53 protein-coding genes, 1 tRNA gene and 1 pseudogene (1 of these 55 cut by a window edge) are annotated in these 56542 nt (G+C 71.2%); 18 read left to right on the forward strand and 37 right to left on the reverse strand.

Features of this window, described 5'->3' with window-relative positions:
* The 6 genes and pseudogenes from ACFWJO_RS26580 to ACFWJO_RS26605 form a co-directional block, all read left to right on the forward strand.
* Positions 1-1645, forward strand: a pseudogene (locus ACFWJO_RS26580) (hypothetical protein); the annotation flags it as partial.
* Between the two features lie 114 nt (positions 1646-1759).
* Positions 1760-2695 (forward strand): cellulose-binding protein, encoded by a 936-nt coding sequence (locus ACFWJO_RS26585; protein WP_384413587.1) that lies wholly within the window; start codon positions 1760-1762, stop codon positions 2693-2695.
* 107 nt (positions 2696-2802) lie between these two features.
* Positions 2803-3771: an ABC transporter ATP-binding protein gene (locus tag ACFWJO_RS26590; RefSeq protein WP_386869013.1), complete on the forward strand. Its 969-nt coding sequence runs from the start codon at positions 2803-2805 to the stop codon at positions 3769-3771.
* Between the two features lie 3 nt (positions 3772-3774).
* Complete coding sequence (locus tag ACFWJO_RS26595; protein WP_386869015.1) at positions 3775-4554, forward strand: ABC transporter permease; 780 nt, start codon at positions 3775-3777, stop codon at positions 4552-4554.
* A gap of 229 nt (positions 4555-4783) precedes the next feature.
* Entirely contained in the window at positions 4784-5884 is a 1101-nt protein-coding gene (locus tag ACFWJO_RS26600; protein ID WP_385692542.1) for an ABC transporter ATP-binding protein, read from the forward strand.
* Positions 5881-6690, forward strand: coding sequence for an ABC transporter permease (locus tag ACFWJO_RS26605; protein WP_386869018.1), 810 nt, complete (start codon positions 5881-5883; stop codon positions 6688-6690). The genes ACFWJO_RS26600 and ACFWJO_RS26605 overlap by 4 nt, the downstream gene beginning before the upstream one ends.
* A 34-nt stretch (positions 6691-6724) precedes the next feature.
* On the opposite strand, the gene ACFWJO_RS26610 is transcribed toward ACFWJO_RS26605, so the two are convergent.
* The gene (locus ACFWJO_RS26610; protein WP_386869020.1) at positions 6725-7051 is read right to left on the reverse strand and encodes an ATP/GTP-binding protein; all 327 of its coding nucleotides are present in this window, start codon (positions 7049-7051) and stop codon (positions 6725-6727) included.
* Between the two features lie 224 nt (positions 7052-7275).
* On the opposite strand from ACFWJO_RS26610, the gene ACFWJO_RS26615 reads away from it, so the two are divergent.
* Entirely contained in the window at positions 7276-8310 is a 1035-nt protein-coding gene (locus ACFWJO_RS26615) for an LLM class flavin-dependent oxidoreductase (RefSeq protein ID WP_386869022.1), read from the forward strand.
* Positions 8311-8472: 162 nt separating this feature from the next.
* On the opposite strand, the gene ACFWJO_RS26620 is transcribed toward ACFWJO_RS26615, so the two are convergent.
* Positions 8473-8865: an SCO5389 family protein gene (locus ACFWJO_RS26620; protein WP_384413606.1), complete on the reverse strand. Its 393-nt coding sequence runs from the start codon at positions 8863-8865 to the stop codon at positions 8473-8475.
* Positions 8866-9116: 251 nt separating this feature from the next.
* Here ACFWJO_RS26620 and nucS point away from each other — a divergent pair, with 251 nt between their 5' ends.
* The gene (nucS, locus tag ACFWJO_RS26625; RefSeq protein WP_386869023.1) at positions 9117-9806 is read left to right on the forward strand and encodes an endonuclease NucS; all 690 of its coding nucleotides are present in this window, start codon (positions 9117-9119) and stop codon (positions 9804-9806) included.
* Positions 9807-9882: 76 nt separating this feature from the next.
* Here the strand turns inward: nucS and ACFWJO_RS26630 are convergent, their stop codons facing one another.
* From ACFWJO_RS26630 to ACFWJO_RS26645, 4 genes are all read right to left on the reverse strand, one after another.
* The gene (locus tag ACFWJO_RS26630) at positions 9883-12534 is read right to left on the reverse strand and encodes an ATP-binding protein (RefSeq protein ID WP_386869025.1); all 2652 of its coding nucleotides are present in this window, start codon (positions 12532-12534) and stop codon (positions 9883-9885) included.
* Between the two features lie 269 nt (positions 12535-12803).
* Positions 12804-13127 (reverse strand): STAS domain-containing protein, encoded by a 324-nt coding sequence (locus ACFWJO_RS26635; RefSeq protein ID WP_019889522.1) that lies wholly within the window; start codon positions 13125-13127, stop codon positions 12804-12806.
* A 187-nt stretch (positions 13128-13314) separates the two neighbouring features.
* Positions 13315-14163 (reverse strand): 3-hydroxyacyl-CoA dehydrogenase family protein, encoded by an 849-nt coding sequence (locus tag ACFWJO_RS26640; protein ID WP_385692546.1) that lies wholly within the window; start codon positions 14161-14163, stop codon positions 13315-13317.
* Between the two features lie 155 nt (positions 14164-14318).
* Positions 14319-14960: a TetR/AcrR family transcriptional regulator gene (locus ACFWJO_RS26645; RefSeq protein ID WP_386869027.1), complete on the reverse strand. Its 642-nt coding sequence runs from the start codon at positions 14958-14960 to the stop codon at positions 14319-14321.
* A gap of 72 nt (positions 14961-15032) precedes the next feature.
* Here ACFWJO_RS26645 and ACFWJO_RS26650 point away from each other — a divergent pair, with 72 nt between their 5' ends.
* From ACFWJO_RS26650 to ACFWJO_RS26660, 3 genes are all read left to right on the forward strand, one after another.
* Positions 15033-15806 (forward strand): ABC transporter ATP-binding protein, encoded by a 774-nt coding sequence (locus ACFWJO_RS26650; RefSeq protein ID WP_386869029.1) that lies wholly within the window; start codon positions 15033-15035, stop codon positions 15804-15806.
* A 65-nt stretch (positions 15807-15871) separates the two neighbouring features.
* Positions 15872-16621 carry an ABC transporter permease gene (locus ACFWJO_RS26655; RefSeq protein ID WP_384420670.1) on the forward strand — a complete coding sequence of 250 codons (750 nt, stop codon included), beginning with the start codon at positions 15872-15874 and terminating at the stop codon, positions 16619-16621.
* A 13-nt stretch (positions 16622-16634) separates the two neighbouring features.
* Entirely contained in the window at positions 16635-17207 is a 573-nt protein-coding gene (locus ACFWJO_RS26660; protein WP_384420668.1) for a cob(I)yrinic acid a,c-diamide adenosyltransferase, read from the forward strand.
* On the opposite strand, the gene ACFWJO_RS26665 is transcribed toward ACFWJO_RS26660, so the two are convergent.
* The gene (locus ACFWJO_RS26665) at positions 17127-17801 is read right to left on the reverse strand and encodes a hypothetical protein (protein WP_386869031.1); all 675 of its coding nucleotides are present in this window, start codon (positions 17799-17801) and stop codon (positions 17127-17129) included. The genes ACFWJO_RS26660 and ACFWJO_RS26665 overlap by 81 nt on opposite strands.
* Positions 17802-17964: 163 nt before the next feature.
* Between ACFWJO_RS26665 and ACFWJO_RS26670 the strand changes: the two genes are divergently transcribed.
* The 3 genes from ACFWJO_RS26670 (at position 17965) to ACFWJO_RS26680 (ending at position 21843) form a co-directional block, all read left to right on the forward strand.
* Positions 17965-19179: a sensor histidine kinase gene (locus ACFWJO_RS26670; RefSeq protein WP_386869033.1), complete on the forward strand. Its 1215-nt coding sequence runs from the start codon at positions 17965-17967 to the stop codon at positions 19177-19179.
* Positions 19167-19817 (forward strand): response regulator, encoded by a 651-nt coding sequence (locus tag ACFWJO_RS26675; RefSeq protein ID WP_386869035.1) that lies wholly within the window; start codon positions 19167-19169, stop codon positions 19815-19817. The genes ACFWJO_RS26670 and ACFWJO_RS26675 overlap by 13 nt, the downstream gene beginning before the upstream one ends.
* 178 nt (positions 19818-19995) lie before the next feature.
* Positions 19996-21843 (forward strand): glycosyl hydrolase family 18 protein, encoded by a 1848-nt coding sequence (locus ACFWJO_RS26680; protein ID WP_386869037.1) that lies wholly within the window; start codon positions 19996-19998, stop codon positions 21841-21843.
* On the opposite strand, the gene ACFWJO_RS26685 is transcribed toward ACFWJO_RS26680, so the two are convergent.
* From ACFWJO_RS26685 to ACFWJO_RS26810, 26 genes are all read right to left on the reverse strand, one after another.
* Complete coding sequence (locus tag ACFWJO_RS26685) at positions 21824-22579, reverse strand: 4'-phosphopantetheinyl transferase family protein (RefSeq protein WP_386869039.1); 756 nt, start codon at positions 22577-22579, stop codon at positions 21824-21826. The two genes, ACFWJO_RS26680 and ACFWJO_RS26685, sit on opposite strands and share 20 nt — an antisense overlap.
* The gene (locus tag ACFWJO_RS26690; RefSeq protein ID WP_128984701.1) at positions 22572-23018 is read right to left on the reverse strand and encodes a DUF2550 domain-containing protein; all 447 of its coding nucleotides are present in this window, start codon (positions 23016-23018) and stop codon (positions 22572-22574) included. Before ACFWJO_RS26690 ends, ACFWJO_RS26685 begins: the two co-directional genes overlap by 8 nt.
* A 144-nt stretch (positions 23019-23162) precedes the next feature.
* The gene (locus tag ACFWJO_RS26695; RefSeq protein ID WP_384420657.1) at positions 23163-23537 is read right to left on the reverse strand and encodes a F0F1 ATP synthase subunit epsilon; all 375 of its coding nucleotides are present in this window, start codon (positions 23535-23537) and stop codon (positions 23163-23165) included.
* A 112-nt stretch (positions 23538-23649) separates the two neighbouring features.
* A complete protein-coding gene (atpD, locus tag ACFWJO_RS26700; RefSeq protein WP_384420655.1) occupies positions 23650-25089 on the reverse strand; it encodes a F0F1 ATP synthase subunit beta in 1440 nt (479 codons plus the stop codon).
* On the reverse strand, positions 25089-26006 hold the full coding sequence (locus tag ACFWJO_RS26705) for a F0F1 ATP synthase subunit gamma (protein WP_384420654.1): 918 nt from the start codon (positions 26004-26006) through the stop codon (positions 25089-25091). Before ACFWJO_RS26705 ends, atpD begins: the two co-directional genes overlap by 1 nt.
* 20 nt (positions 26007-26026) lie before the next feature.
* Complete coding sequence (atpA, locus tag ACFWJO_RS26710; RefSeq protein ID WP_384420652.1) at positions 26027-27622, reverse strand: F0F1 ATP synthase subunit alpha; 1596 nt, start codon at positions 27620-27622, stop codon at positions 26027-26029.
* Between the two features lie 129 nt (positions 27623-27751).
* On the reverse strand, positions 27752-28567 hold the full coding sequence (locus tag ACFWJO_RS26715) for a F0F1 ATP synthase subunit delta (RefSeq protein ID WP_384420650.1): 816 nt from the start codon (positions 28565-28567) through the stop codon (positions 27752-27754).
* Positions 28564-29109, reverse strand: coding sequence for a F0F1 ATP synthase subunit B (locus tag ACFWJO_RS26720; RefSeq protein ID WP_384420649.1), 546 nt, complete (start codon positions 29107-29109; stop codon positions 28564-28566). Before ACFWJO_RS26720 ends, ACFWJO_RS26715 begins: the two co-directional genes overlap by 4 nt.
* A 41-nt stretch (positions 29110-29150) precedes the next feature.
* A complete protein-coding gene (atpE, locus tag ACFWJO_RS26725; RefSeq protein WP_010474382.1) occupies positions 29151-29384 on the reverse strand; it encodes an ATP synthase F0 subunit C in 234 nt (77 codons plus the stop codon).
* 94 nt (positions 29385-29478) lie between these two features.
* Positions 29479-30288 carry a F0F1 ATP synthase subunit A gene (atpB, locus tag ACFWJO_RS26730; RefSeq protein WP_386869043.1) on the reverse strand — a complete coding sequence of 270 codons (810 nt, stop codon included), beginning with the start codon at positions 30286-30288 and terminating at the stop codon, positions 29479-29481.
* A gap of 225 nt (positions 30289-30513) precedes the next feature.
* Positions 30514-30927: a hypothetical protein gene (locus ACFWJO_RS26735; protein WP_384420646.1), complete on the reverse strand. Its 414-nt coding sequence runs from the start codon at positions 30925-30927 to the stop codon at positions 30514-30516.
* Positions 30928-31189: 262 nt separating this feature from the next.
* Positions 31190-32509 carry an MraY family glycosyltransferase gene (locus ACFWJO_RS26740; protein ID WP_386869045.1) on the reverse strand — a complete coding sequence of 440 codons (1320 nt, stop codon included), beginning with the start codon at positions 32507-32509 and terminating at the stop codon, positions 31190-31192.
* A gap of 107 nt (positions 32510-32616) precedes the next feature.
* Entirely contained in the window at positions 32617-33870 is a 1254-nt protein-coding gene (glyA, locus tag ACFWJO_RS26745) for a serine hydroxymethyltransferase (protein ID WP_386869047.1), read from the reverse strand.
* Between the two features lie 149 nt (positions 33871-34019).
* Positions 34020-34673 (reverse strand): protein-tyrosine-phosphatase, encoded by a 654-nt coding sequence (locus ACFWJO_RS26750; RefSeq protein ID WP_386869049.1) that lies wholly within the window; start codon positions 34671-34673, stop codon positions 34020-34022.
* Positions 34670-35317 carry an L-threonylcarbamoyladenylate synthase gene (locus tag ACFWJO_RS26755; protein WP_386869051.1) on the reverse strand — a complete coding sequence of 216 codons (648 nt, stop codon included), beginning with the start codon at positions 35315-35317 and terminating at the stop codon, positions 34670-34672. Before ACFWJO_RS26755 ends, ACFWJO_RS26750 begins: the two co-directional genes overlap by 4 nt.
* A gap of 37 nt (positions 35318-35354) precedes the next feature.
* Positions 35355-36200, reverse strand: a complete 846-nt coding sequence (gene prmC, locus ACFWJO_RS26760; RefSeq protein ID WP_384420636.1) for a peptide chain release factor N(5)-glutamine methyltransferase — start codon at positions 36198-36200, stop codon at positions 35355-35357.
* A gap of 43 nt (positions 36201-36243) precedes the next feature.
* Positions 36244-37320: a peptide chain release factor 1 gene (gene prfA / locus ACFWJO_RS26765; RefSeq protein ID WP_384420634.1), complete on the reverse strand. Its 1077-nt coding sequence runs from the start codon at positions 37318-37320 to the stop codon at positions 36244-36246.
* A gap of 96 nt (positions 37321-37416) precedes the next feature.
* Positions 37417-37641, reverse strand: coding sequence for a 50S ribosomal protein L31 (gene rpmE / locus ACFWJO_RS26770; RefSeq protein ID WP_030761597.1), 225 nt, complete (start codon positions 37639-37641; stop codon positions 37417-37419).
* Between the two features lie 142 nt (positions 37642-37783).
* A complete protein-coding gene (locus tag ACFWJO_RS26775; RefSeq protein ID WP_386869054.1) occupies positions 37784-38875 on the reverse strand; it encodes an LCP family protein in 1092 nt (363 codons plus the stop codon).
* Positions 38876-39081: 206 nt separating this feature from the next.
* Positions 39082-41112: a transcription termination factor Rho gene (gene rho / locus ACFWJO_RS26780; protein WP_386869056.1), complete on the reverse strand. Its 2031-nt coding sequence runs from the start codon at positions 41110-41112 to the stop codon at positions 39082-39084.
* Positions 41113-41541: 429 nt separating this feature from the next.
* Entirely contained in the window at positions 41542-42459 is a 918-nt protein-coding gene (gene thrB / locus ACFWJO_RS26785; RefSeq protein WP_384420628.1) for a homoserine kinase, read from the reverse strand.
* A gap of 307 nt (positions 42460-42766) precedes the next feature.
* Positions 42767-43837 (reverse strand): threonine synthase, encoded by a 1071-nt coding sequence (gene thrC, locus ACFWJO_RS26790; RefSeq protein ID WP_386869058.1) that lies wholly within the window; start codon positions 43835-43837, stop codon positions 42767-42769.
* A gap of 6 nt (positions 43838-43843) precedes the next feature.
* Positions 43844-45136 (reverse strand): homoserine dehydrogenase, encoded by a 1293-nt coding sequence (locus tag ACFWJO_RS26795; RefSeq protein WP_384420625.1) that lies wholly within the window; start codon positions 45134-45136, stop codon positions 43844-43846.
* A gap of 190 nt (positions 45137-45326) precedes the next feature.
* Positions 45327-46718, reverse strand: coding sequence for a diaminopimelate decarboxylase (lysA, locus tag ACFWJO_RS26800; RefSeq protein ID WP_386869060.1), 1392 nt, complete (start codon positions 46716-46718; stop codon positions 45327-45329).
* Between the two features lie 13 nt (positions 46719-46731).
* Positions 46732-47847, reverse strand: coding sequence for an ArgS-related anticodon-binding protein NrtL (nrtL, locus tag ACFWJO_RS26805; protein WP_386869062.1), 1116 nt, complete (start codon positions 47845-47847; stop codon positions 46732-46734).
* 254 nt (positions 47848-48101) lie between these two features.
* On the reverse strand, positions 48102-48560 hold the full coding sequence (locus tag ACFWJO_RS26810) for a response regulator (protein ID WP_386869064.1): 459 nt from the start codon (positions 48558-48560) through the stop codon (positions 48102-48104).
* Between the two features lie 159 nt (positions 48561-48719).
* Between ACFWJO_RS26810 and ACFWJO_RS26815 the strand changes: the two genes are divergently transcribed.
* A tRNA-Arg gene (locus ACFWJO_RS26815) sits at positions 48720-48791 on the forward strand.
* Between the two features lie 578 nt (positions 48792-49369).
* On the opposite strand, the gene ACFWJO_RS26820 is transcribed toward ACFWJO_RS26815, so the two are convergent.
* Complete coding sequence (locus ACFWJO_RS26820; RefSeq protein ID WP_386869066.1) at positions 49370-49786, reverse strand: hypothetical protein; 417 nt, start codon at positions 49784-49786, stop codon at positions 49370-49372.
* Positions 49787-49952: 166 nt separating this feature from the next.
* On the opposite strand from ACFWJO_RS26820, the gene ACFWJO_RS26825 reads away from it, so the two are divergent.
* A complete protein-coding gene (locus ACFWJO_RS26825; protein ID WP_386869068.1) occupies positions 49953-50969 on the forward strand; it encodes a DUF5954 family protein in 1017 nt (338 codons plus the stop codon).
* Positions 50970-51063: 94 nt separating this feature from the next.
* Here the strand turns inward: ACFWJO_RS26825 and ACFWJO_RS26830 are convergent, their stop codons facing one another.
* The 3 genes from ACFWJO_RS26830 to ACFWJO_RS26840 all read right to left on the reverse strand — a co-directional run bounded on the left by ACFWJO_RS26830 (position 51064) and on the right by ACFWJO_RS26840 (position 55217).
* On the reverse strand, positions 51064-52605 hold the full coding sequence (locus tag ACFWJO_RS26830) for a M4 family metallopeptidase (protein WP_386869106.1): 1542 nt from the start codon (positions 52603-52605) through the stop codon (positions 51064-51066).
* A gap of 441 nt (positions 52606-53046) precedes the next feature.
* Entirely contained in the window at positions 53047-53934 is an 888-nt protein-coding gene (locus ACFWJO_RS26835) for a 4'-phosphopantetheinyl transferase family protein (RefSeq protein ID WP_386869070.1), read from the reverse strand.
* 167 nt (positions 53935-54101) lie between these two features.
* The gene (locus tag ACFWJO_RS26840) at positions 54102-55217 is read right to left on the reverse strand and encodes a Ku protein (protein WP_386869071.1); all 1116 of its coding nucleotides are present in this window, start codon (positions 55215-55217) and stop codon (positions 54102-54104) included.
* Between the two features lie 49 nt (positions 55218-55266).
* Here ACFWJO_RS26840 and ligD point away from each other — a divergent pair, with 49 nt between their 5' ends.
* Together ligD and ACFWJO_RS26850 are read left to right on the forward strand one after the other, a co-directional pair.
* Positions 55267-56238, forward strand: coding sequence for a non-homologous end-joining DNA ligase (ligD, locus tag ACFWJO_RS26845; RefSeq protein ID WP_386869072.1), 972 nt, complete (start codon positions 55267-55269; stop codon positions 56236-56238).
* Between the two features lie 170 nt (positions 56239-56408).
* On the forward strand, positions 56409-56542 hold the 5' end (the start) of the coding sequence (locus tag ACFWJO_RS26850; RefSeq protein ID WP_386869074.1) for a DNA ligase. It continues 769 nt past the right edge of the window; 134 of the gene's 903 nt are visible here — the first part of the coding sequence; its start codon is at positions 56409-56411; its stop codon lies beyond the right edge, outside the window.

The raw sequence follows: 56542 nt of genomic DNA on the forward strand, positions 1-56542 counted from the left end.
GGCCGCCGACAAGCGCCGCGCCGACGCCGCCGAACAGGCCGACACCCTCATCGCCGAGGCCACGGCCGAGGCCGAGCGGCTCACCGCCGAGGCGGAGCAGCTCAAGGTCGAGGCCGAGCAGATCAAGGCCGACGGCGAGGCGGAGGCCGACGCGCTGCGCGCGGCCGCCCGCGCCGACGGCGAACAGGTCCTCGACGAGGCCCGCAAGGCCGCCGACAAGCGCCGCGCCGACGCCGCCGAACAGGCCGACACCCTCATCGCCGAGGCCACGGCCGAGGCCGAGCGGCTCACCGCCGAGGCGGAGCAGCTCAAGGTCGAGGCCGAGCAGGTCAAGGCCGACGGCGAGGCGGAGGCCGACGCGCTGCGGGCGGCCGCCCGCGCCGACGGCGAACAGGTCCTCGACGAGGCCCGCAAGGCCGCCGACAAGCGCCGCGCCGACGCCGCCGAACAGGCCGACACCCTCATCGCCGAGGCCACGGCCGAGGCCGAGCGGCTCACCGCCGAGGCGGCCGAGCTCCTGGAGGCGACCGAGCAGGACGCGCAGCGGATCCGTGCCGAGGCCGAGCAGGTCAAGGTGGACGGCGAGGCGCACGCGCAGGCGCTGCGCAGCGCCGCGCTCGCGGACGCCGACCGCATCCTGGACGAGGCCCGCAAGGCCGCCGACAAGCGGCGCGCGGACGCCGCCGAGCAGGCGGACACGCTCGTCGGCGAGGCGCGCGCGGAGGCCGAGCTGATCGCCGAGGAGGCGGCCCGTATCAAGGCGGACGCCGAGGCGGCGGCGGAGGAGATGCGCTCCGAGGCGCGCGCCGAGGCCGACCGCACGCTCGACGAGGCCCGCGAGGCGGGGGCGAAGAAGCGCGCGGACGCCGCCGAGCAGGCCGACCAGCTGATCACCAAGGCCCAGGAGGAGGCGCTGCGCGCCACCACCGAGGCCGAGGAGCAGGCGGACACCATGGTGGGCGCTGCCCGCAAGGAGGCCGACCGGATCGTCGCCGAGGCCACCATCGAGGGCAACTCGCTGGTGGAGAAGGCCCGTACGGACGCCGACGAACTCCTCGTCGGGGCGCGCAGCGACGCGACCGCCATAAGGGAGCGGGCGGAGGAGCTGCGTTCCCGCGTCGAGGGCGAGATCGAGGAGCTGCACGAGCGGGCGCGGCGCGAGACGGCCGAGCAGATGAAGACGGCCGGCGAGCGCGTGGACAAGCTGGTGAAGGCCGCGGAGGAGCAGCGCGCCGAGGCCGAGGAGAAGGCCAGGGAGCTGGTCTCGGAGGCGACCTCGGAGGCGAGCAAGGTCCGTATCGCCGCCGTGAAGAAGGCCGAGGCGCTGCTGAAGGAGGCCGAGCAGAAGAAGGCCTCGCTGACCGCGGAGGCGGAGCGGATCAAGGCGGAGGCCGAGCGGATCAGGGCGGAGGCCGAGCGCGAGGCCGAGCAGACCGTCTCGGAGGGCAAGCGCGAGCTGGACGTCCTGGTGCGCAGGCGCGAGGACATCAATGCCGAGATCTCCCGTGTCCAGGACGTGCTGGAGGCGTTGGAGTCTTTCGAGACGCCGTCAGCGGGATCGAAGTCCGACGGCGGCCGGGACGGGGTCAAGGCGGGCGCGTCGGCGGGGTCCACTCGTTCGGGGGGCAAGTCCTCCGAGAGCTAGCCACTCAAAAGGCTGGACATTCTCCAGATCAAACGGGCATACGCTCGATGACACGCCGCTTCGACCCCTAGGATTCCCTCTAACACCTCACCGGTCTCATTCGACAGGAACCCCATGAGCGACACTTCCTCCCCCTTCGGCTTCGAGCTCGTGCGGCGTGGTTACGACCGCGGTCAGGTGGACGACCGCATTACCAAGCTCGTCGCCGACCGTGACAGTGCTCTGGCCCGAATCACCTCTCTGGAAAAGCGCATCGAGGAGCTGCACCTCGAAACGCAGAACGCCCAGGCCCAGGTCACCGACGCCGAGCCGTCGTACGCCGGTCTCGGTGCTCGCGTCGAGAAGATCCTCCGGCTGGCCGAGGAGGAGGCGAAGGACCTGCGCGAGGAGGCCCGGCGCGCCGCCGAGCAGCACCGCGAGCTGGCCGAGTCCGCGGCCCAGCAGGTCCGCAACGACGCCGAGGCGTTCGCGGCCGAGCGCAAGGCCAAGGCCGAGGACGAGGGCGTCCGGATCGTCGAGAAGGCCCAGGGCGAGGCGAACTCGCTGCGCGCCGAGGCCCAGAAGGACGCGCAGTCGAAGCGCGAGGAGGCCGACGCCCTCTTCGAGGAGACCCGCGCCAAGGCCGCCCAGGCCGCCGCGGACTTCGAGACCAACCTGGCCAAGCGCCGCGAGCAGTCGGAGCGCGACCTGGCCTCGCGTCAGGCGAAGGCCGAGAAGCGCCTGGCGGAGATCGAGCACCGCGCCGAGCAGCTGCGCCTGGAGGCGGAGAAGCTGCGTACGGACGCGGAGCGCCGGGCCCGCCAGACGGTGGAGACCGCGCAGCGCCAGGCCGAGGACATCGTGGCCGACGCCAACGCCAAGGCGGACCGCATCCGCAGCGAATCGGAGCGCGAGCTGGCGGCGCTGACGAACCGCCGCGACTCGATCAACGCCCAGCTGACCAACGTCCGCGAGATGCTGGCCACGCTGACCGGTGCCGCGGTGGCCGCGGCCGGTTCCCCGATCGACGACGAGCGGACCGCGGGCGTCCCGGCGCAGCAGACCCGCTGATCCGCCGACGGGCTGATCCGGCGCCGGGCGTACCGGCGTACCGCTGACGCGAAAACCCCCTGCCATTCCGGTGGCGGGGGGTTTCGCGCGCCCGTAGCTTGGTACGCATGATCGAGCTTGAGGGCCTCACCAAGCGGTACGGATCGAAGACGGCGGTCGACCATCTCACCTTCACCGTACGGCCCGGGATGATCACGGGCTTCCTGGGGCCGAACGGGGCGGGCAAGTCGACGACGATGCGGATGATGCTGGACCTGGACAGCCCGACGAGCGGGACGGTCCTGATCGACGGCCGGCACTACCGGGAGCTGCAGGAGCCGCTGAAGTACATCGGGGCGCTGCTCGACGCCAAGGCGATGCACGGCGGCCGCTCCGCGTACAACAACCTGCTGTGCCTGGCCCAGTCGAACCGCATCCCGGAGCGACGGGTCGGCGAGGTGCTCGACCTGGTCGGTCTGACGGCGGTCGCGAGGAAGAAGTCGAAGGGCTTCTCGCTCGGCATGGGGCAACGGCTGGGAATCGCCTCCGCGTTGCTGGGCGATCCCGAGATCCTGATGTTCGACGAACCCGTCAATGGTCTGGACCCCGAGGGAATTCACTGGATCCGCAATCTGATGAAGGCGCTCGCGGCGGAGGGCCGGACGATCTTCGTTTCCAGTCATCTGATGAGTGAAATGGCGCTGACGGCCGATCATCTGATCGTGATCGGACAGGGAAAGCTCCTCGCCGACACGTCGATGGCGGATTTCATCCAGCAGAATTCCCGGAGTTACGTGCGACTGCGCTCGCCGCAGCAGGAACGTCTGCGGGACGTGCTCCACGCGAACGGATTCGTCGTGGTCGAGGCCGGCGGCGGGACGCTCGAGGTGGACGGCACGACGACGGAGAAGCTGGGCGAGCTGGCGGCCGCGAACCAGATCGTGCTGCACGAGCTGAGCTCCCAGCGGGCCTCGCTGGAAGAGGCGTTCATGCAGATGACGGCGGGCGCGGTGGAGTACCACGCGCACGGTACGGACGTACACGGCGGCGGCGAGCCGGCCGGGCCCCGTTGGGGCGAGAGCTTCGAGGGAGTCTGATCGATGGCAGCGGCATCCGCGGTCCTCCAGTCGGAGTGGACCAAGATCCGGACGGTCTCGTCGACCGTGTGGACGCTGGCGAGCGCCCTGCTCGTCACGGTGGCGATGAGTGCGGCGCTGTGCGCGCTGATGGCGTCGGAGTTCGACAACCTCAAGGAGGTCGAGCGGGCCACCTTCGACCCGACCTTCCTCAGCTTCTCCGGGATGATGCTCGGCCAGCTGGCGATGGTGGTCTTCGGCGTCCTGGTGGTGGGCACCGAGTACTCCTCGGGCATGATCCGCACCTCGCTGGCCGCCGTGCCCCAGCGGGCCTCCTTCCTCTTCTCGAAGATCGCCGTGGCCGGCGCCCTCGCCCTGCTGGTGGGTCTGGCGACCAGCTTCCTGTCCTTCTTCCTCGGCCAGGCGCTGCTGGGCGAGCACCGCACGACGCTCGGCGCGGACAACGTGCTGCGGGCCGTGATCGGCGGCGGCCTCTACATGGGCCTGATCGCGATCTTCTCCATGGGCGTGGCGGCGATGCTGCGCTCCTCGATGCTGTCGCTCGGCATCCTCGTGCCGTTCTTCTTCCTGATCTCGCAGATCCTGTCGGCGGTGCCGAAGGCCAAGGAGGTCGCCCGCTACTTCCCGGACCAGGCCGGCTCCAAGATCATGCAGGTGCTGCCGGACGCGATGGGCACGGAGAAGGCCCCGTACGGACCGTGGGGCGGCCTCGGGATCATGCTGGTCTGGGTGGCGGCGGCGCTGGCCGGCGGCTATCTGGTGCTGAAGCACCGGGACGCCTGAGCCGGCCTGACCCCCCTGCCCCCTACCCCCCTGACCTTTCCCTGCCCTCCCTGACCCTTCCCTGACCTCCCTGAGCCTTCCCTGACCTTTCCCTGAGCTTTCGCCGGATCACGATCCGGGCTTAGCCGGAACCGTCAACGGCTGGATAAGCTCCTAGCTCATACGGGGGGCTCCGGCCGCCGGCCGTCACGCCCCGAGAAACACCCGACCATGTCGATGGGGCTGGAGAATGATCGAGGCAGTCGGCCTGACGAAGCGCTACGGCGCCAAGACGGCCGTGTACAACCTTTCCTTCCAGGTGAGACCGGGTCACGTGACCGGCTTCCTGGGCCCCAACGGCTCGGGCAAGTCGACCACGATGCGCATGATCCTCGGTCTCGACCGGCCGACGTCCGGGCACGTCACGATCGGCGGGCACCCGTTCCGGCAGCTGCCGAACGCGCCGCGGCAGGTCGGCGCGCTGCTCGACGCGAAGGCCGTGCACGGCGGCCGCAGCGCCCGCAACCACCTCCTGTCGCTCGCCCAGCTGGCCGGCATCCCGGCCCAGCGGGTCGACGAGGTGCTCGGCGTCGTCGGCCTCCAGGACGTGGCCAAGCGGCGCTCCAACGGCTTCTCGCTCGGCATGGGGCAGCGCCTCGGCATCGCGGCGGCGCTGCTCGGCGACCCGCAGGTGCTGCTCTTCGACGAGCCGGTCAACGGCCTCGACCCCGAGGGCATCCTCTGGGTGCGCAACCTGATGAAGAAGCTGGCCGCCGAGGGCCGGACCGTCTTCGTCTCCAGCCACCTCATGAGCGAGATGGCGCTGACCGCCGACCACCTGATCGTGATCGGCCGCGGCCAGCTGCTCGCCGACATGAGCGTCAAGGACTTCATCTCGGCGAACTCGGCCGACTTCGCCCGGGTGCGCACCCCGCACACCGAGCCGCAGCAGCGCGAGAAGCTGACCACGGTGCTCACCGAGGCCGGCGGCCAGGTGATGCCGGAGCCGGACGGCGCGCTGCGCGTGACCGGCCTGCCGCTGCCGCGGATCAGCGACCTCGCGCACGACGCGGACGTGCGGCTGTGGGAGCTCTCCCCGCACCAGGCCTCGCTGGAGGAGGCGTACATGCGGATGACGCAGGGCGCCGTCGACTACCGCTCCACCGACGACCGGCTGGCCCACCTCCAGCCGCCGATGCCGCCGCACCAGCTGCCGCCGCCGCAGCAGCAGTACGTGGTCCCCGAGGTGCCGCAGCAGGGCTGGTACGCCCCGCCGCCGCCCGGACAGAACCCGTACACCACCCCGCAGAACCCGCAGGCGCAGGGCCCGAACACCGAGGACGCCCGATGACGACCCCGTACTCGTACGTCTCCCCCATCCCCGTGCGCAAGGCGCACCTCGGCGACGCGCTCGCCTCGGAGTGGACCAAGATCCGCTCGGTCCGCTCCACGATCTGGACCCTCGGGATCATGATCCTGCTGATGCTCGGCATCGGGCTCGGCGTCGGCGCGATCGTGTCGGCGTCCGAGGTGTCCACCGAGGGCGAGACCGCGCTCGGTCTCGGTTTCTTCGGTGTGCTGCTCGGCTCGATCTGCGTGATCACGCTCGGCGTGCTGACGATCGCGTCCGAGTACGGCACGGGCATGATCCGCACCACGCTGACGGCCTGCCCGAGCCGCGCGCGGGTGCTCGCGGCGAAGGCGATCGTCTTCTTCCTGCTGGTCTTCGGCATCACCACGCTGACGGCGACCGTCGTCGCGCTGGTCCAGGTGGCGATGGTCGACGCCGCCGAGCCCACGACGGCGGAGTGGCTGCGGGCCACGGTCGGCGTCGGCCTGTTCGTCGCGCTGCTCGGACTGCTGTCGCTGGGCGTCGGCGCGATCATCCGGCACTCGGCAGGCGCGATCACGATCATGATCGGTGTGCTGCTGCTGCCGCTGGTGTCGGCGATGTTCATGTTCGCGGAGTCGCTCGTCAAGGTGCGGGAGTGGCTCCTCGACTACGCGATCCCGAGCCAGCTGATCGCGCTGTACGCGGGCCGCTCGGCGGTCACCGGGGACGGCCCCTCGGGCTGGGACCCGGTGTGGATCATGGCGGTCCTGGCGGCCGCGGTGCTCGGCGGCGCGTTCGCGCTGATCAACAGCAGGGACGTCTGAGGCCGCCCGCCGACGGGATCGCCCAGGCGATCCCTCAGTAGCGAGGCGCGTTGCGGGACCGCTGCACCCGGGTGGTGCGGCGGTCCTTCGCGTTCCAGCAGGCCTTGTGCCAGTGACGGCGGTCGTCGACGCCGCCGTACTCGGGCCAGGCCACCACGTGCGGCGCGCCGGAGGGGATCTCCTGGTCGCAGCCGGGGCAGCGGTAACGCTTGCCGGGCGCGCTCGCGCCGGCGACGTGGCGCACGTACCACTCCTCGCCCTGCCAGGTCTCGGTGCTCTGCACACCGCCGTACCGGTCGCCCGGCTCGCTCTGCCGCGGGGGCTGCGCGCCGCCTCGCGGGCGGTTGTGGCGCGGGGACACTTCGGCACCTCGCTCGGGGTCGGTGACACGGACGGTTCCGTCCAGCCTACGGGCCGCGACGGGGTGGCCCGGCACGGGCGGGTGGCGGATCAGCGGAAAATCGCAAGAACTTCATGACGGGCCGTTGCCTTTGGCACGTGTCAGACGTTGTTGCCAGTACGAGGGGGACGCGCGGGCGAAGTCCGCGAGGGGGAGAACGCGCCGACCGCGAGGAGGCAGAAGCGATGCGCGTGGGTACGTTCGTGCTGGCCGCCCAGTTTCCGGGCCAGGGTCAGGGAGAGGCACTGCACCGGGCGGTGCGGACCGCCGAGGTCGCCGAGGAGGCGGGCCTCGACTCGGTCTGGCTGGCCGAGCACCATTTCGTGCCGTACGGGGTGTGTCCGTCGGCCGTGACGCTGGCCGCCCTGCTCCTGGGCCGCACCCGCCGGCTCCGGGTCGGCACGGCGGTCAGCGTGCTGCCGACCGTCCACCCGGTGGCGCTGGGCGAGCAGGCCGCCCTGCTCCATGTGACCTCCGGCGGCAGGTTCACCCTCGGGGTGGGCCGCGGCGGTCCCTGGGTGGACCTGGAGGTGTTCGGCGCGGGGCTCCCCGCGTACGAGAAGGGCTTCCCCGAATCGCTCGACCTGCTGCTGCGCTGGCTGCGCGAGCCCCGGGTCGGCGCCCAGGGGGAACGATTCGCTTTCCGTGAGGTGGCCGTCGTCCCGGCCCCCGGCGAGCTGATCGGCGGGCCCGCCGCACCGGAGGTCGTCGTCGCCTGCACCTCGGCGAACAGCGTGCGGCTCGCCGCCGAGCGCGGGCTGCCGATGCTGCTCGGCATGCACTGCGGCGACGAGGAGAAGGCCGAGATGGTGGCCTGCTGGGAGCGGGCGGCGCGGGAGGCCGGGCACGACCCGGACGAGATCGCCCGGATCGGCGCCGGCCATGTCTCGGCGGGCGTGGTCCAGCTCGCGGACCGGACCGCGGACGCGGCGGAGGCCCTGGTGAAGGCGATGCCGGGCTGGCTGAAGCAGGGTCTCGACGCCCATGTGACGGTGGACGGCCGGTACCGCGCGATGCGCGACCCGGTCGCGTACACCGAGCTGCTGTGCGGACTGCACCCGGTCGGCACGCCCCGGCTCGCGGCGGACCGGCTCGCGGCGACCTCGGAGCGCACGGGCATCACCCGCTTCGCGCTGCTCGCCGAGGGCTCCGGCGACCTCGCCGCCACCGAGGAGAACGTGCGGCGCCTGGGCACCGAGGTGCTCCCGCTGCTCGGCTGAAACCGGGCGTGCCCGCCGCACGGGCGACACGGGCACGTACGGCATGCGGCAGGGCCGCATGTGCTGGGACTGCTTGGAGAAGTGCATGGGGTGAGGCAGGACCATGCCGCCGCTACGCGACTGTTCTCTCTCCCGCGACGCGGAGCGGCGGCACCAGGCCTGTCAGCAGTCGCGCAGTTCCGGCGACTGGTTGAGGAGCTGCGCCCGTACGGACGTGAAGCGGGCGAGCCGCTCGTCGACCGACGGGTCCAGCGGGAAGACCGCCACGCGGTGGCAGTTCTGGAAAGCGAGTCGTACCCCGAAGTGCCGCTGCAGCGCACCACGGATGGCATCGCTCGCGAGAGCGCGCAGCAGCTGACCACGTGCCTGCTCGTCCGGCGGCGGCGTCTGGTTGTCGGCGAACTCTCCGCCGTCGACCTTCAGCTGTGCCACCAGAGAACTGATCATCTCCCATGCGTAGGGCAGGGAGGTCCGGACGCAGTCGACGAAGTCGGCTTCGTCGACCTCGCCTCGCTCGGCCTGATCCAACAGCGCCGGTGAGACGTCGAGCGACATGGGTTCTCCTCTCGCGACCCCGCCGGGCGGGGTCTTGCGGGCAGGGACAGGTGGCCGAGCCGCACACGCAGCGTGCCCGGACGACGACCTCCTGTCCTCCACGTTAAGCGCCGGGTCCTGCCCGCACCAGGAGAATGGGCGCACAACCGGCCAATAAGTGACGGACGTTGGGGCGCGCGCCGGTCGGGCGCCGGCGGACGCCCGGCGCCCGAATCGCGTGGAGGCGTGCCCGTCTTGTAGCGTTGCCGACCATGCGTCTCGTCATTGCCCGTTGTTCCGTGGACTACGCGGGCCGGCTCACGGCCCACCTGCCCTCCGCCCCCCGTCTGATCCTGGTCAAGGCCGACGGCAGCGTCTCGATCCACGCGGACGACCGGGCGTACAAACCGCTGAACTGGATGTCGCCGCCGTGCACGCTGAAGGAGAGCGTGAACGGCGAGGCCGCCGAAACCGGCGCGGCTGCCGTGTGGACGGTGATCAACAAAGCGGGCGAGAAACTGATCATCACGATGGAGGAGATCCTCCACGACTCCTCGCACGAGCTGGGTGTCGACCCGGGTCTCATCAAGGACGGCGTGGAGGCCCACCTCCAGGAGCTGCTCGCCGACCGCATCGAGACCCTGGGCGAGGGCTGGACGCTGGTCCGCCGCGAGTACCCGACGGCCATCGGCCCGGTGGACATCCTGTGCCGGGACTCCGACGGCGGGACGGTCGCGGTGGAGATCAAGCGGCGCGGCGAGATCGACGGCGTCGAGCAGCTGACCCGCTACCTGGAGCTGCTCAACCGCGACCCGCACCTGGCGCCGGTGAAGGGCATCTTCGCCGCCCAGGAGATCAAGCCGCAGGCGCGCGTGCTCGCGAACGACCGCGGGATCGACTGCGTGGTCCTCGACTACGACGCGCTGCGCGGCATCGAGGACGACAAGCTGCGGCTGTTCTGACCTTCGGACGCCGAAGACGTACGGGAAGGGCCCGGGTGCGAGGGATCGCGCCCGGGCCCTTCGCCGTGTGCGGCCGTCAGGCCGCGGGGCTGCTGCTCTCGGAGGTGCCGGCGGTGGCGGACTCGGAGCGGGAGGCGGTGGCGGAGTTGCTGGGGCCTTCGCCCGTGCCGGTGCTCTGCGTCGGCGAGGGCGTGGTCTCCGTCGGCGTCGGCTGCGTCGTCGTCGTGGTCGGCGACGGGGTGGCCGACGTCGTCGGCGGCTTCGTCCTCGTCGGGGACGTGGTCGGCCTCGGCGGCGTCGTCGTCGGGCTGCTCGGCGTCGGGCTGCCCGACGACGACGGCGAGTCCGACGGCGTCGGGCTGTCCGTGGTGCCGGTGGTGCCCGGGGTGGGCGTGCCGGTCGTGGTCGGGGAGGCCGGGTCGGAGGGGCCGCCGGTGGCGTCCTCGGTGGGATCGGCCTCGCCGTCATCGCCGTCGTCGTCGAAGGGGTCCTCGCCGGCGGTGCTGTCGGAGGTCACGCGTCCGGTGCCGCCCGGGTTCTCGGCGTCGCCGGAGGTGGCGCCGAGGGTGACGACGGTGCCGAGGACGGCGACGAGCAGGGCGCCGGCGCCGACGGCCGCCAGGTTGCGGCGGGCTCCGCCGAGGATGCCCTTGCGCAGGCCGTCCCGCTTCCCGTCCCGGCCCTGGTCCTTGTCCTGGTCCGCGCCGCCGACGACGACGGTCGCGGGCTCGTCGGAGAAGGCCGCGAAGGCGTCGAGGGAGGCCTTCGAGGCGACGGGTGCCATCGGTCGCGCCGGGGTCGGCGGGGCGAGGTCCGGGAAGGCGGGCTTCGCCGGGAGCGCGGCGGCCCTCGGGATGCCGCGGGGCGGCGAGGCGGGGCCGTCGCGGCGCGGGAGCGCGGCGGGCCGGGGCGCCGACGGGAGTGCGGCGGTGGGCGCGGTGGCGCTCACGGGAGCGGCGGGGGCCGCGGGCGTGGCGGGCGCGGGTTCCACGGGCGTGGTCTCGCCGGTGAGGTCGGCGACGAGCGCGAGGGCGCGGCGGCCGGCGACCGTGCCGCGCTTGTCGGCGAGGGCGCCGCGCATGGCGATGGAGGCCTCGAGTTCGGCGCGGGCTCGCTGGAGGCTGCCGCGGCAGAGCGCGAGGACGCCCAACTCGTGGTGGAACCAGGCTTCTTCGGAGACCTCGCCGGTCAGGCGGGCGGCTTCCTGGCCGCCGCGCAGGGCGCGTTCCCAGGCGCTCCAGTGGAGTCCGGCGGCGAAGGCGGGCGCGGCGGCGCGGGCGAGCAGGACGGCGGTGGCGGCGTGCTCGGGGGTGGTACCGGGGACCAGCGCGGCGAGGGCGGCGAGCAGCGAGTCGGCCTCGGCGGTGGCGCGTTCGGGGGTGACGGAGGGGTGGCCGGCCCACCAGGCGTAGTGCTGGGCGACGGTGTGGGCGCGGTCGGTGACGTCGGTCTCGTAGCCCTGCGCGACGAGCTGGGTGAGGACTCCGGCGGCGAGGCGGTAGCGGGTGCCGACCGGGGAGAGCAGTCCGCAGGCCATGAGTTCGCCGACGGCTGCGTCGGCGTGGGTGTCGCCGACGAGCGCGGGCAGGTGGGCCTGGTGCGGGACCTCGCCGCCGAGGGCGACGGCGAACCGCAGGGTGTCCTGGGCGGCGCGGCTGAGCCGGGAGGCGAGCAGCACGGCGGGGGCGGCGCCCTCGCCGAGGCTGGGCAGGGGTATGTCGCGCAGTTCGACGTCGGGGTCGTCGGCGGAGGGTGCCGAGCCGGTGGGCGCGGGGGCGCCGGAGGGGCCGAAGGCCTCTTCGAGGGCGCCGAAGGCGTCGAACTCGGCGGGGCCGACACGGAGCCGGTCGCGCTGCCGGAGCAGGGCGCCGGCCTGGACGAAGCGGAGCGGCAGGCCCTCGGACTCGAACCAGAGGTCGCCGGCCCAGTTGATCTCGTCGTCGGTGAGGGCGCGGCCGGTGGCGTGGCCCAGGAGTTCGACGGCGGCGGCGCGGCCGAGGCCGGTCAGGGCGAGTTCTTCGAGTCCGGCGTCGGCGGAGGCGGCGGGCGCGTCGGGTGCGGCGGCGAAGAGGAAGGCGCAGTCGGGGGTGGCGGCGAGGAGTTCGTCGAGGGCGGCGCCGCCGAACTCGAGGTCGTCGACGAGGACGATGGCGCCGATGGTGCGGACCTCCAGGAGGAGTTCCTCGCGGTCGGGCCGGAAGCCGGGTGCGTGCTGGACGGCGTGGAAGAGCTCGTACAGCAGGTCGGTGGGCGTGCGGTGGTGGCCGGAGAGCCGGACGACGCCGTCGGGCGCGATGGTGGCGCATTCGGCGGCGACGGCGTCGAGGAGGCGGGTGCGGCCGGAGCCGGCGGGCCCGGTGACGCGGGCGGAGCGGCCGCGGGTGAGGTGCTGGACGAGCGTGTCGCGCTGTTCCTGCCGTTCGAGGAGCGGGAGGGCGGGCGCCGCGGGTCCTGGCGGTACGGGCGGGGTCGCGGCGCGGGCGGCCTCGGCGCGCTCCTGGGCGGTGCGGCGGCGGGGCGCGGGGGGCTGTTCCCCGGGCGGGCAGACCTCGATCTCGCTGCCGTCGAGCGGGTTGACGGTGAGCAGGAGGCCGCCCGAGACCAGGCGGGCGGTGCGCACGCGGGCGGGGGCGGTGGACACGGGGGCGGGTGCGGCGAGACCGGGGCGGGCGTCCTCGCCCTCGGCGTCGTGACCGTACTCCTCCGGTCCCCGGTTGATCGGGTCCATGGTCCAAGCTCCCAAGCGGCGGGCGATGTGCAGGCGAGCCGACCCTAGACGGTTGTCCGGGTCCCGGGAACATCCGGGGGGCCGTGGAGACCAAGACGTCACGGTCTTGTGAGGATTGGGTGTGACGCCTGGTTCGCACAGGTGCTTCACAGCCCCGTGGTGTGCCCGTGACATATGCGCCACCTGTGCGCCTCCGGCGCGGTCGGGCGCGGGCGGCCGGCACCGGCGGTCGGCGGGCCGGCCGGCGCGGGCCCTCGCGAACGCGGGCGTCAGACGCGGGGCAGGGACTCCGCGGCGAGGCCGCCCTCGATCGCGAGGATGCGGTGCAGCCGGGTGGCGACGAGCAGGCGCTGCATCTGGGGCGGCACTCCGCGCAGGACCAGGCGGCGGCCGCAGCGGCCGGCCCGGCGGTGGGCGCCCATGATGACGCCGAGTCCGGTGGCGTCCCAGGAGTCGAGTCCGGTCAGGTCGAGCACGAGGTCGCCGACTCCGTCGTCGACGGCCGAGTGCAGGACCGTACGGGCGTCCGCCGCGCTGCGGACGTCGAGGCGGCCCCCGACGACCAGCTCGGCGTGGTCGCCCCTGATGTGCATATGCGCTCCCCGAGAGTGCTCCGTGTCGTGTGCCCGTCTACGCAACGCTTGACTGCCGCATCGGCAGAAGCGTTGCGCCTTGTAAGCGAACCGATATCGAAATTCACCCCTGGGGGCGATGGTGCCGGGGCGGTCGGACCCCTGTGCGTCATCGGAACGCCACCCCGGCCCGTGCTCGGCCGCGGTGTCAGTACGTGTAGAAGCCCTGCCCGCTCTTGCGCCCGATGTCACCTGCGTCCACCATCCGGCGCATCAGCTCCGGCGGCGCGAACTTCTCGTCCTGGGTCTCGGTGTAGATGTTGCCGGTGGCGTTGACGAGGATGTCGACGCCGGTGAGGTCGGCGGTGGCGAGCGGGCCCATGGCGTGGCCGAAGCCGAGCTTGCAGGCGATGTCGATGTCCTCGGCGGTGGCCACGCCCGACTCGTAGAGCTTGGCGGCCTCGACGACGAGCGCCGAGATGAGGCGGGTGGTGACGAAGCCGGCCACGTCGCGGTTGACGACGATGCAGGTCTTGCCGACGGACTCGGCGAACTCGCGGGCGGTGGCGAGGGTTTCGTCGCTGGTCTTGTACCCGCGGACCAGCTCGACGAGCTGCATCATCGGGACCGGCGAGAAGAAGTGGACGCCGACGACCGACTCCGGCCGCTCCGTCACCGCGGCGATCTTGGTGATCGGGATCGCGGAGGTGTTGGACGCGAGGACCGCGCCGTCCTTGGCGATCTTGTCGAGGGAGCGGAAGATCTCGTGTTTGACCTCCAGCTTCTCGAAGACGGCCTCGACGACGATGTCGGCGTCGGCGACGGCGTCGAGCTCGGTGGTGGCGGTGATCCGCCCGAGCGCGGCCTCGGCGTCGGCGGCGTCCAGCCTGCCCTTGGCGACGAAGCGCTCGTACGAGGTCTTGATGGCGTCGGTGCCTCGGGTCAGGGCGGCGTCCGTGACGTCGCGCAGGACGACGTCCCAGCCTGCCTGGGCCGAGACCTGCGCGATGCCGGACCCCATGAGTCCGGCTCCGATGACGGCGAGCTTCCTGGCCACTTCTTCCACCCCTCATCGCCTGAACGGCTGTTCACTTCTGGCTCTTCGGCGGAGATTAGCGGGCGGCGGGCGCTATGTGACCGCTAAGTAAGCCACGTCACGCCCGGTTTGACGGACGTCACACTCGCGACACCCCGCGGCCGGCCGGATCGCCGTCACCCGGCGGCGCGCACCGCGTAGTCGAGCACCTTGTCGCCGAGCAGGTCCTCGATCTCGTCGAGGAGGTCGAGGGCTTCGCGGGAGACCTCGGTCGCCTTGCCGCCCGCGGTCATCCGCTCGGTGATGAACTCGACGACGGCGCCCTGGATCCAGCCGATCTGGCTGCCGACGAGCAGCGGCACGGGGTCGTCGGGCCCGGCGCCGACCTCTTCGCGCAGGGCGGCGACGGTGGCCTGACGGACGTCCTGCTGGAGGTGGAAGAGCCGGGCCTTGAGCGTGGGGGCGTCCTCGATCACCCGCATGAAGTCGGCGTACCCGTCCATCAGGCCGTACGCGGGCGAGACGGCGGCCACGTGACCGCGGATCTCGCGCAGCACGGCCCGGGCGGCGGACTCCCCCACGTCACGGCCGCGGATCATCCGCGCGAGGCGCTGGGTGACGCCCTCCATCCGGTCGAAGAAGAGGTCCTCCTTGGCCGGGAAGTAGTTGTACACGGTGTTGACGGAGACGTCGGCGGCCTCCGCGATCTCCGCCACCGTGACGGCCGCGAAGCCGCGCTCCAGGAAGAGCCCGGTCGCGATGTCCGAGATCCGCTGTTTCGTCTGGCGCTTCTTGCGCTCCCTCAGCCCTTCGGTCACGCCCGCCATCCTAGACCTCCTGAAATTTTGGAGGCATTGCAAAATTTCAGAGACTCTGTTTTTGTGGTCGTCATGGCAATCATCAGCACCTCCGGCCTTTCCCGGACCTTCCGGACCAGGCGGGGCGAGGTGACGGCGGTCCGTGGGATCGACCTCACCGTCCGCCCGGGCGAGATCCTCGGCTTCCTCGGACCCAACGGCGCCGGCAAGAGCACGACCCTCCGCATGCTCAGCACCCTGCTCCCGCCCACCGGCGGAGTCGCCACCGTCGCCGGCCACGACCTGCTGCGCGATCCCGTGGGCGTCCGGCGGAAGATCGGGTACGTCGCCCAGTCCGGCGGCGTCGACCCGCAGGAGACCGTCCGCTCCGAACTCGTGCTCCAGGGGCGGCTCTACGGCCTCTCCCGCGCCGAGGCGGCCGCCCGCGCCGCCGAACTCGCCCGCGACCTCGACCTCACCGAGCTGCTCGACCGGGGCTCCACCGCCCTCTCCGGCGGCCAGCGGCGACGGCTCGACATCGCCCTCGGCCTCACCCACCGGCCCGAGCTGCTCTTCCTCGACGAGCCGACCACCGGACTCGACCCGGGCAGCAGGACCGCCCTGTGGGCGCTGGTGCGGCGGCTGCGTGACGAGCAGGGCACCACCGTCGTCCTCACCACCCACTACCTCGACGAGGCGGACGCCCTCGCCGACCGGCTCGTGATCATCGACAAGGGCGAGGTCGCCGCCGAGGGGACACCCGCGGCGCTCAAGGCCGCGCACGCGGCCGACACCCTCCAGGACGCCTTCCTCGCCGTCACCGGGCGCGGCCCCGCGCCCGTCGACCAGACCCCCGTCGCCGTCTAGGGACGGGCGGCCCCCTGGGGTTTTCGTGCCCCGACCCCCGATCCACGACCGACCAGGAACCCACGATGCTTCTCCACGACACCGCGGTCCTCTTCGGGCGCTACGCCCGGCAGACCCTCCGCTCGCCGTTCCAGATCTTCTTCGGCACCCTGATGCCGCTGCTCTACCTGTTCTTCTTCGGCCCCCTGCTCACCGGACTCCCGCTCGGCCGCGAGGGCGACTCCTGGCAGGTCCTGGTGCCCGGACTGCTGCTCCAGCTCGGCCTCTTCGGCGCCTCCTTCGCCGGGTTCGCGGTCATCATGGAGAAGAACTGGGGCGTCCTCGAACGGCTCCAGGTCACCCCGGTCAGCCGGCTCGCGCTGCTCCTCGGCCGGGTCCTGCGGGACGCCGCGCTCTTCGTCTTCCAGGCCGTGCTGCTGGTCCTCGCCGCCCTGACCATGGGCCTGCGGGCACCGCTCGGGGGCATCCTGATCGGCTTCGGCTTCGTCGCGCTGCTCACCTTCTCGCTGGCCGCGCTCTCGTACGTGCTCGCCCTGCGGCTCCCCAGCCCGCAGGAGTTCGGCCCGGCGGTCAACACCCTCGCCATGCCGTCGATGCTGCTGTCCGGACTGATGCTGCCGATGGCCCTCGCACCCGGCTGGCTGGACGTGCTGTCCCACTTCATGCCGTTCCGCTACCTGGTGGACGCGGTCCGGGACGCGTACGTCGGGCACTACGCGACCACGACGATGCTGTACGGCGTCCTCGTCGCCCTCGGACTCGCGGCGCTCGCCGTGACGGTCGGCACACGGACCTTCCGGCGGGCCGGGGCGTAACTAGGCTGGAGTCATGGTCAATCTGACGCGCATCTACACCCGCACCGGCGACCAGGGCACCACCGCCCTCGGCGACATGAGCCGGACCGCCAAGACCGATCTGCGGATCTCGGCCTACGCCGACGCCAACGAGGCCAACGCCGTCATCGGCACGGCCGTCGCGCTCGGGCAGCTCGACGAGGACGTGGTGAAGGTCCTCGTCCGCGTGCAGAACGACCTGTTCGACGTGGGCGCGGACCTGTCCACGCCGGTCGTCGAGGACCCGAAGTACCCGCCGCTGCGCGTGGAGCAGTCCTACGTCGACAAGCTGGAGGCGGACTGCGACCGCTTCCTGGAGCGGCTCGACAAGCTGCGCTCCTTCATCCTGCCCGGCGGCACGCCCGGCGCGGCACTGCTGCACCAGGCGTGCACGGTGGTCCGGCGGGCCGAGCGGTCCACGTGGGCGGCGATGGAGGTGCACGGCGAGACGATGAACCCGCTCACGGCGACCTACCTCAACCGGCTGTCAGACCTGCTCTTCATCCTGGCGCGGACGGCGAACCGTGAGGTCGGGGACGTGCTGTGGGTCCCGGGCGGGGAGCGCTGACGTCCGCTCCGCGGCGGCCGGGGCCCTCCCGGCCTGGGCGTTCCCGGCCGGTTCCTTCCCGGCCGGGGCCTTCCTCGGCCAGACCGCGTACGACAGGGCGATGAGGCCGTGGATGCCGACGGCCCGCCAGGCGCCGTACATCCAGCTCCTCAGCGAGGAGGTGTCGCCGTCCCCGCCGACGTACGCCGTCGCGGCGAGCAGCAGGCCGGTCGCGACGGCGCCGCCGACCAGCGTACCGAGCCAGACCCTGCCCTCGTGGCGGGCGCGGGCCATCCCGTACTGAGGAGGCTTGGGCGGTCGCGGGCCGCCGCCGAGGCGGTGGGCGGCGTGGCCGTCGAGCCACTTCACGGTGCGGTGTCCGTGGCCGACGGTGTAGCCGATGTAGAGCGCGGCCAGGCCGTGCTTCCAGCTCGGATCGGCGCCGTTCTTCAGGTCGACCGCGGTGACGACCAGCAGCACGACCTCGAGCAGCGGCTCGCACAGCAGCAGGGCCAGGCCGGTGCGCGGCATCTTCAGCAGGTAGCGGGCCGCGAGGCCCGCGGCCAGCAGCACCCAGAAGCCGACCTCGCAGATCACGATGAGCGTGACGATCACGGCGGCACTCCTTCTTCTCGTCCCCCGTCGTCCTTCCAGACTCCCGGCGGCCCGGCGCGGATTCGTCGTCGCCGAAGACGAAGTGCGGCTACATCCTTCGACGGAGGGCCGGATCGGCCCGGGCGGCGAGGTCCGGGGGCCGCACGCCGTGTTGGATGGGGACGTGACACTCCCCCGACCGCACCGCGACGACCTGCTCATCGCCGCCGGCGGCCTCGCCGTCGGCCTGCTGCTGTGGTACTTCGGGCTGCACACCCAGACCGACCGGCTGATCCACCCGCGCTGGGCGACCCTCGTGCCGCTCGCCGTCATGGCCGCGATGGAGGCCCTGCGCCGGACCGTGCCGCAGACCGCCCTGGCGGTCGGCACGCTCGCCCTCGTGGCGGACCAGTTCACCTACGGCAGCCTCGTCACCGCGCTGATGTTCACGGACGTGGTCTACGCGGCCGTGGTCTACGGGTCCCCGGCCTCCGCCCGGCGCATCCCGTGGAGCACCGGGCTGATCACGATCGGTGTGACGACCGGTTTCCTCGTCTGGTGGCAGAACGCCGCCGCCCTGCTGGTCGGCCTGATCACGGCCATGGTCTCGTTCCTGCCCGCCGTCACCGGCGCGATCGTGCGCAATCACCGGGAGGCCGCCGAGGCGGCCCGGCTGCGGGCCGAGCAGACCGCGCTGCTGGCCGAGATGGACCGGGCCCAGGCGGTGGGCGCGGAGCGCGCCCGGATGGCCCGCGAGCTGCACGACATGGTCGCCAACCACCTGTCGGCGATCGCGATCCACTCCACGGCCGCGCTCTCGCTCGACGACGAGGCCACCACCCGGCAGGCGCTCACCGTCATCCGCGAGAACAGCGTCGAGGGCCTGGCCGAGATGCGGCGGCTCATCGGGCTGCTCCGGGACAGCAGCGGCGACGCCGAGCCGGCGGCCGCCCCGACGCTGGCCGGTCTGGAGGCGCTGGTCGCCCAGGCCGGGACGAACGGCCGCTCCAGCGGTCTCGTCTTCACCCTCGAGGACGCGCGCGAGGAGGACGGTCCGCGGCTGCCGGCGCCGGTCGAGCTGGCCGCGTACCGGATCGTGCAGGAGTCGCTGACGAACGCGCTCAAGCACGCGGCGCCCGGCGAGGTGCGGGTGGAGCTCGCACGCCGGCGCGACGGCTCCCTCACGGTCGGGGTGACCAGTCCCTTCGGCGGGCAGCCCGGGCCGCGGGCGCCCGGGTCCGGGGCGGGTCTGGTGGGGATGCGCGAGCGGGTGGCGCTTTTGGACGGGACGTTCGAGGCCGGCCCCCTGCCGGCCGGCGACGGCGGCAAGGTGTGGCGGGTACGGGCGGTCCTGCCCGTCGGTACGAAGGACAAGGAGCCGCAGGCATGGTACGGGTGATCGTGGCGGAGGATCAGAGTGCGGTGCGGGCGGGGCTGGTCCTGATCCTGGGCAGCGCGCCCGACATCGAGGTGGTCGGTGAGGCCGCCGACGGCGAGCGGGCGGTGGAGCTCGCCCGTGAACTGCGCCCGGACGTGGTCCTGATGGACGTGCAGATGCCGAAGCTGGACGGGGTGTCGGCGACCCGGCAGGTGGTGGCCGAGGGTCTGGCGGACGTCCTGGTGCTGACCACCTTCGACCTGGACGAGTACGTGTTCGGGGCGCTGCGCGCGGGCGCCGCGGGCTTCCTCCTGAAGAACACGGACGCGAAGGACCTGATCGAGGCGGTGCGGACGGTGGCGCGCGGCGAGGGGCTGATCGCGCCGGCCGTGACCCGGCGGCTGATCGCCGAGTTCGCCGCCCCGAGCCGGCCGGTCCGGGTGCCCGGCGGCACGGATCCGGCGGTGGTGGACCGGCTGACGCCGCGCGAGCGCGAGGTGCTGTCGGCGCTCGGGTCGGGCCTGTCGAACGCGGAGATCGCGGTGCGGCTGGACATGGCGGAGGCGACGGTGAAGACGCACGTCAGCAAGGTGCTGGGGAAGCTGGAGCTGCGCAGCCGGGTCCAAGCGGCCGTGCTGGCACAGGAGTTGGGGATCTGACGGAGGGAGGGCGGATCCGGCGCGGTCCGTCCCCGCGCGGTTCCGCCGCGGCTTCCGACCCGGCTCCGACGTTGGTCTGGACCTCTTGACGGCTGGTCCAGACCTTTCTACGCTCGCGGGGCGCGCGCACCTTTCCGGACCACCCCCACCCCTGTCGTCCGCAACTTGAGGAGCACCGTTGAGCACTCAAGCACCGACGCGCACCACCCGCTTCAGACGCCGTATCGCCGCCGGTCTGACCGCACTCGCCCTGCCCCTGGCCGCCATGGTCGGCCTCGCCGCCCCCGCCGAGGCGGCCACCTCGGCCACCGCCACGTACACGAAGGTCTCCGACTGGGGCACCGGCTTCGAGGGCAAGTGGACGGTGAAGAACACCGGAACCACCTCGATCTCCTCCTGGACCGTCGAGTGGGACTTCCCCTCCGGGACCGCGGTCACCTCCGCCTGGGACGCCACCGTCACCAGCTCCGGCACCCACTGGACCGCAAAGAACGTCGGCTGGAACGGCACCCTCGCCCCCGGCGCCACCATCTCCTTCGGCTTCAACGGCACGGGCTCCGGCTCCCCGTCCGGCTGCAAGGTCAACGGCGGCTCCTGCGACGGCTCCACCCAGCCCGGCGACGCCGCGCCCTCCGCGCCCGGCACCCCGGTCGCCTCGAACGTCACCGACACCTCGGTCAAGCTGACCTGGACCGCGGCCACCGACGACAAGGGCATCAAGAACTACGACGTCAAGCGGGACGGCACGACCGTCGCCACGGTCACCGGCCTGACGTACACCAACACCGGCCTCACCGCCGGAACCGACTACACCTACACGGTCGTCGCCCGCGACACCGCCGACCAGACCGGCCCGGCCAGCGGCGCCGTCAGCGTCCGCACCACCGGCGGCGGAGGCAACCCGCAGCCCGGCAACACGGTGAAGATGGGCTACTTCACCAACTGGGGCGTCTACGGCCGCAATTACCACGTCAAGAACATCGTGACCTCGGGCTCCGCGTCCAAGATCACCCACATCAACTACGCCTTCGGCAACGTCACCGGCGGCAAGTGCACCATCGGCGACGCCTACGCCGACTACGACAAGGCCTACACCGCCGACCAGTCCGTCGACGGCGTGGCCGACACCTGGGACCAGCCGCTGCGCGGCAACTTCAACCAGCTGCGCAAGCTGAAGAAGGCCTACCCGCACATCAAGGTCATCTGGTCCTTCGGCGGCTGGACCTGGTCCGGCGGCTTCGGCCAGGCCGTGCAGAACCCGACCGCCTTCGCCCAGTCCTGTTACGACCTGGTGGAGGACCCGCGCTGGGCCGACGTCTTCGACGGCATCGACCTCGACTGGGAGTACCCCAACGCCTGCGGTCTGTCCTGCGACACCAGCGGCCCGAACGCCTTCAAGAACATGATGCAGGCCATGCGCGCCAAGTTCGGCAGCAGCGCCCTGGTCACCGCGGCCGTCACGGCCGACGCCTCGTCCGGCGGCAAGATCGACGCCACCGACTACGCGGGCGCCGCGCAGTACATGAACTGGTTCAACGTGATGACGTACGACTTCTTCGGCGCCTGGGCGGCGCAGGGCCCGACCGCCCCGCACTCCCCGCTCACCTCGTACGCCGGCATCCCGCAGGCGGGCTTCAACTCCGCCGAGGCGATCGCCAAGTACAAGGCCAAGGGCGTCCCGGCCAACAAGCTGCTGCTCGGCATCGGCTTCTACGGCCGCGGCTGGACCGGCGTCACCCAGTCCGCACCCGGCGGCACCGCCACCGGACCGGCCGCCGGCACCTACGAGCAGGGCATCGAGGACTACAAGGTCCTCAAGAACTCCTGCCCGGCCAACGGCACCGTCGCCGGCACCGCCTACGCCCACTGCGGCACCAACTGGTGGAGCTACGACACCCCGGCCACCGTCACCTCCAAGATGAGCTGGGCCAGGAACCAGGGCCTCGGCGGAGCCTTCTTCTGGGAGTTCAGCGGCGACACCGGCAACGGCGAGCTCGTCGGCGCCATCAACAGCGGGCTGAACTAGCCCCGGGGTCTCCGTCCGCCGCGCGGCGGGGGCGGCGCAGCACGCCGCCCCCGTCGTGCCGGACGATCCGGTGCGCCGGGCCGAGCAGGGCCACGGCGCCCCGGTACCCCTCCCCCGCGTCGAGGTCGTACAGCCGCACCGGCGGGTGCGGCTGTACGGCCTTCTCGCGTCCCCGCCAGCCCAGCAGCTCGGCCGGCCGGTCGGGCGCGGACACGGTGAGCCGCGCGGGGTCCACCCGCAGCCCCTCGCCCGTGGCCTTCAGCACGGCCTCCTTGCGCACCCAGTACGCGGTGAAGGCGGCGGCCCGCTCCGGCTCCGGCACCCGGTCGTACACCACACGCTCCGCGGGCGAGAGCACCGGCAGCGGCAGCTCGGCCGCCGGCTCCGGCACCCGCTCGACGTCCACACCGACCGGGGCGCCCGAGGCCACGGCGACCGCCACCCGCTCGCCCGAGTGCGTCAGCGAGAACTCGACGGAGGCGTCCTCCACGTACGGCTTGCCGTGCGGGCCGGCCGCGAACACCAGCCGCGCCGGGTCACGGTCCAGGGCCTCGGCCAGGACGAGCCGCAGCAGGGCGTGCGCGGTCAGGTACAGCGAGCGGTCGCGCTCGCGCAGGAACGACTCGTACACCCGCCGCTCGGCGGCGTCGAGCAGCGCGACGAGACCGGAAGAAACGGAAACGGCCCGGGCGGTCCACACATGGCACTCACCGGGCCGTACACGAACGTCAGGCAACGTTGACCCGTTGGCCGGGCGGCGCCGCCTCAAGCCACGCCAGGAAGCCCGTGAGCGCGTCCTCGCTCATCGCCAGCTCCAGGCGGGTGCCCTTCACCAGGCAGCCCTGGATCACGGAGTCCGAGAGGAGCGCCAGCTCCTCCTCGCCCTCCGGCATCCGGCGCTCCAGAACCTCGATGGCCGAGCGCTCCAGGACCCGCCGCGGGCGGGGCGCGTACGAGAAGACCCGGAACCAGGCGATCTCGTCACCGCTGTAACGGGCGACCCCGTACGACCAGCCCTTGCCGCTGGTGTCCGGGGTCTCGGGTACGTTCCAGCGCAGCGAACAGTCGAACGTGCCGCCGGCGCGCTGGATCAGTCTGCGGCGCAAGCCGAAGACGAAGAGCCCGATCACCAGCAGTGCGACGACCAGGCCGCACACGAGCAGCGCGAGGAACATCTTCACCGACCTCCTCGCTGCGTCCCGTGACCGGCGGAGCCGGCCTGACCGAATACAACCTGCATCTGCATCGCCTCAGCCGCGGCACGGTCTGGAAAATTCCAGCCGTACCGCGGCTGAGGGCTGGGCTCTCGGTGCGGACCTCTAGCGGACCGCTACCGCGCGCAGCCGGACCTCGGCGCGCCGCTCGGCGGCGGCGTCCTCGTCGGCCTTCGCGCGCTCCAGCGCACGCTCGGCGCGCTGGGTGTCGATCTCGTCCGACAGCTCGGCGATCTCCGCGAGCAGAGAAAGCTTGTCGTCGGCGAACGACAGGAAACCGCCGTGGACGGCGGCCACGACAGTGCCGCCCTCGCTCGTACGGATGGTCACCGGGCCCGACTCCAGCACACCGAGCAGCGGCTGGTGGCCGGGCATGACGCCGATGTCGCCGGAGGTGGTACGCGCGATGACCAGGGTGGCCTCGCCGGACCAGACACTCCGGTCCGCGGCGACCAGCTCGACGTGCAGCTCAGCAGCCAAGGGTGGCTCCTCGGGTCACCACCCGGCGGTGCTGCCGGGTGTTGGGATCAATTCTAAGGGGCGTGACGAGGGGGGCGGGACCGATCCCGCCCCCCTCAGGCGAGCACGGGGCTCAGGAGACGCCGAGCTCCTTGGCGTTCTTCTTGAGGTCCTCGAGACCACCACACATGAAGAAGGCCTGCTCCGGGAAGTGGTCGAACTCACCGTCGCAGATCGCGTTGAACGCGGCGATCGACTCGTCGAGCGGAACGTCCGAACCGTCCACACCGGTGAACTGCTTCGCCGCGTGGGTGTTCTGGGACAGGAAGCGCTCGACACGGCGGGCGCGGTGGACGACGAGCTTGTCCTCCTCGCTCAGCTCGTCGATACCGAGGATCGCGATGATGTCCTGGAGGTCCTTGTACTTCTGCAGGATGCCCTTGACGCGCATGGCGGCGTCGTAGTGGTCCTGCGCGATGTAGCGCGGGTCCAGGATCCGGGACGTGGAGTCCAGCGGGTCCACGGCCGGGTAGATGCCCTTCTCGGAGATCGGACGGGAGAGAACCGTCGTCGCGTCGAGGTGGGCGAAGGTGGTCGCCGGCGCCGGGTCGGTGAGGTCGTCGGCGGGGACGTAGATCGCCTGCATGGAGGTGATCGAGTGACCACGGGTCGAGGTGATGCGCTCCTGGAGGAGACCCATCTCGTCGGCCAGGTTCGGCTGGTAACCCACCGCGGAGGGCATACGGCCGAGCAGGGTCGACACCTCGGAACCGGCCTGGGTGAAGCGGAAGATGTTGTCGATGAAGAACAGCACGTCCTGCTTCTGCACATCGCGGAAGTACTCCGCCATGGTCAGACCGGCCAGGGCGACGCGCAGACGGGTGCCCGGGGGCTCGTCCATCTGGCCGAAGACCAGCGCGGTCTTGTCGAGAACGCCGGCCTCCTCCATCTCGACCATGAGGTCGTTGCCCTCACGGGTGCGCTCACCGACGCCCGCGAAGACCGACACACCCTCGTGCAGCTTCGCCACACGCATGATCATTTCCTGGATCAGAACGGTCTTGCCGACACCGGCACCACCGAACAGACCGATCTTTCCACCCTTGACGTACGGGGTGAGGAGGTCGACGACCTTCAGGCCGGTCTCGAACATCTCGGTCTTGGACTCGAGCTGGTCGAAGGCCGGGGCCTTGCGGTGGATCGGCCAGCGCTCGGCGCTCGCGACCGTGGACGCGTCCTCGTTCAGGACCTCGCCCAGGGTGTTGAACACCTTGCCCTTGGTGACGTCACCGACCGGGACGGAGATGGCCGCACCCGTGTCGGTCACCGGGGCCTGGCGGACCAGACCGTCGGTGGGCTGCATGGAGATGGCGCGGACCAGGCCGTCACCGAGGTGCTGCGCGACCTCGAGGGTCAGCGTCTTGGTGCCGTCGCCGGACGGGTCCGGAACCTCGACGTTCAGCGCGTTGTAGATCTCCGGCATCGCGTCGACGGGGAACTCCACGTCGACGACCGGGCCGATGACCCGGGCGACGCGGCCCGTGGCAGCGGCGGTCTCAACAGAGGTCGTCATTACTTGTCACTCCCCGCGGTCGCGTCGGCCAGGGCTGCGGTGCCACCGACGATCTCGCTGATTTCCTGGGTGATTTCGGCCTGGCGGGCCGCGTTGGCAAGTCGGGTGAGGCTGGTGATCAGCTCACCCGCGTTGTCGGTCGCCGACTTCATCGCGCGCCGCGTGGCGGCGTGCTTCGAGGCCGAGGACTGGAGCAGCGCGTTGTAGATCCGGCTCTCGACGTAGCGCGGCAGCAGGGCGTCCAGGACGTCCTCCGCCGACGGCTCGAAGTCGTACAGCGGACGGAGCGTGTCCGACTCGCCGGCCTCCTTCGCGACCTCGTCGAGGCTGAGGGGCAGCAGCCGGGCCTCGACCGCCGTCTGCGTCATCATCGAGACGAACTCGGTGTAGACGATGTGGAGCTCGTCCACGCCGCCCTCGGCCGTGTCCTTCTCGATCGCCTCGATCAGCGGCTCGCCGATCTTCTTGGCGTCCGCGTACGTCGGCTCGTCCGTGAAACCGGTCCACGTGTCGGCCAGCTTGCGCTCACGGAAGTTGAAGTGCGCGACGCCACGGCGACCGACGACGTAGATGTCGACCGCCTTGCCCTCGCCCTCCAGCTTGCGGACGAGCGCTTCCGCCGCCTTGATGGCGTTGGAGTTGAACGCGCCGGCCAGACCGCGGTCGCTCGTGAGGAGCAGGACCGCGGCGCGGGTCGGGTTCTCCGCCTCGGTGGTCAGCGCGTGCTTGTCGTTGGCACCGGTGGCCACCGCGGTCACCGCACGGGTGAGCTCGGTGGCGTACGGCGTCGACGCCTGCACCTTGCGCTGCGCCTTGACGACGCGCGAGGCGGCGATCATCTCCATCGCCTTGGTGATCTTCTTCGTCGCGGTGACGGATTTGATGCGACGCTTGTAGACCCGGAGCTGCGCTCCCATGAGTCAGGTCCCTTCCGTCGTCACTTCGAGACGTTGACGGCGGAGGCGTCGTCGCCGAGCAGCTTGCCGTCAGAGGTCTCGAACTGCTTCTTGAACTCCGCGATCGCGTCGGCGACGGACGTCAGCGTGTCGTCCGACATCTTCTTGCCCTCACGGATGGAGGTCATCAGGCCCGAGTGGTTCTGACGCAGGTACGCCAGCATCTCGGCCTCGAAGCGGCGGATGTCCGCGACCGGGACGTCGTCCATCTTGCCGGTGGTGCCGGCCCAGATGGAGACGACCTGGTTCTCGGTGGCCATCGGCTGGTACTGCGGCTGCTTCAGCAGCTCGACCATGCGCTGACCGCGCTCCAGCTGCGCCTTCGACGCGGCGTCCAGGTCGGAACCGAAGGCGGCGAACGCCTCCAGCTCACGGAACTGGGCCAGGTCCACGCGGAGACGGCCGGAGATCTGCTTCATGGCCGGGTGCTGGGCGGAGCCACCGACACGGGAGACGGAGATACCGACGTTCAGGGCCGGACGCTGGCCGGCGTTGAACAGGTCGGACTCCAGGAAGCACTGGCCGTCCGTGATGGAGATGACGTTGGTCGGGATGAACGCCGAGACGTCGTTGGCCTTGGTCTCGACGATCGGCAGACCGGTCATCGAGCCGGCACCCAGCTCGTCCGAGAGCTTGGCGCAGCGCTCGAGCAGGCGGGAGTGCAGGTAGAAGACGTCACCCGGGTAGGCCTCACGGCCCGGCGGGCGGCGCAGCAGCAGCGACACGGCGCGGTAGGCGTCGGCCTGCTTCGACAGGTCGTCGAAGATGATCAGGACGTGCTTGCCCTGGTACATCCAGTGCTGGCCGATGGCCGAGCCGGTGTACGGGGCGAGGTACTTGAAGCCGGCCGGGTCGGACGCCGGGGCGGCGACGATCGTCGTGTACTCGAGCGCACCGGCCTCTTCCAGGGCCGCGCGCACGGACGCGATGGTGGAGCCCTTCTGGCCGACGGCGACGTAGATGCAGCGGACCTGCTTGTTCACGTCGCCCGAGCGCCAGTTGTCGCGCTGGTTGATGATCGTGTCGACGGCCAGGGCGGTCTTGCCGGTCTGGCGGTCACCGATGATCAGCTGACGCTGACCACGGCCGACCGGGGTCATGGCGTCGACGGCCTTGTAGCCGGTCTCCATCGGCTCGTGGACCGACTTGCGCTGCATGACGCCGGGCGCCTGCAGCTCGAGGGCGCGGCGGCCCTCGGTCGCGATCTCGCCGAGACCGTCGATCGGGTTGCCGAGCGGGTCGACGACGCGACCCAGGTATCCCTCGCCGACACCGACGGAGAGGACCTCGCCGGTGCGCTGCACCGACTGTCCCTCCTCGATGCCGCTGAACTCGCCGAGGACGATCGCGCCGATCTCGCGCTCCTCGAGGTTCAGGGCGAGGCCGAGGGTGCCGTCCTCGAACTTCAGCAGCTCGTTCGCCATGGCCGAGGGAAGACCCTCGACCTTCGCGATGCCGTCGCCGGCCAGGCTGACCGTGCCGACCTCCTCGCGCGAGGCCGCGTCCGGCTGGTACGACTGGACGAAGTTCTCCAGCGCGTTCCGGATCTCCTCCGGCCGGATCGTGAGCTCCGCCATCTGGGTTCCCTGCTCTCCTTGTTGGGCCCGAAGTTTCTTAGGGGTCTGGGGGCGACCCCCAGGAATCTTCTGCAATCTCTGCACGGCCCAACCGGGCCGCTGGTCATGCTTGTTTCGTTGTGGCCGAGGTCAGCCGGCCAGGCGACGGGTCGCCTCGTCGAGGCGCTCCGCGATGGTGCCGTCGATGACCTCGTCGCCGACGCGCACCGAGATCCCGCCGAGGACCGTGGGGTCCACGTCCAGGTTCAGGTGCATCTGGCGGCCGTACAGCTTGGCCAGCACGGCACCGAGGCGCTGCTTCTGCTGGTCGGTCAGCGGCACCGCCGAGGTGACGACGGCGACCATGCGGTCCCGGCGCGCCGCGGCGAGCTTGGACAGGGACTCGAGTCCCGCTTCCAGGCTACGTCCCCGCGGCTGGGTCACCAGACGGACGACGAGCCGCTCGGTGGCGGCGTTCGCCTTGCCGCCGAGCAGGCTGCGCAGCAGCTCGCCCTTGGCGGCGGTGGTGGCCTTCTTGTCCGTCAGCGCCGAGCGGAGCTCGGTGCTGGAGGAGACGATCCGGCCGAAGCGGAACAGCTCGTCCTCGACGTCGTCGAGGGCGCCCGCCTTCTGGGCGGCCGTGAGGTCGGCGGTGTTCGCCAGCTCCTCCAGGCCGTCGACCAGGTCGCGCGACTGCGACCAGCGGGAACGCACCATCCCGGAGACCAGGTCGACGGTCTCGCCGCCCACCTGACCGGAGAGGAGTCGCTGCGCGAGCTCGGCCTTGGCCTCGCCCGACTGCGCGGGGTCGGTCAGGACCCGGCGCAGCGACACCTCGCGGTCGAGCAGTGCGGTGACCGCGGCCAGCTCACCGGCGAGCTTCGCCGCGTCGACCGAGGTGTTGTCGGTCAGCGCGTCGAGGGCCTCGCGTGCGGCGCTCAGTGCCTCGCGGCTCGCTCCGTTCATCGGACGGCCTCGGCCTTCTCCTCGAGCTCGTCGAGGAAGCGGTCGATGGTGCGGCTCTGGCGGGCGTGGTCCTCGAGGGACTCGCCGACCAGCTTCGCGGCCAGGTCCGTGGCGAGCTTGCCGACGTCCTGACGCAGCGCGGCGGACGCGGCCTTGCGGTCGGCCTCGATCTGGGCGTGACCGGCCGCGATGATCTCCTCGCGCTGGCGCTGGCCTTCCGCCTTCATCTCCTGGATGATCGCGGTGCCCTGCTCCGTCGCCTCCTGGCGGAGACGCGCGGCTTCGTGGCGGGCCTCGGCGAGCTGAGCCTTGTACTGCTCCAGCACACTCTGAGCCTCGATCTGGGCCGACTCGGCCTTCTCGATGCCACCCTCGATGGCCTCACGGCGCTCGTCCAGAACCTTGTTGATGTTCGGGAGGAGCTTCTTGGCGAGGAAGCCGAAGACGATGACGAAGGCGATCAGGCCGATGACGAGCTCGTCGAGATGCGGGATGAGCGGAGGCTGCTCCTCCGCCGCTTCCGCAAGAAGCAGAGCGTTCACATCAGTGCCTTCCGTAAAAAGAATCGGGCTGTCGGTCCGGCTTACTTGTAGACGAAGCCCATGACGATGCCGATGAGGGCGAGCGCCTCACAGAAGGCGAAACCCATGATCTGGTTGGTACGGATCAGGCCGGCCGCCTCGGGCTGACGGGCGAGGGCCTGGGTGCCGTTACCGAAGATGATGCCGACGCCGACGCCGGGGCCGATGGCCGCGAGGCCGTAGCCGATGGAGGCGACGTTTCCGTTGACGGCGGCGAGAGTCTCGAGAGCGGACATGCCGGTTCTTCCTTCTCTTTCAAGGACCCGGTGGGGGTTGGCCACCGGACGACTGTGGGTGGGGTGAGTGGTTCTTGGCTGCTGCCGGGCCGGCTCAGTGGTGCTCGGAGAGCGCGCCCTGGACGTAGCTGCAGGCCAGGAGGACGAAGACGTACGCCTGGACGGCCTGGATGAAGAGCTCGAAGGCGGTCATGATGATGACCATCACGAACGAGGCGCCGGCGTAGACGAAGCCGAGGCCGTTCATGAGGTACCAGGTGGCCAGCGAGAACATCACGATGAGCAGGTGACCGGCGAACATGTTCGCGAACAGTCGGACCGCGTGCGTGAAGGGCCGGATGAGCAGGTTCGAGAAGAACTCGAGGACGACGACCAGGGGCAGGATCGGGCCGAGCGACTTGTCGTAGCCGACGATGTTCTTCCAGCCGCCGACGAAGCCGTGCTTCTTGAAGGTCAGCGAGATCCACAGCACGTACACGATCAGCGCGAGGGCCGCCGGGAAGGCGATCAGCGAGGTGACCGGGAACTGGGCGAGCGGGATGATCGACCAGAGGTTCATCATCCAGACGAAGAAGAACAGCGACACCATCAGCGGGACGTACTTCTCGCCGTCCTTCTTGCCGATGATCTCGTAGACGATGCCGCGGCGCACGAAGTCGTAACCGGCCTCGCCGACCATCTGCATCTTGCCGGGGATCAGCTTGGGCTTGTTGAAAGCGGCCCAGAAGAAGCCGACGACCACGATCGAGCCCAGGATGGCGAGCAGCATCGGCTTGGTGAAGTCGAAGCTGCCCACGGTGAAGATGGGCTCGTACATGAACGTGTGCAGGCCCGGCGCCGGGAAGCCGCATCCGGTGAAGATGTGGCAATCCGGGTCGAAGGCAAGCGTCTGGTCAGCACTCACCGCGGGCTCCTTCAGCGTGGCGCATAGGTACGGCAACCTCGTTGTGTCGGCGCGGCACGCAGCCGCGGGTCGGCACTGGACTGGTCTTACGGATAAGGGGGCGGCGGTTCGGCATCGAGCCTCGCGCTGGGACAGGCGCCGCTTCGGATGCCCGCGCCCGCAGTGCCGCAGTTGGCACCGGACGATAGCAGGAAGCCGAACGCGTCTTTATCCCGGCCCTACCCTTCACGACTTCGGCCCCGTTTTCTCGGGCTCGACGTACATGATCTTGGCCTTCATATAGGCCCGGGCCTGGGCGGCGACCCACACGATGGTCGTGGCGAGCAGCGTGAAGGCGAAGGCCTTGAAGTCGAACGCCGAAGTGTCCTTCAGCAAGGCCAGGAAGATGAAGAGGACCAGCAGCTGGGCCGTGTAGAGCATGAGCCCCATGGCCTGGAACAGCTGCGGAAGCTTCTTCGCCGTCCGCTGCAGAACCACCAGCCCGATGCCCATGAAGAGGAGCACGACCGCGGTGCCGACGACGGCGCCGAGCGCGCCCTTGCCACCGGCGACCACACCGCTGACAACCGTGGCGATGGCGCCTACGGCGGCGGTGGGCACTGCGGTGTGCAGCAGGGTGCGTGCGTCGTTGGACGGCATGGCGGTGTCTCCGCTTGCTGGAGGGGGCGATGGTGTCGTCATGGACGAGCGTAAGCCCGGTCCGAGGTGTGTCTCGGGGCCAACGAACCGTCGCACTACGGTCCTTCGGCACTGTCGCCGGGTCTCGTGAACCGTATCACAAACTATTTGAATAGGTCTTTACCCAGAGGGTGTGCCAACTCTCACACGTGAGAGTGAGTCCGCGCGTGTGTGCACGACACGGGGGCACCTTGTCTGGTATTGGCCCCCGATGCGGCTTACGTCAACCGCGCGCCCCGGCCTTACTCCGGTCGGAGAAGCGCGAACGGTGGCCGATGGCGGTCGCCCCGTTGACCCCCGCCGGCACGGGCACCCGCTCCTCCTCGACGGCCGGCTCCTCGACGGCCGGGACCGGCTCCGGTTCCGGAGCGGGCCTGCGGCGCCGGTAGCGCGGCGGCACGACCGCCTCCGCCCAGCGCGGGGCGCGCGGCGTGAAGCGCGGCAGCAGGAGCAGCACCAGCCCGACCGCGCTCAGGAAGACCACGGCGAGCACGATCCACATCGACGTCGAGTGCACGGAGTAGGCCAGCGTGCCGAAGGCGATGAGCGCCGACCAGAAGTACATGATCAGCACGGCGCGGCTGTGCGAGTGCCCGATCTCAAGCAGCCGGTGGTGCAGGTGCCCGCGGTCCGCCGCGAACGGCGACTGGCCCTTCCAGGTGCGCCGCACGATCGCCAGCACCAGGTCCGCCATCGGGATCGCGATGACCGTCAGCGGCAGCACCAGCGGGATGAAGACCGGCAGGGCGGCGTGCGTGGCGGCCTTGGTCGAACCCTCGAAGATCTTCAGCGCGTCCGGGTCGACCTGGCCCGTGATGGAGATGGCGGACGCGGCCAGGATCAGGCCGATCAGCATCGAGCCCGAGTCGCCCATGAAGATCCGCGCCGGGTGCATGTTGTGCGGCAGGAAGCCCAGGCACATGCCCATGAGGATCGCCGCGAAGAGCGTCGCGGGCGCCGCCGCCTCGATCGTGTAGCCGAACCAGATCCGGTACGCGTAGAGGAAGAAGGCCGCGGCGGCGATGCAGACCATGCCGGCGGCGAGGCCGTCGAGACCGTCGACGAAGTTCACGGCGTTGATGGTGAGGACGACCAGGGCGACCGTGAGCAGCGTGCCCTGCCACTGGGTGAGCGCGACCGTGCCGACACCCGGGATGGGCAGCCACAGGATCGTCAGACCCTGCATGACCATCACGCCAGCGGAGATCATCTGCGCGCCGAGCTTGATCAGCGCGTCCAGCTCGAACTTGTCGTCGAGGACGCCGATCAGCCAGATCAGGGCGGCGCCGGAGAGCAGCGCGCGGGGCTCGTTGGACAGCTCGAAGACGCTGTTCAGGTTCTGCAGGTGGTCGGCGACGAGGAGTCCCGCGCACAGCCCGAAGAACATGGCGATGCCACCGAGCCGCGGAGTCGGTTCTCGGTGCACGTCGCGGGCGCGGATCTCCGGCATCGCGCCGGTCGCGATGGCGAACTTCCGCACCGGACCGGTCAGCAGATAGGTCACCGCGGCCGTGACACAGAGCGTCAGCAGGTAATCACGCACGGGCTGCCCCACAGGAATCGCTGGCCATCTCAGCCCCACACCCTAGCCGGGCCGTCCCCATGGTCGAGGACATACGGGCGCCGGGAACGGTTCCGGCCGGGGCCTCTTTACCGGCCATACGGGGGAAAACGCCCGGCAAGTTCGCGTACTTCGGCCCGTACCCTCGCCGTCTCCTCCGCGTCGTCCCGTAGCGCCGCGGTGAACAATGCCGCAATTCTCGCCATCTCCGGGCCGCCCATGCCCTGGGTGGTGACGGCGGCGGTACCGAGCCGGATCCCGCGCCCGTCCCCGTACGGCAGCGCACAGGTGTCGAGCACGATGCCGGCGGCGGCGAGCCGGGCGCGGGCGGTGCGGCCGTCGACACCGAGCGGAGCCGGATCGGCGGTGATGAGGTGCGTGTCCGTCCCGCCGGTGGTCAGTGCGAAGCCCTCGGCGGCCAGCGCGGCGGCGAGCACCCGGGCGTGCTCGACCACCTGATGGGCGTACGCGGTGAAGGCCGGAGTGGACGCCTCGCCGAAGGCGACGGCCTTGGCGGCGATGGTGTGCATCTGCGCACCGCCCTGCGAGAAGGGGAACACGGCCCGGTCCACCTGCTGCGCGAGCTCCGCCCCGCACAGCAGCAGCCCGCCGCGCGGACCGCGCAGCACCTTGTGGGTGGTCCCGCAGACGATGTCGGCGTACGGGACGGGGCTGGGGGCCGCGCCGCCGGCGACGAGCCCGAGCGGATGGGCGGCGTCGGCGATCAGATACGCCCCCACCTCGTCGGCGATGTCACGGAAGACCGCGTAGTCGAGGTGCCGCGGGTAGGAGATGGACCCGCAGACGATCGCCTTCGGCCGGTGGTGCCGGGCGAGCGCGGCGACCTGCTCGTAGTCGACGAGGCCCGTCTCGGCGTCGACGCCGTACGGGACGAAGTCGAACCAGCGGCCGGAGAAGTTCGCGGGCGAGCCGTGCGTGAGGTGCCCGCCGTGGGCGAGCCCCATGGCGAGGACGGTGTCGCCGGGCCGCAGCAGCGCGGCATAGGCGGCGAGGACGGCGGACGACCCGGAGTGCGGCTGCACGTTCGCGTGCTCGGCGCCGAAGAGCGAGGTCGCCCGCTCGACGGCGATCCGCTCGACGGCGTCGACGTACTCGCAGCCGCCGTGGTGGCGGGCGCCGGGATAGCCCTCGGCGTACTTGTTGGCCAGCTGCGAGCCCAGCGCGGCGAGCACGGCGGGCGAGGTGAAGTTCTCCGCGGCGATCAGCTGCAGACTGTCCGCCTGCCGCCGCACCTCGCCGAGCAGCACATCGGCCACCTCGGGGTCCTGACGGCGCAGTACGTCGAGCGCGTGCTCGTCTTCGGTTGGGGCGGTGACCGGCATGGGGCACTCCGAGTGCGTGAGCGGGCCTGAAAACCCACTCTAGGCACCCACCCCTCCCTCCGCTCCCCCACTGCTCCACCCGGGCCCCAGAACCCGGGCAGACGGCCTCAGCGCCCCGCCGCAGCCGGCCCGCCAACCGGAGTCGGCGGCTAGCGCTTCGTGCCCACGCCCGTCAGGGCCGTTACCACCGGGTCCAGGGCTTGCTGGATCTCCTCGCCGATGGAGCGGAAGAACGTGATCGGAGCGCCGTACGGGTCGTTGACCTCGTCCGCCTCCGCCGACGGGGCCAGCAGCCACCCGCGTAGAGCGGCGGCCGCGCGGACCAGGGCGCGGGCGCGGTCGACCGTGCCGTGGCCGTCGCGGGGGTCCGGAAGAGTGGCCGGATCTATCGCACGGACGAGGCGGGTGAACTCCTTCAGGGTGAAGGTGCGCAGGCCCGCCGAGTGGCCCATCGAGATGACCTGCGCGCGGTGGTCGCGGGTCGCGGTGAGGACCAGGTCCGCGCGGATGACGTGCTCGTCGAGGAGCTCGCGGCCGGTGAAGCCGCTGAAGTCCGCGCCGAAGTCCGCGAGGACCTGCTCCGCGTTGCTCTCCATCGGGGCGCCCTCGTGGCCCCAGGTGCCCGCGCTCTCCACGATCAGACCGCCGCCCATGGGGTCGCCGAGGCGGTCGATCAGGGCATGGCGGGTCAGCCGCTCGGTGATCGGCGAGCGGCAGACGTTGCCGGTGCTGACGTGGAGGATGCGGAAGGTGCTGCCGTCGTGCTCGTGCCCCGCTATGCCACGCCCCTCAGGGGCGGTCAACTGGCCACCTCGAGGTCGGGTACCACCTTCCGGAGCTCGTCCGCCGACAGCGCGCCCTCGCGCAGCAGCACCGGCACCTTGCCCGTCACGTCGACGATGGAGGAGGGGACGTTGCCGGGGGTCGGGCCGCCGTCGAGGTAGACGGAGACCGAGTCGCCGAGCATGCCCTGCGCCGCGTCGCAGTCCTCCGGCGACGGGTGGCCGGTCAGGTTCGCCGAGGACACGGCCATCGGGCCGACCTCCGTGAGCAGCTCGATCGCGACCGGGTGCAGCGGCATCCGGATCGCGACGGTGCCCCGCGTGTCGCCCAGGTCCCACTGCAGGGACGGCTGGTGCTTGGCGACCAGCGTGAGCGCGCCCGGCCAGAACGCGTCGACGAGCTCCCACGCCATCTCGGAGAAGTCCGTGACGAGGCCGTGGAGGGTGTTCGGGGAGCCGATCAGCACCGGCGTGGGCATGTTGCGGCCCCGGCCCTTGGCGGCCAGCAGGTCCGCGACGGCCTCCGCGCTGAAGGCGTCCGCCCCGATGCCGTACACGGTGTCCGTGGGCAGCACGACCAGCTCGCCCCTGCGCACGGCGGACGCGGCCTCACGCAGACCCGTCGCGCGGTCCGTCGCCTCGTTGCAGTCGTATCGCCGTGCCATCAGTCCCGGTCCTCCTCGTACACGTCGAACATGATCGTCATGGGGTCGCCTTGCGCGCGGTCGCGAAGCGCGGCCGGTTGTTCAGGTCGGGGTGGTCGGCGGCATCCGCCCAGCCGGCCTCCTCGTTGAAGATCCACGGCACCTGGCCGCCCTGCGTGTCCGCGTGCTCGACGACCACGAGGCCGCCGGGCCGCAGCAGCCGGTGCGCGGTGCGCTCGATGCCGCGGATGGTGTCGAGGCCGTCCTCGCCGGAGAACAGTGCCATCTCTGGGTCGTGGTCGCGGGCCTCGGGTGCCACGTGCTCCCACTCGGTGAGCGGGATGTACGGCGGGTTGGAGATGACCAGGTCGACCTGACCGTCGAGCTCCGGCAGCGCGCTCAGCGCGTCGCCCTCGTGCAGGACGACGCGCGAGCCCTGGACGTTCTTCCGGGTCCACACGAGGGCGTCCTCGGACAGCTCCACGGCGTGCACGGTCGAGCGCGGCACCTCCTGGGCCAGGGCGAGCGCGATCGCGCCGGAGCCGGTGCACAGGTCGACGATGAGCGGCTCGACGACGTCCATGGCCCGCACGGCGTCTATGGCCCAGCCGACCACCGACTCCGTCTCGGGACGCGGCACGAAGACGCCGGGGCCGACCTGGAGCTCCAGGTAGCGGAAGAACGCGCGGCCGGTGATGTGCTGGAGCGGCTCGCGCGCCTCGCGGCGCGCGATGGCCTCCCAGTAGCGGGCGTCGAAGTCCGCGTCCTTGACGTTGTGCAGCTCCCCCCGCTTGACGCCGTGCACGAACGCGGCGAGCTCCTCGGCGTCGAAACGCGGTGAGGGAACGCCGGCGTCGGCCAGCCGCTGGGTGGCCTGGGCCACCTCGGCAAGCAGCAGGTTCACGCTGGTCCTCCGTGGTGCGGGTGGGGCTTTACGAGGTCGGGTCCTACGCGGCGGCCAGCTTGGCCGCCGAGTCGGCGTCGACGCAGGCCTGGATGACCGCGTCCAGCTCGCCGTCGAGCACCTGGTCCAAGTTGTACGCCTTGAAGCCGACGCGGTGGTCCGAGATGCGGTTCTCCGGGAAGTTGTACGTACGGATCTTCTCGGAGCGGTCGACGGTGCGGACCTGGCTGCGACGGGCGTCGGCGGCCTCGGCCTCGGCCTTCTCCTGCGCGGCGGCGAGCAGCCGGGAACGCAGGATGCGCATGGCCTGCTCCTTGTTCTGGAGCTGGCTCTTCTCGTTCTGGCAGGACGCGACGATGCCGGTCGGCAGGTGCGTGATGCGGACGGCGGAGTCGGTGGTGTTGACCGACTGGCCGCCGGGGCCGGACGAGCGGTAGACGTCGATGCGCAGGTCGTTGGCGTGGATCTCGACGTCGACCTCCTCGGCCTCCGGCGTGACGAGCACACCGGCCGCGGAGGTGTGGATGCGGCCCTGCGACTCGGTGGCGGGCACGCGCTGCACGCGGTGCACCCCACCCTCGTACTTGAGCCGGGCCCAGACGCCCTGGCCGGGCTCGGTGGCCCCGTTGCCGCCCTTGGTCTTCACGGCGACCTGGACGTCCTTGTAGCCGCCGAGCTCGGACTCGGTGGAGTCGATGATCTCGGTCTTCCAGCCGACCCGCTCGGCGTAGCGCAGGTACATCCGCAGGAGGTCGCCGGCGAACAGGGCGGACTCGTCGCCGCCCGCGCCGGCCTTGATCTCGAGGATGACGTCCTTGTCGTCGCTGGGGTCGCGCGGGACGAGCAGCAGCCGGAGCTTGTCGGTCAGCTCCTCGCGCTGCTTCTCCAGCTCCTTGACCTCGGCCGCGAAGTCCGGGTCGTCGTGCGCGAACTCGCGGGCGGTCTCGATGTCGTCACCGGTCTGCTTCCAGGAGCGGTAGGTGGCGACGATCGGGGTCAGCTCCGCGTAACGCTTGTTCAGCTTGCGCGCGTTGGCCTGGTCGGCGTGGACCGAAGGGTCGGCGAGCTTCTTCTCGAGGTCGGCGTGTTCGCCGACCAGTTCCTCGACCGCCTCGAACATCGGGGGCTCCTGGTTTTCGTAAGTTGCTACGGGACGGCAAAGCGCCGGTCCCGGCCACCCCGCGCAGGGGCAGCCGAAGACCGGCGCAGTGGCTCGCTACTTCTTGGCGGAGCCGGCAGCCTTGCCGAAGCGGGCCTCGAAGCGGGCGACGCGGCCGCCGGTGTCGAGGATCTTCTGCTTGCCCGTGTAGAACGGGTGGCACTCGGAGCAGACCTCGGCACGGATGGTGCCCTCGGTGAGGGTGCTACGGGTGGTGAACGACGCGCCGCAGGTGCAGCTGACCTGGGTCTCGACGTACTCGGGGTGGATCTCGCGCTTCAAGGTGTCTCCTAGTTTCGGGAGGGCACCGGGTCGCCGTGCGGGATGCACATGCGTGAACCGGGGCCGACGTACCAGTCTGCCAGGACCGGCCGCATCTCCCAAAACCGGGGTCGGGCCGGAACTATTCCTGACGGCTTCCGGGCTACTTCACGAGGCCCTGGGCCTGGCCCGTCGCCGCGTTCTTCGTCGCCGAGGCGGGGATCGGGCGGTCCGCCTTCAGGGCCGCCCAGACCTGCGCGGCCTGGGCCTCCAGGGGCACCACCCGGTTCGGGTCCCGGGGGTCGTACTCCACCGGCATGGTCACCATGTGGACGTCGTCGGCGCCGAGCCCGGCGAGGCCCTTGGCGAAGCCCATCAGCTCGGTGACGGAGTCGAGCTCGGAGTCGGGCGTGATGGCCTTGGTGGCGGTGTCGGCGAGGTCGAGCAGCTTCTTGGGGTCGGAGAAGACGCCGACGCTCTTCACCTGCTCGATGAAGGCCTTCATGAAGGCCTGCTGGAGCTGGATGCGGCCGAGGTCGCTGCCGTCGCCGACGCTCTTGCGGGTGCGGACCAGGCCGAGGGACTGCTCGCCGTCGAGGGTGTGCGTGCCCGGTTCGAGGTCGAGGTGGCTCTTGGCGTCCCTGATGGCCCGGGTGGTGGTGATCTCGACGCCGCCGAGCCGGTCGATGAGCTTCTTGAAGCCGGTGAAGTCGACCTCGATGTAGTGGTCCATGCGGATGCCGGACATCGCCTCGACGGTCTTGACCGCGCAGGCCGGCCCGCCGACCTCGTACGCCGTGTTGAACATGGCCCGGTGCTCGGCGGCGACGGTGCCGCCCTTCCCGTCGGTGCAGGCGGGGCGGTCGATCAGGGTGTCGCGCGGGACGGACACCACGGAGGCCTTCTTGTGGCCCTCGTAGACGTGGACGACCATCGCGGTGTCGGAGCGGGCGCCGCCCTCGTCCCTGCCGTAGTCGCCGTTGGCGCCGGAGCGGGAGTCGGAGCCGAGGACGAGGATGTCCATCGAGCCGTTGTCGACGTTCTTCGGCCGGTCCTTGCCGAGCTGCCCGTTGATGTCGACGCTCTTGAGGTTGCCGTTGAGCTTGACGTAGACGTAGCCGAGTCCGGAGCCGCCGGCCAGGACGAGTACGGCGGCGGCCCAGGCGGCGGCGACCGCCGCGCGGCGGCCCTTGGCGGGCGGCTTGCGGCGGCGGCCCGTGGCCCGTATTCGGCCGCTCTGGTTCTGCTCGGTCATCGTCTTCCCTCAGCCCTATGGTTCACCTTGTGTGACGGCGAAGCACCCGAAAGGGTTGCATATGAGGCTGTGAGGTTTGGACGGACGACGGACCGTAACGCGACTGCGCCCACCGTGCGGACACGGTGGGCGCAGTCGTTTACGCAGGTCACGGCGAGGTTACGACCCGGAGGTCAGTGCGTCGCCGTGTGACGAGCGTCTCGGCGTCAGTCGTTGTTGGCGCCGGGAGTCGTCTTCTGGATCTGGAGCAGGAACTCCGCGTTCGACTTCGTCTGCTTCAGCTTGTCGAGCAGCAGCTCGATCGCCTGCTGCTGGTCGAGCGCGTGCAGCACGCGACGCAGCTTCCAGGTGATGGAGAGCTCCTCGCTGCCGAGCAGGATCTCCTCCTTGCGCGTACCCGAGGCGTCGACGTCGACGGCCGGGAAGATGCGCTTGTCGGCGAGCTTCCGGTCGAGCTTGAGCTCCATGTTGCCGGTGCCCTTGAACTCCTCGAAGATCACCTCGTCCATGCGCGAGCCGGTGTCGACCAGCGCGGTGGCCAGGATGGTCAGCGAGCCGCCGTCCTCGATGTTGCGCGCGGCACCGAAGAAGCGCTTCGGCGGGTACAGCGCGGTCGAGTCGACACCACCGGACAGGATGCGGCCGGAGGCGGGCGCCGCGAGGTTGTACGCGCGGCCCAGGCGGGTGATGGAGTCGAGCAGGACGACCACGTCGTGACCCAGCTCCACGAGGCGCTTGGCGCGCTCGATGGCCAGCTCGGCGACCGTGGTGTGGTCCTCGGCCGGGCGGTCGAAGGTCGAGGAGATGACCTCGCCCTTGACCGACCGCTGCATGTCGGTGACCTCTTCCGGACGCTCGTCGACGAGGACGACCATCAGGTGGCACTCGGGGTTGTTGTGGGTGATCGCGTTGGCGATCGCCTGCATGATCATGGTCTTGCCGGTCTTCGGCGGGGCCACGATCAGACCGCGCTGGCCCTTGCCGATCGGCGACACGAGGTCGATGATCCGCGTGGTCAGCACGCCCGGGTCGGTCTCCAGACGGAGGCGGTCCTGCGGGTACAGCGGGGTGAGCTTGTTGAACTCGGGGCGGCCGCGGCCGGACTCCGGCGCCATGCCGTTGACCGAGTCGAGGCGCACCAGCGCGTTGAACTTCTCGCGGCGCTCGCCCTCCTTCGGCTGGCGCACGGCACCGGTGACGTGGTCACCCTTGCGCAGACCGCTCTTGCGGACCTGGGCGAGGGAGACGTACACGTCGTTCGGGCCGGGCAGGTAGCCGGAGGTCCGGATGAACGCGTAGTTGTCGAGGATGTCGAGGATGCCCGCGACCGGGATCAGGACGTCGTCCTCGGAGACCTGCGGCTCGCCCGCGAAGTCGTCACGGCCACGACGGCCACGGCGGTCGCGGTAGCGCCCGCGACGGCCCCGGCGGCCACCCTCGAAGTCGTCGTCGTCCTGCGGGCCGGCCGGCTGGCCGCCCTGCTGGCCCTGCGGCTGGCCCTGGCCCTGGCGCTCCTTGCGCTGGCCGCCCTGGCCGCCCTGGCCGCCGCCCTGCTGGTCGTCGCCCTTGCCGCGGTCGCGCTGACGGTCACGGCGGTCGCGGCGGTCACCGCGGTCGCGACGGCCACGGCCCTCGGCGCCGTCCACGGCCGCCTCGGCCTTGGCGTCGGCCTGCGGCTCGCCCTTGGTCTCGGTACGGGCCTCGGCGCGGGCCTCGGTCTTGACGACCTGGGCGGTCTCGCCCTTGGCCTCGGCTCCCTCCGGCGAACCGGCGGGGGCCGTGGCGCGCCGGCGACGGCGCTCGCCGACCGGGGCGTCGCCACCCGCGGGCTGGCCCGGGATCTCGATCTGCTGCTGGGCGACCGGCTCGCTCTGCTCGGCCTTCTCGGCCTTCGGCGCGGCGGTCTCGGCAGCGGTCTCGGCCGTGCGGGCCTTGGAGGTGGCGCGGCGCTTCGGCTTGGTCTCGGCGGCGTCGCCGGACTTGGCGGGCGCGGCGGCGGAGCCTCCGGCCTGCGCCTCCTTGATGACCTCGATCAGCTGGCTCTTGCGCATCCGCGCGGTGCCCCTGATGCCGAGGCCGGACGCGACCTGCTGCAGCTCGGCCAGGACCATGCCCTCGAGGCCGGTGCCGGAGCGGCGGCGCCGTGCGGTGGTGCCAGTGGCAGCACCTGCGGCGGGCGCGGCGGTGTCGACGCTGTTGTCGGCAGTCACGCCCATCAGATCGGTGGTGTCGCTCACGAAGGGTCCTTCCCTGGAGCGGACGTCGGCCATCTGGCTCGGCGACCGGTTGTGCTGTCCGGCAGCGGTCCTGCTTGGTGGACCGTGTCGGAGCGGTGGTCCCGCCGGGTGCGGCGGAAGAGAGAAACGTGCTGTAAGTCCGGCCCGAGCGCCCCCTGCTCGGCCCTCACGCGGAAGAAGAGCGAGGGGTGTCGTGCCGGTTCCGGAGCGTGCTCGAAACTGCTCAGGCAGGCTGCTCAGGCAGTGGAGGAGGCTCCCGGAAGACTTGGTGGTCCCTGATAGGGACACTCAGCACCGCGCCTCGAAGACGTCGGGTGCAAGCTTGAGGTTAACACTACCGGCTCCAACAAACATTCCCCCTCTCAGTCACCGGCAATCTCGTGTCCGCGCAGTTCCGGGCCCTCCGGCCCGGACACCGCGCGCTGCCCGTCAGGGCGCCAGCGGCAGGACGCTCGCGCCGGGCATGTCGAGGTCGAGCCGGTTGGCGGCCCATCCCTCACCCGCAAGGAGGGCGACCTTGTCGGCCGTCCCGTGTTCGGCCAGCGCGAGCACCGTGGGGCCCGCGCCGGAGATGACCGCGGGCACCCCGTCCGCCCGCAGCCGGTTCACAAGGGCGATGCTCTCGGGCATCGCGGGCGCCCGGTACTCCTGGTGCAGCCGGTCCTCGGTGGCGGCGAGCAGCAGCTCGGGCCGGCGGGTCAGGGCCTCGACGAGGAGCGCGGCCCGGCCGGCGTTGGCCGCGGCGTCCACGTGCGGGACGGTGCGCGGGAGCAGGCCGCGGGCGGTCTCCGTCAGCACCGGCTTCCCCGGGACGAAAACCACCGGAACGATGGAATCCGAGGGGTCCATCCTGATCGCCCGCGCGGCCCCGGCCTCGGTCCAGGCGAGGGTGAACCCGCCGAGCAGGCAGGCGGCGACGTTGTCGGGGTGACCCTCGATCTCGGTGGCGAGCTCGAGCAGCGCGGTCTCGTCGAGCCGCGCGTCGCCGCCTATGGTCACGGCGCGGGCGGCGACGATGCCGGCGCAGATGGCGGCGGAGGAGGAGCCGAGGCCGCGGCCGTGCGGGATGCGGTTGGCGCAGACGACCTCGAGGCCGCGCGGCTGCCCGCCGAGCAGGTCGAAGGCCGTGCGCAGCGAGCGGATGAGCAGGTGGCTCTCGTCGCGCGGCAGGGTGTCGGCGCCCTCTCCGGCGATGTCGATGTGCAGCCCGGAGTCGGCGACCCGGACGACGACGTCGTCGTAGAGCCCCAGCGACAGGCCGAAGGCGTCGAAGCCCGGGCCGAGATTGGCGCTGGTGGCGGGAACGCGCACCCGTACGGCGGCGGCGCGGAACGCGGGACCGGCCATCGCTCGATGACTCTCCTTGACGTGCGGACTTGCGGGATTGTTCGGAGGAAGTACGGAGAACCCGGGGGCCACTCGCGCCTCGGGCGCGACGACGGCAACAACACGACGCATATGCGTCGGGGCGGGTTCGGTACAGCCTATCGAAGGAAGGTTCTGTCGCGACATAGGGCGCACAGGAGGCGCACGATGCGTGTCGCGCGCCAACCTGTGCGCCTATGTAGGTTCCTGATCGGGTTTGACTCCCGATCAGGAACCTACCGTGCGCTGCCTACAGCACACGGCGCACTGCGTCGATTTCCGGCCAGATTCAGGCGAGGCCGAGGCGCGCGGCCGCGGCCGCGGCGTCGACCGGGACGGTGACCGGCTGCGGAGCGCCGGCGACGGCCCAGTCGGGGTCCTTCAGGCCGTTGCCGGTCACAGTGCAGACGATGGTCTGCCCCGGGTCGACCTTGCCCTGGGCGGCGGCCTTCAGCAGACCCGCGACCGACGCGGCCGACGCGGGCTCGACGAAGACGCCCTCCTGAGCGGCCAACAGGCGGTAGGCCTGCAGGATCTCACGGTCCGTCACCTCGTCGATGAAGCCGCCCGACTCGTCGCGCGCGGCGATCGCGTAGTCCCAGGAGGCCGGGTTGCCGATGCGGATCGCGGTGGCGATGGTCGACGGGTCCTTGACCACCTCGCCGCGCACCAGCGGCGCCGAGCCGGAGGCCTGGAAGCCCCACATGCGCGGCGTGCGGGTGGCGACCTTGTCGGCCGCATACTCGCGGTACCCGCGCCAGTACGCCGTGATGTTGCCGGCGTTGCCCACGGGCAGTACGTGGATGTCGGGCGCGTCGCCCAGCATGTCCACGATCTCGAACGCAGCGGTCTTCTGGCCCTCGATGCGGACCGGGTTGACCGAATTGACCAGCGCCACCGGGTAGTTCTCGGACAGCCCGCGGGCCAGGGTGAGGCAGTCGTCGAAGTTGCCGTCGACCTGGAGGATCCGGGCACCGTGCACGAGCGCCTGGCCCATCTTGCCCAGCGCGATCTTCCCCTGCGGGACGAGAACGGCGGAAACCATGCCCGCGCGCACCGCGTACGCGGCGGCGGAGGCGGAGGTGTTGCCGGTGGACGCGCAGATGACGGCCTGCGCGCCCTCCTCCTTGGCCTTGGAGATGGCCATGGTCATGCCCCGGTCCTTGAAGGAGCCGGTGGGGTTGGCGCCCTCGACCTTGAGGTGCACCTCGCAGCCCGTGCGCTCGGAGAGGACCTGAGCGGGGACGAGCGGCGTGCCGCCCTCACGGAGCGTGACGACCGGCGTCGTGTCCGTGACCGGAAGGCGGTCCCGGTACTCCTCGATGATGCCGCGCCACTGGTGGGTGCCCTTGCTGGTCATGGGTCCTTACTCCCCTTCAACACGCATGATGCTGGCGACACCGCGCACGGTGTCGAGCTTGCGCAGCGCCTCGACGGTCCCGGAGAGGGCGGCGTCGGGCGCGCGGTGGGTGACGACGACGAGGGAGGCCTCGCCGTCCTTGCCCGTCTGACGGACGGTGTCGATCGACACGCCGTGCTCGGCGAAGACCGTCGCGACCTGGGCGAGGACGCCCGGCTTGTCGGCCACGTCGAGACTGATGTGGTACCGCGTCACGACCTCGCCCATGGGGCTCACGGGCAGCTGGGTGTACGCGGACTCACCGGGGCCGTTGGCCTCGTTGAGCTTGTTGCGGCACACGGCGACGAGGTCGCCGAGAACGGCCGAGGCGGTCGGCGAGCCGCCGGCCCCGGGGCCGTAGAACATGAGCCGCCCGGCGGCCTCCGCCTCGACGAAGACCGCGTTGTACGCCTCGCGGACGGAGGCGAGGGGGTGGCTGAGCGGGATCATCGCGGGGTGCACGCGCGCGGTGACGGACTCGCCGTCGGCGGCCCGCTCGCAGATGGCGAGCAGCTTGATGGTGCAGCCCATCTGCTTGGCCGAGGCGAAGTCGGCGGCGGTGACCTCGGTCATGCCCTCGCGGTACACGTCGTCGAGGCGCACGCGCGTGTGGAAGGCGATCCCGGCGAGGATGGCGGCCTTGGCGGCGGCGTCGAAGCCCTCGACGTCGGCGGTCGGGTCGGCCTCGGCGTACCCGAGCGCGGTGGCCTCGTCCAGGGCCTCGCTGTAGCCCGCTCCCGAGGTGTCCATCTTGTCGAGGATGAAGTTCGTCGTGCCGTTGACGATGCCCATCACGCGGTTGATCTTGTCGCCGGCGAGGGACTCGCGCAGCGGCCGGATGAGGGGAATGGCACCGGCGACGGCGGCCTCGTAGTAGAGGTCCTGCCCGTGCTGGTCGGCGGCGGCGTAGAGGGTCGCGCCGTCCTGGGCGAGCAGCGCCTTGTTGGCGGAGACGACGGAGGCGCCGTGCTCGAACGCGGTGGTGATGAGGCTGCGGGCCGGCTCGATGCCGCCGATGACCTCGACGACGACGTCGATGTCCCCGCGTTTCACGAGGGCGGTCGCGTCGGTGGTGATCAGCTCGGCGGGCACTCCCCCGCGCACCTTGTCGGGCCGGCGGACGGCCACGCCGGCGAGCTCGACCGGGGCGCCGATGCGCGCGGCGAGGTCGTCGGCGTGCGTCGTCATGATGCGCGCCACCTCTGAGCCGACCACTCCACAGCCCAGCAGCGCCACCTTCAGCGGACGCGTACGCATCATCCGACCTCGTCTCTCGTACAACTTCGACTACGACTGCGACACGCATTCCTGCGGTCGCTTTTCCCTTCGGTCCGCGGGGCCGGATCGGGGTACCCGTTTCCCACGGTGGGAACCAGTCTCACTCACCGGACGGACGTTTCAGCGCCTGGTCCGAATGGCGAGACATGGTTTCCATCACCTGACTATTTCATCACCCGACGTCGAGACGCAGGAGATCTTCCTCCGTCTCACGGCGCACGATGACCCGTGCTTCTCCGTCCCGCACGGCGACCACCGGCGGGCGCAGCGCGTGGTTGTAGTTGCTGGCCATCGACCGGCAGTACGCGCCGGTGGCCGGCACGGCGATCAGGTCGCCGGGCGCGATGTCGGCGGGCAGGAACGCGTCGCGCACGACGATGTCGCCGCTCTCGCAGTGCTTGCCCACCACCCGGGACAGCATCGGCTCGGCGTCGCTCGTGCGCGAGACCAGCGCGACGCTGTACTCGGCGTCGTAGAGGGCGGTGCGGATGTTGTCCGACATGCCGCCGTCGACGGAGACGTACGTGCGCAGCCCTTCCAGCGGCTTGACGGTGCCGACCTCGTAGAGGGTGAAGGCGGTGGGCCCGACGATGGCGCGCCCGGGCTCGACGGAGATGCGGGGCGTGGCGAGTCCGGCGGCCTCGCACTCGCGCGTCACGATCTCGGTGAGCGCCTTGGCGATGTGGTGCGGCTCGCGCGGGTCGTCGTCCGAGGTGTACGCGATGCCGAGCCCGCCGCCGAGGTCGATCTCGGGCAGCTCGATCCCGTGCTCGTCACGCACCTCGGCGAGCAGCTGCACGACGCGCCGCGCGGAGACCTCGAAGCCGGCCATGTCGAAGATCTGGGACCCGATGTGCGAGTGGATCCCGATCAGCTCCAGCCCGTCGAGCCGCAGCGCCCGCCGCACCGCCTCGGCGGCCTGCCCGCCGGCGAGCGCGATCCCGAACTTCTGGTCCTCGTGGGCGGTGGCGATGAACTCGTGCGTGTGCGCTTCCACGCCCACGGTGACGCGGATCTGCACCCGCTGCCGCTTGCCCAGCGACTGCGCGATGTGCGCGACCCGGACGATCTCCTGGAAGGAGTCGAGCACGATCCGCCCGACGCCGGCCTCGACGGCCCGCCGGATCTCGTCCTCGCTCTTGTTGTTCCCGTGGAAGGCGATCCGCTCGGCGGGCATTCCGGCGGAGAGCGCGGTGCTGAGCTCGCCCCCGGAACACACGTCCAGGTTCAGCCCCTCCTCCTTGAGCCACCGCACGACGGCCCGCGAAAGGAACGCCTTCCCGGCGTAGAAGACGTCCGCGTCGCTACCGAAGGCGTCGGCCCAGGCCCGGCAGCGGGCGCGGAAGTCGTCCTCGTCGAGGAAGTAGGCGGGCGTGCCGAACTGCTCGGCGAGCTCGGCGACGCTCAGCCCGCCGACGGTGACCTGGCCCGCGTCGTTCCGGGCGACGGTCCGGGCCCAGACCTTGGGGTCGAGGCGGTTGAGGTCGGCGGGCGGAGCGGAGTAGTGCCCCTCGGGAAGGACGTCGGCGTGGCGGGGCCCGGCGGGGTGTGCGGAACGGCTCATGGGTCTGCGTCTTTCAGATCTGGTCGGGTGCGCTGATGCCGAGCAGGGACAGGCCACCGGCGAGCACCGTCCCGGCGGCTTCGGCGAGCGCGAGCCGGGAGCGGTGGGCGGCCGAGGGTTTCTCGTCGCCGAGGGGCAGAACGGTGTGCTGGAACGCGAGGAACGCGTCGGCGACGGCCTCGAGGTGCCGGGCGACCCGGTCGGGGGCGCGGTGGCGGGCGGCGGAGAGCAGGACGGCGGGGTGGTCGCCGAGGAGCCCGAGAAGCCGCGGCTCGTCGACGGCACTCTCGTACGCGGGCGCGAAGCCGAGCTGCGCGGCGTTGTCCACGAGACGCCTGGCCCGCGCGTGCGCGTACCGAACCCGGAAGAGCGGGTTGCGCTCGTGCTGGACGAGCAGGGCGGCCCCGTCGAGGACCCGGTCGTGCGCGGCGGGCCGAAGCAGGGCCCAGCGGGCGACGTCGACGCCGAGGAGGTCGGGAAGGTAGACACTGGGGGCTACGGGGAGGCGCTCGGGGTGGGGGGTGGTGGTGTGGGTGTCGACGTCGGTGGTGTGGGTGCCGACGTCGGCGGTGGCGCTGGGTTCGCCGACGCTGCGGTCGGTGCCGCTGATGACGCTGGAGTCGTCGGTGCGGTCAGCGCCGTCGATGCCGTCGATGCCGTCGATGTCGCCGGTGGCTCCTTGGGCCTGGAGAAGCCGGATGACGGTCTCGGTGAGGAGGACGGCACGGGGCTCGGTGACGGGAGCGAACCGGACGTGGGTGCCGGAGAGAAGCTGGGAATGCCCGTACGAGATCCCAGTCCGCGCGATCTCACGGATGACGCGGTCGTGGACGAGCTCTTGGCTGCTGCCGTCGAGGGTGAAGTTGAGGAACCCAGGGCCGGTGATGTCGACGGAGCGGATGGCGGGGCTGTCGCTCAGCCGCTCCTTGAGGATCTCGGCGACGTCGCGGGCGTCGAGCCCGGAGGGCCGGGCGAGCCGCAGGGCGACGCTGGTGGCGTAGTCACCGGTGCCGCCGGCCCGTGACCGCTCGACCGCGACGCGCGCGGGCACGTCGACCCGCAGAACACCCTCGTCGACCGCACGGCGCACGGCGTGCAGCACGGTGAGGGAGAGGTCCGCGGGGGTCACGGGACAAGCGTAGGGGAGGAGGGGGGTCGGAACGCGAACCGGTGTCGGCATGTGGGCGCCGGGGGCCCGGGCAGGAGGGGCGGGACCTCGGAGCTGGGGCGTGTCGGACCGGAGGACCTCGGCGACTGGAGCGCCCCGGATCCGCCTGACTGGCTCCCGGACTGGCTCACTGGCTCCCGGGCCGGCTCACCGGCTCCGCGCGGCTACCCCTTCGCCGTTCCCCTCACCGTTCCCTTGCACGTTCCCTTCGCCGTCTATCCCTCTCTTCGGCGCCCGGTCCTGCTGACTGCGGGCGGCTCCTCGGCGTCGGCGTCGTCGCGGGGCTCGCGCCGCTCCTGGTGCATGAGCTGCCGGACGACCCGGACGAGGTCGGCCGGCTCGAAGGGCTTGGCGAGGAAGGCGTCGACGCCGGAGGCTCCCCCGGTCGCGCCCTCCGTCTCGTACTCGGTGCAGGCGCTGATGATCGCCACCGGGAGATGACTGGTCCGCGGGTCCTCCCGGAGCCGCGCGGCGGTCTTCAGCCCGTCGAGTCTGGGCATGACGACGTCGAGGGTGACGACATCAGGACAGACCTCATGCACGACATCCAGACACTCGGCACCATCGGCCGCGGTCACCACCTCGAACCCCTCGAGCTCGAGATTGACCCTGATCAGCTGGCGAATCACCCGGTTGTCATCCACAACCAGCACCCGCCCGGACACCCCTGACACACGTCGAGAGTAGGTCGCGGGGAGCACCCGCGTCCGGCTTTTGCCCACTTCTGACCCGTGCGAGGGAACGCCCCCATGGTGACGCGGCGGAAATACCTGTTCACAGGCACCCTGCGGGAGCTGGTAGTGTTCTTCCCGTCGCCGCGAGAAGCGGCGGACGCCCCCGTAGCTCAGGGGATAGAGCAACGGCCTCCGGAGCCGTGTGCGCAGGTTCGAATCCTGCCGGGGGCACTTCGCAGGAAGTGCCAGACAGACCCCGTGATCAGCGGAAACGCTGAGGACGGGGTCTTGTTGTTTATGCACGCTTGTGCCGCGCTGAGCGGCCGTATGACAGGGGCCGCGTCCTGTTCGCGGCCTGGGCCATGCTCTTCTGCGTGGCAGCTGATGCCGCCAACGGCCTGTGCGTGATCCTGGAGGGACTGGAACTGATCGGCCGCGTGCCGGCTGTACTCGAAGAGACGGTCCTGGACCTCTATTCCTCGCCTGCTCGCAGGGTGTCGTATGGGCCGCGGGGCAACCCAGGGATCGACGATGTCGGCATGGTCCTGCGTGTCCAGGACACCGCGAACGGGGTGCTGACCCGGCCGGTGCTGGTGGGCCGCGACTGGGCCGACCGCTGCACCGACGACTGGGAAGGTGCCATACCGGAGTGCGAGTGGCTGGGCCGTCAGTGGTGCGTGTACGAGGGCTCGGATCGCAGCTCGTCGATGCGCCGGTTCGCCACCTCCTGGCGGCCGTCGAGACACTTCGCGCACCGAGTCAGCAGGGCCGAGCTTCCTGCCAGGCCCGGACGGCGGTCCCGAGTTGCCTCACAGCTTCGCGTTGAGAGTCATGAACGAGCGACGCTCGATGAAGTGCTCAAACGTCGGCTCGGGGTGTCCGCCCAGCAGGTCTATCCCGCACATGTAGAGCTCTGGGCGGTTCGACAGCAGCTCAAAGTCGCGAACCGCATCCTCGAAGGAGCAGATGACGCCAGGCTCGAAGGCAGAGTCGATCACCAGGACGTGACTGTGACTCCCCAGCGGGGTCTCCCTGGCCCACCGCACCGCCTCATCGTCCGAGACGCCGTCCAATCCGAGCGACCGACTCGGCAGACTGCGCCAGTCAATGCCCTGGCCCGCCCAAGGAAGCGTGCACAGGTAGGCATCGAAGGCTGCCGCAAGTTCGACGGTGCTCATCGAGGCACCATGATCAGCGATCCATTGGGAGATCTCCTCAGCGCGCACGTCCGCAGGCTAATCGACTACGCCATCCGCTTGCTCACGTGCCCCAAGTGTTGGACGTGGAGGCTCGAGTGATCGGAAGCGGGCCGAGTCGGTCGGATGGGGTTTCGGGGCGAGCGGTTTCGGGCGTTTGGGGGGCTCAGGTGGTCCCCGACGGGACAATGCGTGCATGGATGAGGACTGGGAGCGACGGATCGCCGAGGTGCAGGCGGGGCTTGTCCGGAGTGGGGATCCGGTCGCCTGGGTCACCGAGGCGGATGCCGTCGACGGTGCCCTGCGGTATCCCGGGCTCGCCGTGCGCGGGGCGCTCTTCGGGGTGGTGGCGCGGGAGGTGGGCGCCGAGGGGCCGTGGCGGGTCGTGGAGCCCGTGCGGGCCGGCATGCCCCAGGAGTCCCGGGACGGTCTGCAGTCGAGACTGTTCTTCCGGGCGAAGGACGACACCGACGATCCGACCGTACGGCGTGAGCTGATCGCCGCCGTGCGCGTGCTCGAGCGCGAGCCCGTCGACGAGATCGACGTCCTCGGCGTGCGCTACCGCGTCGTACGTGCCGACGAGTTCACGCGTACCGGCAACCAGGGGCTCGAGCCGCCGCGCCCCACCGACCCCGAGCCGCTGTTCCGGGTGTGGGAGGGCAACATCCCGCATCGCAGCCCCGACGAGGGCGCTCTGCTCGACCCCGACCGGTCCCGCGGGCCCATGGCCGAGGCCCTGCGCTTCGGGCTGCGCCCGTTCAGCTACACCGGCGCGCGCTACCCCGCCGCCGTACGGGCCGATTCCGAGCGGGCCGTCGCGACCCACCCCGACCTCGCCCTCCTGCCGGTCTCCTTCGGCGTCGTGGAACGCCAGGGCTCCGGCTGGCGCCCGCACGGCTCCCTGTTCGCCACCCCGCACGAGGCGCGCCAGAGCCTGTACGACCTCATGGTCGACTTCTGGCCTCGGATGTACGAGTGGGACGAGGCCGAGCGAGAGCCCTTCCGGCGGGCCGGCGAGCTCTTCCGGGCCGCCGGGCGCGCCGACGAAGCACGGGTCGCCGGACGGGAGTTCCGGATCTGCCGCGTGGAGCGCATGATCCGGTTCGGCCCGGACGGACCCGAGGGGCCGCGTCCTTCGGACGTGGACGAGTACGGCCCCCAGCGGCTGCATCCGCGGATGGACGAGGACGGCACCCTGCACTACGACGAGTGAGCACCAGGGGTGCGGGCGGCACGTACAGGGGCTGTCCGGGTACGACCCGGACAGCCCCTGTCCCCCCGTCGGGGTGTGCCTACCTGCCGCTGCGTCAGTTGACGTTGACGGCCTTCCAGGCCGCGTTCACCGCGTTGTACTCCGCGCTGCCCGCGCCGTACAGGTCCGTCGCCGCCGAGAGGGTGGCGGTACGGGCGCCCGCGTAGTTGGTGGACGAGGTCATGTAGGTGGAGAGGGCCTTGTACCAGATCTTGTAGGCCGCGGCGCGGCCGATGCCGGTGACCGTGGAGCCGTCGTACGTCGGGGAGTTGTAGGTGACGCCGTTGAGCGTCTTCGTGCCGCTGCCCTCGGACAGCAGGTAGAAGAAGTGGTTGGCCGGGCCCGAGGAGTAGTGGACGTCGAGGCGGCCGAGGCTGCTGGACCAGTAGTCGGCGGAGTTGCCGTCCTTGCTGGGCTTGTCCATGTAGCGGAGCGGGGTGCCGTTGCCGCGGATGTCGATCTTCTCGCCGATGAGGTAGTCGCCGGTGTCCGACGAGTTGTTGGCGTAGAACTCGACCGCGGTGCCGAGGATGTCGGAGGTGGCCTCGTTCAGGCCGCCCGACTCCCTGCTGTAGCGCAGGCCCGCGGTGGACGCGGTCAGGCCGTGGGTCATCTCGTGACCGGCGACGTCCAGGGACGTCAGCGGCTTGGCGTTGCCCGCGCCGTCGCCGTACGTCATGCAGAAGCACTGGTCGGACCAGAACGCGTTGACGTACGCGTTGCCGTAGTGGACGCGGCTGTAGGCGGCGACACCGTCACCGCGGATGCCGTTGCGGCCGAGCTCGTTCTTGTAGAAGTCCCACGTGACGGCCGCACCGTAGTGGGCGTCCGCGGCCGCGGTCTCGCGGTTGGAGGCGAGGCCGTTGCCCCACACGTCGGTGGAGTTGGTGAAGAGCGTGCCGGTGCCGGACGTGGCGCCCTTGAGGTCGTACGTCTTGTGGCCGCCGCGGGCCGTGTCGGTGAGGGAGTACGACGGGGCCGTGCCGAGCGTGACCTGACCGCTGTACTGGGTGTTGCCGACGCCCGTCTCGATCGCCTCGAAGGAGTGGAGCTCCTTGCCGGTGGTGGCGTCCGTGATGACGTGCAGCTCGCTCGGGGTGCCGTCGTGCTGGAGCCCGCCGACGACGGTCTCCCACGCGAGGACGGGCTTGCCCGAGGCGGCCCAGATGACCTTGCGGGCGGAGGACGCGGTCGCGCCCTCGGCGTCGGCGGCGGCCACGGCCGACTGCTTGGCGGTGGCCGCGGCGACGGCCGGGGTGGTGCTCGCCACCGCTATGCGGGCCTCGGTCGCCTTGGTGGTGGAGCGGGCGCCGTTCTTCTTCTGGTGCACGACGAGGTCGCCGCCGAGGACCGGCAGGCCCTGGTAGGTGCGCTCGTAGCGGGTGTGGACCGTACCGTCGGCGTCCTTGACGACATCCCGGACGACCAGCTTCTCCTGGCCGGACAGGCCGATGGCCTTGGCGGTGCCGGCCGCGGCGGACTGCGCCTCCTGGATGGCGGCGGCGCGCTGGGTGCCGGTGAGCACGAGCGCGGTGGCACCGGCCTCGCGCTGGGCGTCGGCGCTGGCGGATCCGGTCTGGACTCCGACGACGACCATGGCGGCCGATGCGATGAGGGCGGCGGCTCGGGCGGTGGTGTGACGACGAGGCGAGGACTGCTGGCGGGTCACGCGGGCTCCTTCGCTGTTACGCGTGGGGGATCTGTGTGGGGGGTGGTGCGCGGTTGAGCGTGCCAGCGAGCAGCCCTGATTGACAGGTATGCAACAAGGATTTGACCATCAGTTGTCCGAAGGGCGGCCAAGTCGGTCCGCTATGCGGAGGGTTGACCGCTCCAAGGGTCATAGAGGGTTCGGATAGGGGTGTGGGAGGGGTGCGGGAGTGGGCGGGAGTCGGGTCGGGGGCCCGGTGGGAGGGCCGCGGGAGACCCGCCGGGAGGCCCCTCGGCAGGCCTGGCGGGAGCCCGTGCGGTGGCGTGCAGCCTCGGGCTTTGTGCGCGGGTGCCTCTGTACGCCCACCGGTCAGGGCCCCAGTGCCCGCCGTCAGGTCAGGTGGTGCAGCCGCGGAGGCTCGGTCGTCGTGTGCGGGGCGCGCAGGGCGATCGCGGCATGGTGGGACGGGCCGCCCGGCAGGTCGTACAGGCTCCAGCCGGCCGGCGGCGCGGCCCCGGTGCTCAGGTCGTCCAGGTGCGGGGCCCGGCCGAGGCCGGTGCCGAGGCCCTTCAGATAGGCCTCCTTGCGTGCCCAGATGCGGCCGAAGGCCGCCGCCCGCCGCACCTGGGCCTCTCGATCGGCCACGAACGAACCGGCCCCGGCCCCGGTCGCGGCCTCGATGCCGGCTTCGATCTCGGCCCGTTCCGACGGGTGGAGGACGGACACCAGATCCTTCACCGCCTCGGGCTCCGGGCGTAGTTCGACGTCCGCGCCGACCGGTACCGGCGCCGTCGCGATCAGCACCCGGCCTCGCGTGTGCGAGAGCGAGAAGTGCAGCGGCGGCTCGGGTACGGACACGGCGAGGGCCGGGCGGCCGTGCGGCTCGCCGCAGCACGGGCAGGGCTCGCGCGTGAACCTCAGGTCCTCCGGACGCTCCCCCAGCAGCCTGCCCAGTACGGTGCGGAGGGCGACGTGCGCCACCGTGTACAGGGTCCGGTCGGCGGGCCGCAGGAACGCCGCCGCCCGCTCGCGCTCCCGCGCGTCCAACACGCTCGGGTCGACCTCGATCGGGTCGAGCTCGGTCCGGTCGAACACGCTCGTGTCCGGCTCGGTCGGGGCCAGCACGGTCGTGCCGAGCGGCGGTGTGTCCGCGTCGGCCAAGCCGGGCGTCGCACCGCGCGGTTCTCCACGCGTGGGGCCACGCCCCTCGTCACGCGTCTCGCCGCGCCGTTCGTCACGCTTCTCGTCGAGTTCCAGGAGCCAGGCGTCGGCCCGCATCGGTCGGTTCCTCCCGTTCCGCGCGGCGGGTGCCGCGGCGGGATCGACCGTACACGCGTACGCCGAACGGCTCGTGGCCGACGAGAGCGTCGGCCACGAGCCGTTGCTGAGCTCCTGAGCTGCTGAGCTCCTGGGCTGCTGGGCTGCAGCCGTTGAGCCATTCGTTCCTACGCCGTGCGCTTGCGCGGAGTCGCCTTCTTCGCGGCCGCCTTCTTCGCCGGCTGCTTCTTCGCCGTCGATTTGGCCGTCGACTTGGCGGCGGACTTGGTCGGCGTCCTGGCGGTGGACCCGGCCGCCGTCTTCGCCGTCGACTTCCTCGCGGGCGCAGCCGTCTTCTTCGCCGCTGTCTTCGCCGTGGACTTCTTCGCGCCGGTCTCCTTCGGCGTCGCCGCCGGTCGCTTGGCCGCGGCCCGTTTCCGCGACCTGAGCTCGGTCACCTCGGCCGCCTCCGCCGCGCCGCCCTCGGCCGCTTCTGCCGTGCCCTCCGCGCCCGCGGTCTCTCCCCGGGCCTGCTTGGCCGCCCGTACGCTGCTCTCCAGGGCCGCCATCAGGTCGATCACCTGGCCGCCGCCCGCGGCCGCGGGTTCCGCCGGTGCGAGGCCGGCGCCGCCCTCGGCCTTCGCGGCGATCATCTCCTCCACGGCCTCCCGGTAGTCGTCGTGCAGCGAGGAGATGTCGACCTCACCGAGCGTGGCCATCAGGGCGTCGGCCAGGTCGAGTTCGGCCTCGCGCACGGTCACCGGGGTCTCCGGCGCCACGCCCTCCGGCGCGCGGATCTCGTCCGGCCACAGCAGTCCGTGCATGGCGATCACGTCGTCCACCACCCGCAGCATGCCGAGCCGCTCGCGCCCGCGCAGCGCGTACTTCGCCACCGCCACCTTGTCGCTGCGCTTCAGCGCCTCGCGCAGCAAGGTGTACGGCTTGGCGGCCGGCACGCCGTTGGCGGAGAGGTAGTACGCGGCGTCCATCTGGAGCGGGTCGATGTCACTGGCCGGCACGAAGGCCACGATCTCGATCGTCTTGGCCGTCGGCAGCGGCAGCGCGGCCAGGTCCTCGTCGGTGATCGGGATCATGGTCCCGTCGGCGTCCTCGTAGGCCTTGCCGATCTCCGCCTGCGCGACCTCGGCCCCGTCCAGCTCGCACACCTTCTTGTAGCGGATGCGCCCGCCGTCCTCGGCGTGGATCTGCCGGAAGGAGACCGAGCGGCTCTCGGTCGCGTTGACCAGCTTGATCGGGATGCTGACCAGGCCGAAGGATATGGCTCCGTTCCATATGGATCGCACTATTCATCCCCTTCGCACCATTGGTCGGGATTCGTGGGATTCTCATCGTATGACGCCCATCACAGAGGTGGAGGGGCGGCGCCTGGCCCTCAGGAACCTCGACAAGGTCCTCCACCCCGCCACCGGCACCACCAAGGGCGAGCTGCTGCACTACTACGCCACGGTCGGGCCCGTGATCCTGCCGCATCTGCGCGACCGGGCGGTGTCCTTCCTGCGCTATCCGGACGGCCCTGACGGACAGCTGTTCTTCACCAAGAACCCGCCTCCCGGCACGCCCGCCTGGGTGAAAACCACCCCCGTGCCCCGCTCCGACGCGCCACGCGCCCGCCAGGTGGTGATCCAGGACCTGCCGTCGCTGATGTGGGCGGCGAACCTGGTCGTCGAGTTCCACACCCCCCAGTGGCGGGCGGACACCCCCGCCGTCGCCGACCGGCTCGTCCTCGACCTCGACCCGGGACCGCCCGCGACCGTCGTCGAGTGCTGCCAGGTCGCCCTCCACCTGCGGGAACGGCTCGCTGCCGACGGTCTCACGGCGTACGCGAAGACCTCGGGCTCGAAGGGCCTGCACCTGCTCGTGCCGCTGGTGCCCGCGCCCTCCGCGGACGTGTCCGCCTACGCCCGCCGGCTCGCCGTCGAGGCGGAGGCCGAGCTGCCGCGGCTGGTCGTGCACCGGATGGCGAAGGCACTGCGGCCCGGGAAGGTCTTCGTCGACCACAGCCAGAACGCCGCCGCGAAGACCACCGCGACCCCCTACACCCTGCGGGCCCGCCGGCTGCCGACCGTCTCGGCCCCGGTGACCTGGGAGGAGGTCGAGGAGACCGCGGAGACCGGCGAGACCGGGGCGGCGGGCACGGAGGGGACGGCGGGGGCTGCGGGGGTTACGGGGGCTGCGGGGACGGCGAGGGCCGGCGGCGCGGGGCGGCTGGTCGTGCTGATGAACGACATCGCGCCCCGCCTGGACAGGTACGGCGAACTGCTCGCACCCCTGTTCGACCCCGCAATCGCCGGACCGCTGCCATGAACCCCGCGGCCCCCGGATCGCCCCCAGGGACGCCGGATCCGTCCCGGGGCACGTCGGACCTGTCCCGGGGCACGTCGGACCCGTCCCGGGGCACGTCGGACCCGTCCCCTAGCGCGTCAGATCTGCGCGGTTCGCCCGATCCGTCCCGGGGCTCGTCCTCCCCTGACGTCGTGCTGCGGCCTCCCGTCGACGTGATGCGGCCGCGCGCCGCCGACGAGCTGCCCCGGCAGGGCAGTGTTCCGGGCGGCTTGCAGTACTCCCTCAAGCTCGACGGCTTCCGCGCCCTCGCCTTCGTCCTCGAGGA

Source organism: Streptomyces sp. NPDC127092 (assembly GCF_042722475.1).
Taxonomy (GTDB): Bacteria; Actinomycetota; Actinomycetes; order Streptomycetales; family Streptomycetaceae; genus Streptomyces.

Bases quoted from the DNA above. Each gene is read 5' to 3' on its own strand.
- ACFWJO_RS26585 (WP_384413587.1), top strand. From the start codon at position 1,760: ATGAGCGACACTTCCTCCCCCTTCGGCTTCGAGCTCGTGCGGCGTGGT.
- ACFWJO_RS26590 (WP_386869013.1), top strand. From the start codon at position 2,803: ATGATCGAGCTTGAGGGCCTCACCAAGCGGTACGGATCGAAGACGGCG.
- ACFWJO_RS26595 (WP_386869015.1), top strand. From the start codon at position 3,775: ATGGCAGCGGCATCCGCGGTCCTCCAGTCGGAGTGGACCAAGATCCGG.
- ACFWJO_RS26600 (WP_385692542.1), top strand. From the start codon at position 4,784: ATGATCGAGGCAGTCGGCCTGACGAAGCGCTACGGCGCCAAGACGGCC.
- ACFWJO_RS26605 (WP_386869018.1), top strand. From the start codon at position 5,881: ATGACGACCCCGTACTCGTACGTCTCCCCCATCCCCGTGCGCAAGGCG.
- ACFWJO_RS26615 (WP_386869022.1), top strand. From the start codon at position 7,276: ATGCGCGTGGGTACGTTCGTGCTGGCCGCCCAGTTTCCGGGCCAGGGT.
- ACFWJO_RS26620 (WP_384413606.1), bottom strand. From the start codon at position 8,865: ATGTCGCTCGACGTCTCACCGGCGCTGTTGGATCAGGCCGAGCGAGGC.
- nucS (WP_386869023.1), top strand. From the start codon at position 9,117: ATGCGTCTCGTCATTGCCCGTTGTTCCGTGGACTACGCGGGCCGGCTC.
- ACFWJO_RS26630 (WP_386869025.1), bottom strand. From the start codon at position 12,534: ATGGACCCGATCAACCGGGGACCGGAGGAGTACGGTCACGACGCCGAG.
- ACFWJO_RS26635 (WP_019889522.1), bottom strand. From the start codon at position 13,127: ATGCACATCAGGGGCGACCACGCCGAGCTGGTCGTCGGGGGCCGCCTC.
- ACFWJO_RS26650 (WP_386869029.1), top strand. From the start codon at position 15,033: ATGGCAATCATCAGCACCTCCGGCCTTTCCCGGACCTTCCGGACCAGG.
- ACFWJO_RS26655 (WP_384420670.1), top strand. From the start codon at position 15,872: ATGCTTCTCCACGACACCGCGGTCCTCTTCGGGCGCTACGCCCGGCAG.
- ACFWJO_RS26660 (WP_384420668.1), top strand. From the start codon at position 16,635: ATGGTCAATCTGACGCGCATCTACACCCGCACCGGCGACCAGGGCACC.
- ACFWJO_RS26675 (WP_386869035.1), top strand. From the start codon at position 19,167: ATGGTACGGGTGATCGTGGCGGAGGATCAGAGTGCGGTGCGGGCGGGG.
- ACFWJO_RS26690 (WP_128984701.1), bottom strand. From the start codon at position 23,018: ATGTTCCTCGCGCTGCTCGTGTGCGGCCTGGTCGTCGCACTGCTGGTG.
- atpD (WP_384420655.1), bottom strand. From the start codon at position 25,089: ATGACGACCTCTGTTGAGACCGCCGCTGCCACGGGCCGCGTCGCCCGG.
- ACFWJO_RS26705 (WP_384420654.1), bottom strand. From the start codon at position 26,006: ATGGGAGCGCAGCTCCGGGTCTACAAGCGTCGCATCAAATCCGTCACC.
- atpA (WP_384420652.1), bottom strand. From the start codon at position 27,622: ATGGCGGAGCTCACGATCCGGCCGGAGGAGATCCGGAACGCGCTGGAG.
- ACFWJO_RS26715 (WP_384420650.1), bottom strand. From the start codon at position 28,567: ATGAACGGAGCGAGCCGCGAGGCACTGAGCGCCGCACGCGAGGCCCTC.
- atpE (WP_010474382.1), bottom strand. From the start codon at position 29,384: ATGTCCGCTCTCGAGACTCTCGCCGCCGTCAACGGAAACGTCGCCTCC.
- ACFWJO_RS26735 (WP_384420646.1), bottom strand. From the start codon at position 30,927: ATGCCGTCCAACGACGCACGCACCCTGCTGCACACCGCAGTGCCCACC.
- glyA (WP_386869047.1), bottom strand. From the start codon at position 33,870: ATGCCGGTCACCGCCCCAACCGAAGACGAGCACGCGCTCGACGTACTG.
- ACFWJO_RS26755 (WP_386869051.1), bottom strand. From the start codon at position 35,317: ATGGCACGGCGATACGACTGCAACGAGGCGACGGACCGCGCGACGGGT.
- prfA (WP_384420634.1), bottom strand. From the start codon at position 37,320: ATGTTCGAGGCGGTCGAGGAACTGGTCGGCGAACACGCCGACCTCGAG.
- ACFWJO_RS26775 (WP_386869054.1), bottom strand. From the start codon at position 38,875: ATGACCGAGCAGAACCAGAGCGGCCGAATACGGGCCACGGGCCGCCGC.
- thrB (WP_384420628.1), bottom strand. From the start codon at position 42,459: ATGGCCGGTCCCGCGTTCCGCGCCGCCGCCGTACGGGTGCGCGTTCCC.
- thrC (WP_386869058.1), bottom strand. From the start codon at position 43,837: ATGACCAGCAAGGGCACCCACCAGTGGCGCGGCATCATCGAGGAGTAC.
- ACFWJO_RS26795 (WP_384420625.1), bottom strand. From the start codon at position 45,136: ATGATGCGTACGCGTCCGCTGAAGGTGGCGCTGCTGGGCTGTGGAGTG.
- lysA (WP_386869060.1), bottom strand. From the start codon at position 46,718: ATGAGCCGTTCCGCACACCCCGCCGGGCCCCGCCACGCCGACGTCCTT.
- ACFWJO_RS26825 (WP_386869068.1), top strand. From the start codon at position 49,953: ATGGATGAGGACTGGGAGCGACGGATCGCCGAGGTGCAGGCGGGGCTT.
- ACFWJO_RS26830 (WP_386869106.1), bottom strand. From the start codon at position 52,605: ATGGTCGTCGTCGGAGTCCAGACCGGATCCGCCAGCGCCGACGCCCAG.
- ACFWJO_RS26835 (WP_386869070.1), bottom strand. From the start codon at position 53,934: ATGCGGGCCGACGCCTGGCTCCTGGAACTCGACGAGAAGCGTGACGAA.
- ligD (WP_386869072.1), top strand. From the start codon at position 55,267: ATGACGCCCATCACAGAGGTGGAGGGGCGGCGCCTGGCCCTCAGGAAC.